Annotated in this window: 46 protein-coding genes and 1 pseudogene (1 of these 47 running past the window's edge); 21 read left to right on the top strand and 26 right to left on the bottom strand. The window is 64.7% G+C overall.

Features of this window, described 5'->3' with window-relative positions; genetic code table 11:
- From Q8M13_RS09925 to Q8M13_RS09915, 3 genes are all read left to right on the top strand, one after another.
- On the top strand, window positions 1-12 hold the 3' portion of the coding sequence (locus Q8M13_RS09925; protein ID WP_305299774.1) for a TonB-dependent receptor. The gene continues 2,391 nt to the left of window position 1, outside the view; the window shows 12 of its 2,403 coding nt (coding positions 2,392-2,403); the start codon falls outside the window, past its left edge; the stop codon is at window positions 10-12.
- 70 nt (window positions 13-82) lie between these two features.
- The gene (locus Q8M13_RS09920; protein WP_305299772.1) at window positions 83-2,023 is read left to right on the top strand and encodes a PQQ-binding-like beta-propeller repeat protein; all 1,941 of its coding nucleotides are present in this window, start codon (window positions 83-85) and stop codon (window positions 2,021-2,023) included.
- 4 nt (window positions 2,024-2,027) lie between these two features.
- Complete coding sequence (locus Q8M13_RS09915; RefSeq protein WP_305299770.1) at window positions 2,028-3,125, top strand: prolyl oligopeptidase family serine peptidase; 1,098 nt, start codon at window positions 2,028-2,030, stop codon at window positions 3,123-3,125.
- A gap of 14 nt (window positions 3,126-3,139) precedes the next feature.
- Here Q8M13_RS09915 and Q8M13_RS09910 read toward each other — a convergent pair whose 3' ends face one another.
- From Q8M13_RS09910 to Q8M13_RS09865, 10 genes are all read right to left on the bottom strand, one after another.
- Window positions 3,140-4,288: a CaiB/BaiF CoA-transferase family protein gene (locus Q8M13_RS09910; protein WP_305299768.1), complete on the bottom strand. Its 1,149-nt coding sequence runs from the start codon at window positions 4,286-4,288 to the stop codon at window positions 3,140-3,142.
- Window positions 4,289-4,324: 36 nt separating this feature from the next.
- Window positions 4,325-5,767: an MFS transporter gene (locus Q8M13_RS09905; protein WP_305299767.1), complete on the bottom strand. Its 1,443-nt coding sequence runs from the start codon at window positions 5,765-5,767 to the stop codon at window positions 4,325-4,327.
- Window positions 5,768-6,409: 642 nt separating this feature from the next.
- Complete coding sequence (locus tag Q8M13_RS09900; protein WP_305299765.1) at window positions 6,410-7,537, bottom strand: PHB depolymerase family esterase; 1,128 nt, start codon at window positions 7,535-7,537, stop codon at window positions 6,410-6,412.
- A gap of 160 nt (window positions 7,538-7,697) precedes the next feature.
- Window positions 7,698-11,045 (bottom strand): DEAD/DEAH box helicase, encoded by a 3,348-nt coding sequence (locus Q8M13_RS09895; RefSeq protein WP_305299763.1) that lies wholly within the window; start codon window positions 11,043-11,045, stop codon window positions 7,698-7,700.
- A gap of 187 nt (window positions 11,046-11,232) precedes the next feature.
- Window positions 11,233-11,694, bottom strand: coding sequence for a hypothetical protein (locus Q8M13_RS09890; protein ID WP_305299762.1), 462 nt, complete (start codon window positions 11,692-11,694; stop codon window positions 11,233-11,235).
- Window positions 11,691-12,560 carry a cyanophycinase gene (locus tag Q8M13_RS09885; protein WP_305299761.1) on the bottom strand — a complete coding sequence of 290 codons (870 nt, stop codon included), beginning with the start codon at window positions 12,558-12,560 and terminating at the stop codon, window positions 11,691-11,693. Before Q8M13_RS09885 ends, Q8M13_RS09890 begins: the two co-directional genes overlap by 4 nt.
- Window positions 12,553-13,422, bottom strand: a complete 870-nt coding sequence (locus Q8M13_RS09880) for an isoaspartyl peptidase/L-asparaginase family protein (protein WP_305299760.1) — start codon at window positions 13,420-13,422, stop codon at window positions 12,553-12,555. Before Q8M13_RS09880 ends, Q8M13_RS09885 begins: the two co-directional genes overlap by 8 nt.
- Window positions 13,415-16,219, bottom strand: coding sequence for a cyanophycin synthetase (cphA, locus tag Q8M13_RS09875; RefSeq protein ID WP_305299759.1), 2,805 nt, complete (start codon window positions 16,217-16,219; stop codon window positions 13,415-13,417). Before cphA ends, Q8M13_RS09880 begins: the two co-directional genes overlap by 8 nt.
- Before the next feature lie 551 nt (window positions 16,220-16,770).
- Window positions 16,771-17,478, bottom strand: coding sequence for a Crp/Fnr family transcriptional regulator (locus Q8M13_RS09870; RefSeq protein ID WP_305299757.1), 708 nt, complete (start codon window positions 17,476-17,478; stop codon window positions 16,771-16,773).
- 140 nt (window positions 17,479-17,618) lie between these two features.
- Window positions 17,619-17,801 carry a hypothetical protein gene (locus Q8M13_RS09865; RefSeq protein WP_305299755.1) on the bottom strand — a complete coding sequence of 61 codons (183 nt, stop codon included), beginning with the start codon at window positions 17,799-17,801 and terminating at the stop codon, window positions 17,619-17,621.
- On the opposite strand from Q8M13_RS09865, the gene Q8M13_RS21015 reads away from it, so the two are divergent.
- From Q8M13_RS21015 to Q8M13_RS09830, 8 genes are all read left to right on the top strand, one after another.
- Window positions 17,733-18,227 (top strand): UvrB/UvrC motif-containing protein, encoded by a 495-nt coding sequence (locus Q8M13_RS21015; protein WP_370870014.1) that lies wholly within the window; start codon window positions 17,733-17,735, stop codon window positions 18,225-18,227. The genes Q8M13_RS09865 and Q8M13_RS21015 overlap by 69 nt on opposite strands.
- 266 nt (window positions 18,228-18,493) lie before the next feature.
- Window positions 18,494-18,967 carry a transcription elongation factor GreA gene (greA, locus tag Q8M13_RS09855; protein WP_305299783.1) on the top strand — a complete coding sequence of 158 codons (474 nt, stop codon included), beginning with the start codon at window positions 18,494-18,496 and terminating at the stop codon, window positions 18,965-18,967.
- 208 nt (window positions 18,968-19,175) lie between these two features.
- The gene (locus Q8M13_RS21010) at window positions 19,176-19,811 is read left to right on the top strand and encodes a DNA-3-methyladenine glycosylase (protein ID WP_370870012.1); all 636 of its coding nucleotides are present in this window, start codon (window positions 19,176-19,178) and stop codon (window positions 19,809-19,811) included.
- A gap of 404 nt (window positions 19,812-20,215) precedes the next feature.
- On the top strand, window positions 20,216-20,701 hold the full coding sequence (locus tag Q8M13_RS09850; RefSeq protein WP_305299753.1) for an Hsp20 family protein: 486 nt from the start codon (window positions 20,216-20,218) through the stop codon (window positions 20,699-20,701).
- Window positions 20,702-20,857: 156 nt separating this feature from the next.
- Window positions 20,858-21,181, top strand: coding sequence for a hypothetical protein (locus tag Q8M13_RS09845; protein WP_305299752.1), 324 nt, complete (start codon window positions 20,858-20,860; stop codon window positions 21,179-21,181).
- A 94-nt stretch (window positions 21,182-21,275) separates the two neighbouring features.
- A complete protein-coding gene (locus Q8M13_RS09840; protein ID WP_305299750.1) occupies window positions 21,276-21,533 on the top strand; it encodes a DUF2188 domain-containing protein in 258 nt (85 codons plus the stop codon).
- 242 nt (window positions 21,534-21,775) lie between these two features.
- Window positions 21,776-23,833, top strand: coding sequence for an ATP-binding protein (locus tag Q8M13_RS09835; RefSeq protein ID WP_370870011.1), 2,058 nt, complete (start codon window positions 21,776-21,778; stop codon window positions 23,831-23,833).
- 792 nt (window positions 23,834-24,625) lie between these two features.
- Window positions 24,626-24,892, top strand: coding sequence for a DUF2171 domain-containing protein (locus tag Q8M13_RS09830; protein WP_305299748.1), 267 nt, complete (start codon window positions 24,626-24,628; stop codon window positions 24,890-24,892).
- Between the two features lie 282 nt (window positions 24,893-25,174).
- Here Q8M13_RS09830 and Q8M13_RS09825 read toward each other — a convergent pair whose 3' ends face one another.
- The 3 genes from Q8M13_RS09825 to Q8M13_RS09815 form a co-directional block, all read right to left on the bottom strand.
- Window positions 25,175-26,437 (bottom strand): acetate/propionate family kinase, encoded by a 1,263-nt coding sequence (locus tag Q8M13_RS09825; protein WP_305299746.1) that lies wholly within the window; start codon window positions 26,435-26,437, stop codon window positions 25,175-25,177.
- The gene (locus Q8M13_RS09820; protein WP_305299745.1) at window positions 26,434-27,390 is read right to left on the bottom strand and encodes a bifunctional enoyl-CoA hydratase/phosphate acetyltransferase; all 957 of its coding nucleotides are present in this window, start codon (window positions 27,388-27,390) and stop codon (window positions 26,434-26,436) included. The genes Q8M13_RS09825 and Q8M13_RS09820 overlap by 4 nt, the downstream gene beginning before the upstream one ends.
- Before the next feature lie 398 nt (window positions 27,391-27,788).
- Window positions 27,789-29,855 carry a glycoside hydrolase family 65 protein gene (locus Q8M13_RS09815; RefSeq protein ID WP_305299743.1) on the bottom strand — a complete coding sequence of 689 codons (2,067 nt, stop codon included), beginning with the start codon at window positions 29,853-29,855 and terminating at the stop codon, window positions 27,789-27,791.
- Window positions 29,856-30,022: 167 nt separating this feature from the next.
- On the opposite strand from Q8M13_RS09815, the gene Q8M13_RS09810 reads away from it, so the two are divergent.
- Window positions 30,023-31,666, top strand: coding sequence for an alpha-amylase family glycosyl hydrolase (locus Q8M13_RS09810; RefSeq protein ID WP_305299742.1), 1,644 nt, complete (start codon window positions 30,023-30,025; stop codon window positions 31,664-31,666).
- Between the two features lie 283 nt (window positions 31,667-31,949).
- Entirely contained in the window at window positions 31,950-35,120 is a 3,171-nt protein-coding gene (locus tag Q8M13_RS09805) for a response regulator (protein WP_305299740.1), read from the top strand.
- A 123-nt stretch (window positions 35,121-35,243) separates the two neighbouring features.
- Here Q8M13_RS09805 and Q8M13_RS09800 read toward each other — a convergent pair whose 3' ends face one another.
- The 3 genes from Q8M13_RS09800 to Q8M13_RS09790 all read right to left on the bottom strand — a co-directional run bounded on the left by Q8M13_RS09800 (window position 35,244) and on the right by Q8M13_RS09790 (window position 38,674).
- Entirely contained in the window at window positions 35,244-36,161 is a 918-nt protein-coding gene (locus tag Q8M13_RS09800; RefSeq protein WP_305299739.1) for a YihY/virulence factor BrkB family protein, read from the bottom strand.
- A 350-nt stretch (window positions 36,162-36,511) separates the two neighbouring features.
- Complete coding sequence (locus Q8M13_RS09795) at window positions 36,512-37,606, bottom strand: serine hydrolase (protein ID WP_305299738.1); 1,095 nt, start codon at window positions 37,604-37,606, stop codon at window positions 36,512-36,514.
- Window positions 37,607-37,717: 111 nt separating this feature from the next.
- On the bottom strand, window positions 37,718-38,674 hold the full coding sequence (locus tag Q8M13_RS09790; RefSeq protein WP_305299736.1) for a D-alanyl-D-alanine carboxypeptidase family protein: 957 nt from the start codon (window positions 38,672-38,674) through the stop codon (window positions 37,718-37,720).
- A gap of 233 nt (window positions 38,675-38,907) precedes the next feature.
- Here Q8M13_RS09790 and Q8M13_RS09785 point away from each other — a divergent pair, with 233 nt between their 5' ends.
- The 4 genes from Q8M13_RS09785 (at window position 38,908) to Q8M13_RS09770 (ending at window position 44,917) form a co-directional block, all read left to right on the top strand.
- Window positions 38,908-40,287, top strand: a complete 1,380-nt coding sequence (locus Q8M13_RS09785) for a murein L,D-transpeptidase (RefSeq protein ID WP_305299734.1) — start codon at window positions 38,908-38,910, stop codon at window positions 40,285-40,287.
- A gap of 721 nt (window positions 40,288-41,008) precedes the next feature.
- Window positions 41,009-41,665, top strand: a complete 657-nt coding sequence (locus tag Q8M13_RS09780; protein WP_305299732.1) for a hypothetical protein — start codon at window positions 41,009-41,011, stop codon at window positions 41,663-41,665.
- Between the two features lie 318 nt (window positions 41,666-41,983).
- Window positions 41,984-43,207: an MFS transporter gene (locus Q8M13_RS09775; protein ID WP_305299730.1), complete on the top strand. Its 1,224-nt coding sequence runs from the start codon at window positions 41,984-41,986 to the stop codon at window positions 43,205-43,207.
- Window positions 43,208-44,362: 1,155 nt separating this feature from the next.
- Window positions 44,363-44,917: a hypothetical protein gene (locus Q8M13_RS09770; RefSeq protein WP_305299729.1), complete on the top strand. Its 555-nt coding sequence runs from the start codon at window positions 44,363-44,365 to the stop codon at window positions 44,915-44,917.
- A 184-nt stretch (window positions 44,918-45,101) separates the two neighbouring features.
- Here Q8M13_RS09770 and Q8M13_RS09765 read toward each other — a convergent pair whose 3' ends face one another.
- Complete coding sequence (locus tag Q8M13_RS09765; RefSeq protein WP_305299728.1) at window positions 45,102-45,665, bottom strand: hypothetical protein; 564 nt, start codon at window positions 45,663-45,665, stop codon at window positions 45,102-45,104.
- Between the two features lie 555 nt (window positions 45,666-46,220).
- Here Q8M13_RS09765 and Q8M13_RS09760 point away from each other — a divergent pair.
- Window positions 46,221-46,448, top strand: coding sequence for a hypothetical protein (locus tag Q8M13_RS09760; RefSeq protein ID WP_305299726.1), 228 nt, complete (start codon window positions 46,221-46,223; stop codon window positions 46,446-46,448).
- Between the two features lie 616 nt (window positions 46,449-47,064).
- On the opposite strand, the gene Q8M13_RS09755 is transcribed toward Q8M13_RS09760, so the two are convergent.
- From Q8M13_RS09755 to Q8M13_RS09715, 9 genes and pseudogenes are all read right to left on the bottom strand, one after another.
- Window positions 47,065-48,093, bottom strand: coding sequence for a sensor histidine kinase (locus tag Q8M13_RS09755; protein WP_305299725.1), 1,029 nt, complete (start codon window positions 48,091-48,093; stop codon window positions 47,065-47,067).
- Between the two features lie 507 nt (window positions 48,094-48,600).
- Window positions 48,601-49,701, bottom strand: coding sequence for a Fic family protein (locus tag Q8M13_RS09750; protein WP_305299723.1), 1,101 nt, complete (start codon window positions 49,699-49,701; stop codon window positions 48,601-48,603).
- Between the two features lie 246 nt (window positions 49,702-49,947).
- A complete protein-coding gene (locus tag Q8M13_RS09745) occupies window positions 49,948-50,319 on the bottom strand; it encodes an opioid growth factor receptor-related protein (protein ID WP_305299721.1) in 372 nt (123 codons plus the stop codon).
- 425 nt (window positions 50,320-50,744) lie between these two features.
- Window positions 50,745-51,041 (bottom strand): type II toxin-antitoxin system RelE/ParE family toxin, encoded by a 297-nt coding sequence (locus Q8M13_RS09740; RefSeq protein ID WP_305299720.1) that lies wholly within the window; start codon window positions 51,039-51,041, stop codon window positions 50,745-50,747.
- Window positions 51,031-51,282: a type II toxin-antitoxin system ParD family antitoxin gene (locus Q8M13_RS09735; protein ID WP_305299718.1), complete on the bottom strand. Its 252-nt coding sequence runs from the start codon at window positions 51,280-51,282 to the stop codon at window positions 51,031-51,033. The genes Q8M13_RS09740 and Q8M13_RS09735 overlap by 11 nt, the downstream gene beginning before the upstream one ends.
- A gap of 296 nt (window positions 51,283-51,578) precedes the next feature.
- A pseudogene (locus Q8M13_RS09730) lies at window positions 51,579-51,917 on the bottom strand (hypothetical protein); the annotation flags it as partial.
- Window positions 51,859-53,541: a DEAD/DEAH box helicase family protein gene (locus Q8M13_RS09725; protein WP_305299716.1), complete on the bottom strand. Its 1,683-nt coding sequence runs from the start codon at window positions 53,539-53,541 to the stop codon at window positions 51,859-51,861. The pseudogene Q8M13_RS09730 and the gene Q8M13_RS09725, both read right to left, overlap by 59 nt.
- A gap of 190 nt (window positions 53,542-53,731) precedes the next feature.
- A complete protein-coding gene (locus tag Q8M13_RS09720; protein ID WP_370870010.1) occupies window positions 53,732-54,742 on the bottom strand; it encodes a HEPN domain-containing protein in 1,011 nt (336 codons plus the stop codon).
- Window positions 54,743-55,000: 258 nt separating this feature from the next.
- Window positions 55,001-55,135, bottom strand: a complete 135-nt coding sequence (locus Q8M13_RS09715; RefSeq protein ID WP_305299715.1) for a hypothetical protein — start codon at window positions 55,133-55,135, stop codon at window positions 55,001-55,003.
- A gap of 175 nt (window positions 55,136-55,310) precedes the next feature.
- Between Q8M13_RS09715 and Q8M13_RS09710 the strand changes: the two genes are divergently transcribed.
- Genes Q8M13_RS09710 through Q8M13_RS09700 form a run of 3 tightly spaced genes read left to right on the top strand, consistent with a single transcriptional unit; the run spans window position 55,311 to window position 57,380 of the window.
- Window positions 55,311-55,523 (top strand): hypothetical protein, encoded by a 213-nt coding sequence (locus Q8M13_RS09710; protein WP_305299713.1) that lies wholly within the window; start codon window positions 55,311-55,313, stop codon window positions 55,521-55,523.
- Window positions 55,516-56,658 (top strand): DNA cytosine methyltransferase, encoded by a 1,143-nt coding sequence (locus Q8M13_RS09705; protein WP_305299712.1) that lies wholly within the window; start codon window positions 55,516-55,518, stop codon window positions 56,656-56,658. Before Q8M13_RS09710 ends, Q8M13_RS09705 begins: the two co-directional genes overlap by 8 nt.
- Entirely contained in the window at window positions 56,655-57,380 is a 726-nt protein-coding gene (locus Q8M13_RS09700) for a GIY-YIG nuclease family protein (protein WP_305299710.1), read from the top strand. Before Q8M13_RS09705 ends, Q8M13_RS09700 begins: the two co-directional genes overlap by 4 nt.
- The last annotated feature ends 291 nt before the right edge of the window (window positions 57,381-57,671 follow it).

The following is a 57,671-nucleotide window of genomic DNA, read 5'->3' as shown; positions in this document are numbered from 1 at the left end:
TACCGCTTCTAGCCGCCACAGGCGCCTTGCCGGCTTGGCCGGGCGCCTCCGCTGCTTCACCTAACAGCTCTTAGTGAGGCCCATGCCCAAGCCCTTTTCGCCCATCCTGCTGGCCGCCAGTCTGCTCGCCATGCTGTCTGTGAGCGCCACGACCGCCCGCGCTTCCGACGAAGTCGCGCTGGCCCCCAACGGGGCCAAGCTCTACGCCACCCGTTGCGCCGCCTGCCACGACAACGCCACCGACCGCACGCCAGCCAAATCAGTGCTGGCCAAGAACACGCCGGCCTTCATCATCGGATCGCTCACCAACGGGGCCATGGCGCCGATGGCTGAAGGCCTGAGCGCTGCCGACAAGGCCGCGATCGCGGCCTACAACACCGGCACAAAGGCGCCCACCAAGGCGATGGCCGACATCGACCCCAAGACGATCTGGGGCCCCGGGGCAGCCGGCACCCCGCTGGATGCGCCAGCCTGCACGAGCAAAGCCCCGCCCCTGAACGTGAAGGCCGCCGGCTGGAATGGCTGGAGCCCGACGCCCACCAACGCGCGCTACCAGGCCAAGCCAGGCTTGCGAGCCGCGGAGGTTCCCCGCCTCAAACCGAAATGGGCCTTCAACTATCCCGGCGCGAAGAATGGCCAAGCCACCCTGGTCGGCGACTGGCTCTTCACGACCAGCATGTCGGGCGCGGTGTACGCGCTGGACGCCAAGACCGGTTGCGTCCGTTGGCGTCACACGGCGCAGGCCGGGACCCGCTCCAGCGTCACCGTGATCGAGCTCCCGGCGGGCGGCCCGGCGCGCCAGGCTCTCTTCTTCTCCGACTGGACTAAGAGCGCCGTCGCGCTCAACGCCGAGACCGGAGAGCAACTGTGGAAGACCCAGATCGACGACTCGGCCGGCCTGCAGATGACCGGCTCCCCGACGGTCTATGGCGGCCGACTGTTCGTTCCGATTTCATCAGGCGTCGAAGCCTTCGCCGAGTTCGACGGCTGGGAATGCTGCAAGTTCCGCGGCTCGCTGGTCGCGCTCGACGTCGCCAGAGGCGAGATCCTCTGGAAGACCTATACGACCGCTGTCGAGCCAAAGCCGTTCGGGCTCAATCGACTGGGCCGCGAAATGTGGGGCCCATCGGGCGGCGCGATCTGGTCGGCCCCGACGATCGACGCCAAACGTGGCCTCGTCTATGTGGGGACCTCGAATTCCTACACCGACGTTGTCTATGACGGCGCAGATGCGGTGATGGCCATGGACATGGCCACAGGCGCGATTGTCTGGAAAAATCAGCTTCTCGAGCACGACAATTACATCAATGGCTGCTGGATCGGCGGCGGCCGCACGGTTCCGGCCGCCAATTGCCCCAATAAGCTCGGTCCGGACTTTTCGATCGGAAACTCCCCGATCCTCCACGACCTCCCCGGCGGGCGTCAGCTGCTCCTGGTCGGTCAAAAGTCGAGCCACGTCTACGCCCTTGATCCGGCCCAGGACGGGAAGATTGTCTGGGAACGCCGGCTAAGCCCCGGCAGCGCCTTGGGCGGCGTCGAGTTCGGCATGGCCGCCGACGCTGAGCGTCTCTATGTCGGCATCTCGGACGTCATAGCCGGCGACGAAGGCAAGCCTGGCCTCTACGCCCTTCGCATCAGCGATGGAGCGCTGCTTTGGAGCGCGCCCTCCCCCGCCAAACCGACCTGCCGATGGGTCTCGCGCTGGTGTCACGGCGCGATCTCCCAGGCGGTCACCGCCATTCCAGGAGCCGTTTTCGCCGGCGCCTATGACGGGCGCTTCCGCGCCTATGACGCCAAGACCGGCAAGGTCATCTGGAGCCACGACACAGGGACCGATCCCATTCAGGTGCTCGGCGAGCGAACCGCATTCGGCGGCGTCATGGATGGCGGCGGTCCGACGGTGGCGAACGGCATGGTCTACGTCCACTCAGGCTACGCCGGGCGATCGGGCGCGAGCGGCGGCCGGGACCTGACCGGCGCCGACGGCAACGTCCTGATGGCCTTCTCAATCGACGGGCGATGAACAGATGAAAACGATCCTAAAGACCGCGGCCGCGAGCGCGCTGCTCGCCCTGCTCAACGGCTGCGCGGCGACGCCCGAGGCTGCCGCTCCGGCAAATCCGGCCAAGTCGCCCGCTATCGCGTGGGGCTGTCCTGACGGCTACCAGGTCAAGGAAGGCCTCAATATCGACTTCCCCCATGCCGGGGAAAAGCGCGCCTTCTTCGTGCATCCGGCCAAGGGTGTGACGGGACCTGCGCCGGTCTGGGTGCCGCTCACCGGGACGGTGGAATCCACCAACGCCAACCTCAATGTTCCGCGCAGCGGCGCCAACGCCTTGATGGCGGACAAGGGCTTCACGGTCATCGGCCCCGTGCGGCAGTGCGCGAACCAAGATCCGAACCTCGGCGGCGGCGCCTGCAACGGCGTCGGCAAGGACGGTTGGAACTGGGCGCCCTGGCGCGAGGGGCGCGCGCCGGGGGAAGCCGGCGCGTCGTGGAAGAACGACCAGGGTCCGGATTCGACGTTCTTCGAAGCCATGATCAAGTGCGTGGGTACGAAGTACCCGCTCGACGCCAAGCGCCTCTATATCGGCGGGATATCGTCGGGCGGCACGATGACCAACCGCGCTCTCACCTTCCGCTCGGATTTCTGGGCCGGCGGAATGCCGATCTCCGGCGAGTGGTACGTCAGCAATGATGACGGCTCGGCGCTCAGCTTCGACGCCGCCCGCCAGGCGGTGATCGATGCGCCCGCCAAGATCCACCAGGGCCGGGTCGCTCCCTTCCCGCTCAGGGATGAGCTTGGCTCAATGATCGTGATTACGGTCTGGGGCGGCGAGATGGACATCTGGCGCTGCGGGCCGACCCTTTGCGCCGACTATCGGCCGAGCACCCAGGCGGGATCGAACTACTTCAGCTCCAAAAAGAACGTCGTCCACGTCGCCTGCAAGGCGACCCACGGCCATATGTGGCCGCAAGTGAACACCCAGGACTTCAACCTTTGGGCTTTGACCCTGATGGCCTCCCATCCCAAGGGGTCCGATCCCGGCAAGTTCAAGCTGACGACGCCGCCCGAAGGCTACAGCTGCAAGGTCGGCCGCTTCGACGATCTCTATCCGTCCTAGATGACTGCGCGCGGTCAGCTAAGGCCGACCTCGCGCAGGACCTCCTGAGTATGCTCTCCGAGCCTAGGCGCCGCACGTCCGACGTGCGGCGCGCCTTCGGGGAAGCGCGCCGGCGCCGCCGGCGATGCAAACGCGCCTTGCCAGCCGTCCCCGACCTTCACAAAGCACCCGGCCGCATGCGACTGCGGAGCGGCAGCCACGTCCTCCAGCGTCGCCATCGGCGCCCAGATAAGGTCGGCGCGCGTGAGCAAAGCTCCAGCCTCCTGCAGGGTGAGGCAGGCGAACGCCGCGTCGACCATCGCACGAACTTCCCTCACCAGATCCAGGTCGCCGGCTAGGGCAGCGAACCTTGGGTCTGTCAGGACGTCCGGCCGCCCGATCAACCCCATAATCGCCGGGAAGCAACCAGGCCCGCGCGGCACGACGCAGATCCATCGATCGTCTCGGGTGCGAAAATAGCCGGAAATCGGACTGGGTCGCGCATCGCGCGGCTGAGCGGCCTGAACCTGCCCGTAGCGAAGCTGAATCGAGAGGTCCCAACCGATGGCGTAGGTCGCGGTGCGCAGGAGGCTGGTCTCCACCAGCCGGCCGCGTCCGGTCTCCGCGCGCTCATGCACCGCCGCCAGAACGGCCGAGAGCGTGGCCAGCGCCGTGGTGTGATCGCCGAAACCCGGCCTGCATGGAAACGGCTCCTGATCGGGCGGAATGGTCGCCCAGGCCACGCCGCTCTTTGACCAGAAGGCGGTGATGTCGAAAGCCGGTAGATCGGCCTCCTCTCCCTCCAGCCCGCAGCCGGTGATGCTGGCGTAGATCAGGCGGGGCGCTCGGGGCTGCACCGCCGCATAGTCGAGGCCGGCTCGAACCAATGCGCCAGGCCGCAGATTGGTGATGAAGACATCAGCGCTCTCCAGCAGCGCCAGGAGCTGCTGACGTCCGTCAGCCGAGGCGGTGTTGAGAACCACGCTGCGCTTGCCACGGTTCTCCATCGTGAAGACCGGATTGCCGGGACTTTCCGGGGTGTCGGGAAAGAAGCCGCGGGTCGGATCGCCCGTGGCGCTTTCGATCTTGATCACGTCCGCGCCCCAATCGGCCATGATCGCCGCGCATCCGGGCCCCGCCACCCAAGTCGACATTTCGACCACCTTCAAGCCTTCGAGCAGCATGGAAGTCTCCCTTCAATGTTGATGGCTTGGCTCGCTCTACTCGGCGGGCCCTGGTTTGGCGGCGAGCCTCTCCAGGTTCGCCGCGTGGCGCTCGCGGGTGATCGGATAGAGCATGATGCACAACAGCGCGCAGGAGTAGATGCCGACCAGGATCGGCACTTCGTAAATCGCCAGTCGGTTCAGCGTTTCCTGAGGGACCTCGCCGGGCCTTGCTCCGACCGGGAAGCCGGCGAGGTCGATGATGGTGGTCGCCAAGATGATGCCAGCGCCCGACACGCATTGCAGGGCGAAGCTGTTGGCGGCGAAATAGAGGCCGGGGGTCTGGCGGCCGGTCTTCACCTGGGCGTCCTCGACGACGTCCGCCATCATCGAGCCCGTCAGGATCGTTCCAACCACGGTGAAGACGGTGTTGAAGAAGCTCGCCCCGATGAGGATCACCAGCAAGGCGTTCGATCCGTTGGGTGGCAGCACGTCGATCACCCGCAGCATGTAGAGCGCGGGATTGACAGTCATGGCCAGGAACAGCATCAGGCCGGCCCCAGCCTTCTTGCCGATCGATCGCGACAACCGGTTGGCTAGATAGACCGCGACCGCGACCGACCCGAAATTGCCGGCCACGATGATCGAGATCTGATCGTTGGTCAGGCCCCAGAAGAATAGTCGGAAATAGACCAGCATCGAACTGGCCAGGCCGCCGGCCATCGCGCCCAGCACCGTGACCGCGACCATGATCAGATAGGGATTGTGCGACAGCGCCGCGAAGATTTCGCGCATCGCTTCACCGGCGCGCAGCCCGCGCGACGGCGGGGTCGGTTTGAAGGTCTTGATGTGTTTATGCGTGGCCAGCGATGAGATTAGCATCGCCGCGGCCATAATGATCGCCGAGACCAGGCCGTAGGTCGCATAGCCCTCGGGATTGAGTGTGCCGACCTTGTAGGTTTCGGTTGGGCGCAGGAACACGCTGAATGCGGCGATCGACATTGTAAGGCCTGCAACCCATCCGAAGAACGAGCGGTAGCTCAACAGACTGGTACGCTCGTCGTAGTCCTCGGCCAGTTCGACCACCAGGGAAGCGCTGGGGATCTCGAACATCGAGATCGAGAACCGCACGGTGATCGAGAGCAGGACCAGATAGGTGAACAGCTGGGCGTTGGAAAAGCTCTCCGGCGGGTTCCAGAGCAGGAAGAAACCGATGCTGGTCGGGATGATCGAGGCGTACATGAACGGGTGACGCCGACCCCATTTGGAACGCCAGTTGTCGGAGATATGCCCGATCATCGGGTCCATCACCGCGTCGACCACCAGCGAGATCATCACGGCCAGTCCGACCGTACTGGCTGGGAGCCCGAGCGCCTGATTGTAGAAGAGGATCAGGAGCGTTCCGAAGCCATTGTCTTTGACCCCGAAGGCGACGGCTCCGACGCCGTACCCCACCTTGTCCATCACACTCTTGCTGCGGACTTGCGGATTCCTGGCCATATTTCCCCCCTGGATATTCTTCAGGCTACCAACCTTTGAAAAATACCAATAGGTCAAATTTTGATTCTAAGTCCCCAAATGATCCTTATCACATAGCCTTTTTGTAACATTCAAAAACCGACCCGTTGCCCAATTATGCCTTATTGGCTTGGAACCCCTGCCCACGGGCACGGTTGACCGCCGCCGTTGCCACAAAACGTCGTGCCTCAAACGACCGGCAAACCGTAGAGACCGCGTAAGTCAGGCCGGAGACGCCAGGCGGAGCATTTCCAGCACCGACTTCTGAGCTGCGAGCCCCGGCGCTTCGAGCACGTCTGGACCCTGCAAAAGCGGCGAGCCGCGAAGAAGCCTGCTGGGGCCGCCGCCACTGGGTTGGGCGGCTGCATCCGCCATCCAGCCGCGAGCTCGCGACGTTTCGAGTTCGTAGGACACGCCAGCGTCTAGCAGAACTCCGCCTGGGCTTTGATCGCCTGAGCTGTAGGGTCACTGGCTCAAACAGAGTTCGATCACTGCCAATTCCATGAGCCCGAGCAGCCCGTTCCGGCTTGCCCGGTCAAGTCGAGCAGGCCAAGACTTGGCCCCGCCCCATGCGCCGCTCGTGATGACCTCTGGCTTATTCCCAATCGAGAGCAAATGCAGCTGTCAGCGCATCAGACCAGCAGACGTTAAAGCCGTGCTGATCACCCGCTGGATGTTGGCTGGAACGTGCGGGGCGACCGAGGCCATGATGCTCTGGCCCAGGCCGCCGGCCGCACGGGCTTGCTCAGGCCCATCGCCAACCTCGCGCCAAAGCTCCGATTGTGACGCGGGCTCGCTCGGAGCAAGACCCCAAAAGCGTGCAATCTCCAACGATGACGAGACGCCCGCCTCAAGCATGAATGGCGCAACCTCGCCGATAGGGTCATCTCCGCCTGCCGCAAGCGGCGTGCCGTGGCCCAGACCTGAGAGCAGGTTCATCTCGACGACCGCCTGGCCGTCCTCGGCCCGCCAGACCGAACGGGACCACCCCCCGCGCGTGTGAACTTCGCCGGGCTGCTGAGGAAGCTGGTGATATTGGGTCCACTGCAGGGCCAAAGCCTGGGCGTTGCTGGAGGCGACGGTTCCATCGGCTTGGCCATGCCATATCGCCAGACGAGGCTTGCGCCGCGGCGTCGGAGCGGCTTGATCGACCAAGCTTCCCAGAGCGGTTCCGGCCCGCCGCCCCTGCATGGCCGCAAAAGCTTCCTGCACATTGTTGGCCATGCCGAACGGAAGCCCGGCCACGACAGCCCCCGCGGCGAAGGTCTCAGGATAAACCGAGAGCATGACTGCGGTCATTGCGCCGCCGGCCGAGAGGCCGGTGACGAAGACCCGATCGCAATCGAGGTCGTGGGCCCGCACCATATGCTTGACCATAGACTGGATAGAGGCGGCCTCGCCCAAATCACGGGAGATGTCGCCGGGCTCAAACCAGTTGAAGCAGCGGTTGGGATTGTTGGCGCTGTTCTGCTCTGGAGCAAGGAGCGCAAAACCAAAGCGTTCCGCCAGGGTGATCCATCCCGCGTCGCTGGCGTATGCAGTCGCCTGCTGAGTGCAGCCGTGCAGTACGACGACCAGGGCGGCGCCTGGAGCAAGGCGTTGCGGGACATAGCTGAGCATCTTGAGCGCTCCGGGATTGAAACCAAATCCCTTCACCTCGATCAGTTCGGCGCCCTCTCCGCCCCGCGATACCCGCGTCCTCGTTTTGCCGCGCTGACCCAATTCAGCGATTGTCTCAGCTAGTCCACGCATGGGGCGCCCTTTCAAGCCGAACATCGGCAAAGAGCGTAATGCTGCAGTGCAGCATGCGTTGCCTTGGCGGCCGCGATAGACGCGCGCCGGCTCCGGCAGGACGCCGCCTAACTGGCGAAGTCGTGACCGGCCCATTCGTGAAGCTGCCGCCTATTGTGGCTTAGGACGCGAGCTCGGTCAGCAGTCGCTCGACCAGGGCGACCCGGACGCGACCCGGTTCGGTGGAAGTGCTGACGATCAACCGATCGGATTTCAGGGCTAGGTTGGCGGCGCCTCGCAATCTGGAATGCGCCGCTTTCGCTGCGTGCGGCGCCAGGGAGAAGGCGATGCCCTTGGGCCCGGCGCGAACGTCCCGGACGCCAGCGGCGGCCGCCAGCCGCTGAAGCCGAGCGAGCGCAAGAAGCGCGCTAGTTTCAAGGGGCGGCGGACCAAAGCGGTCCTCAAGCTCTTCTTCGAACCGATCGATCTCCACCGCGCCGGCCAAGCGTGAAAGCCTGGCGTACAGATTGATCCGAGTGACGGCGTCCGGGACATAGTCGACGGGGATGGCGCCGACCTCCCCGAGCTCCAGCGTCGGGGCGGTCTCGTCGGGCACGTGCTCGCCGCGCGCCAGCCTGACGGTGCGATCGAGCAAACGTTGATAGAGCGCCGCTCCGATCATCTTGACGTGGCCAGCCTGCTCTTCGCCCACGAGATCGCCGCCGCCCCGGAGGTCGAGGTCACGCGCACTGATCGCCAGGCCCGAGCCCAGGCGGTCAAACGCCTCCAAGGTCGATAGTCGCGCCCGCGTTGCGTCGGTCAGTTCCTCGGCGGGATCGGTGAGGAGATAGGCGACCCCTTGAGTACGGCCACGTCCGACCCGACCCCGCAACTGATGGAGCTGCGCAAGCCCGAACCGATCGGGGCGCCAGACGAACATGGTGTTGGCCCTGGGCACGTCCAGGCCGCTTTCGATGATGTTGGTGGCCAGGAGGACATCGCCCTCCCCGTCGGCAAAACCGACCATCGCGTCATCGACCACCTCGGCCGCCAACTCGCCGTGAGCCACGCGCACGCTGAGTTCCGGGACGAGCTCGGTGAGCCGCGCTTCAAGGGGCCCGATGTCTTCGATCCGCGGCGTCACAAAGAAGCTTTGTCCATTGCGCCGCTTCTCCCGCAGCAGCGCGGTGCGCAGGGTCGCCGGATCGAACGGCGCCAAGAAGGTGCGGATCGGACGGCGCCGCGCAGGCGGGCTGGCGATCACGCTGACATCCTGGACACCCACTATCGCGCCCTGCAGGGTCCGCGGGATCGGGGTGGCGGTGAGGGCGAGCCGATGGCCTTCCCTGGCCCTGGCGCGCAGCTCGTCCTTCAAGGCCGCCCCGAACTTTTGCTCTTCGTCGATGATCATCAGCCCGAGATCGGCGAAGCTCACCTCGGCGCTGGCGAGGGCATGCGTCCCGATCACGATCTGGACATGACCGCTGGCGAGCGCCGCGCGCACCTCGGCGGCCTCGGCTGTCGTCACTAGCCGCGACAGGTGCGCGACCTCCAGGCCGGTCCCTGCGAACCGTCGCCGGAAGGTTTCCACATGCTGCCGCGCCAAGATCGTCGTCGGCGCGGCCAAGGCTACCTGCCGCCCGCTCAACGCCACCGCGGCGGCCGCCCTCAGCGCCACCTCGGTCTTGCCAAAGCCCACGTCGCCACAAATCAACCGATCCATCGGGCGGCCAGACGCGAGGTCCTCCAGCACGGCGGCGATCGCCGCGGACTGGTCGGGGGTCTCCGGATAAGGGAAGCGCGCCGTGAACTTCGCGTAGGCCGCCTTGGGCGGGATCAGCCGCGCGCATCGCGCGGCGTCGCGCGCTCGCGCCAAGGCCACCAGTCCTTGTGCGGTGTCCTCCACCTGCCGACTGACCTCGGCGCGGCGCTTAGCCCAGCCCGGGCCATCGAGACGGTCGAGGGTGACGGCGCTCGCCTCGGCGCCGTAGCGCCAGATGCGCCCGATCTCCGTGATCGGCGCGAGCAAGCTGACGCCGCCTCGATACTCAAGCTGCAGCGCGTCTCTGGCTACGCCGTCGATGTCGACTTCGACGAGATCGCGCAGCACACCCACGCCATGATCCTCATGGAGGATGACATCGCCGATCCGCAAGTCGGGGTCGGCGATGAGATCGGCGGCGCTCGTCGACTTTCGCGCCGCAAGTCGCCCTCCCAGGACGTCGCTCGCGGCGATCACCGTCAGGGCGTGAGGATCGTCGAAGAAGCCCGCCTCGAGGTCGATCTCTACAGACGCAACGTCGCCGGGCGCTCGCGCAAGGCCGGCGGACCAGTCAGCGACGGGGTCTGGTTTGAGATCGAGGCCGCGAGCCAACGCCTTGGCGAGCGCGCGTTGCTCATGGGCCAGACCTGTGAGGATCACGCGATGCCCCGCTGCTTGCTGGCGTTCCACGAGGTCGCAAAAGGCCCGGCCCGGATTGCGGGCGGCGGCGAGCCGCGGGGTGGCCACAATGGCGTCGAGATCGAGGTCATTGGCCACCCAGGTCGCAAGCCCGCCTCTCAACTCCTGGCCCAGCGCGTAGAGGCCGGCAGGCGGCGATGGCGCACCGTCATAGCCAGCGAACGCGCGTTGGGACTCATGGGCTTCGAGGATCTGCGCCTCGACCTGCGCTAGGCGCTCTGCGGCCTTTGGGTCCCGTGACAACCGCGAGGTCTTGGGAAGCAGGTCCCAAAGCGTCACCAACGCCTCGTAGTGCTGAGAGAGCTGATGTTCGATCCCCGGCGCGTGCATGGCGGCGACGTCGTCGTTCACCTGCGCGGGCCAGATCAGTTCGCTCGCCGGGCCGATGGACAGGGACGTCAAGACCGCTTCAGAGCGCTGGCTCAAGGGGTCGTAGAGACGGATCTCGGTGATCACGTCGTCTTCGCCGAGCACAACTCGAACCGGCTGGTCCGCCTCGGCGGGAAAGATATCCACGACCTCACCGAGGATCGCGATTTCCCCAGGTTCGTCGATGCGGTCGTCGAAGACATAGCCCGTACGCGCTGCGTAGCGGCTCAACCCGTCACGGTCCAGGCGCTCGCCCGCGGCGAGATCAAGGAACCCCTGCGCCAGTGCTGCGGCCGGGGGAAGTCGCTGCAGGATGGCTTCGGGCGACGTGATGAGAAAGCGAGGCAGGTCGGGCCGCCGCGCAAGCTGCTCCAGCACCCGCATCCTGCGCCCCATGACGTCCCGCGACGGCGAGGCCCGATCGTAGGGCAGGCAATCCCAGGCGGGCAACGTCAGAACCTGGGCTGACGGCGCCATGCCAGAGAGTGCGCGGGCGATCTCCTCGGCCCGCCGTTCACTGGAGGCTAGATGGATGTAGGTCGGCTCACCCGCCCCAAGCTGGCTGGCGAGAGACGCGGCCACCGCGGCGGCCGGCGACTGGCCGGCGGACGAGGCTTGCGCCATCGACGCCGGACCCGCCGTCAGCGCCCTGCCGCCGATCACGGCGGGGGGCGGCGCAGGAGCTGGGATCTTCGCCATCAGTGCACCTCAAAACTGGAACGGTCGTGGCGACAGCGGTCGCGGTTTTTCTTCGCCCAGGCGCCGCTGACAGGGGCGGCGATGAGCGCCCCACCGCTCAAGGCGCGGCGACCAGGGCGGTTGCATCCCAATTGAAAGGATCAACACCATCTTGGTCGCGGGCCTCGAACACATGGTCGCAAATCGATCATGCCGCTAAGGCCCGGTGCGGATAGGGGCCGACCTGGCGCACGATACGGCGGAGGTTCTCGGCCAGTTCCACCCCCGGGGTCACGCCGGTCCATGGCGCTTCGAGGCCGAGCGCTTGGGCGGCCGCGGTGAAGCGGCGGCCGTGGATTTCGTCTGCAGGCAACAGGGCGTGGATCAGCTCGTGGACCAGGGTCGCCGACACCAGCACGGGATCATCGATGAACGGCGATATGGTGATGTGACGGAAGCCATCGCGGTCCGGATAGGCATGGCAAACACCAAGGGTCCGCCGAGCGTTTGACAGCGCCCCGACCCCGAGACGAATGCGGAGCGGGATTTCGTAGCCGCGTTGAGAAAACCACGCGCGGAGCAGGACGGCGACGTGGGTCAGCCACTGCTCCCGATAGGGGGTGCGGGGGGTATGAAACCCATCAGTCAACACGACAGTTTGGGGGATCAAGACTGGACTTCCGCGACCTGGCCGGCGTTCACGCCGTTCGCCTCTCGGCGCAGCGCATCGCTGGTCCCTGCGGTCAAGCAGCCGCTGGCGCGGCGTCCGGCGAGCTCGAAACAGTCGCCGTGAGCCAGGACGTGCATGCGCACGTCGTAGATCGAGAGCGCGCGATCTGGCTTGGCTTCGGCGATGTTGGACTGGGTGACCCCCGCCCCATCCACCACATAGACGCCAGCGCGGCCGACGACGCGGAACCGGCCGCCCTCGACCACGATCGCGGTGTCCTCATCGATGCCGATGCCAAGCACCCGCGGATTTTGCGCCACGGCGCCCAGCAGGCGTCCGATCCGCCCGCGTTCGGCGAAGTGTTGGTCGATGATCACGCCGCGGATCAGGCTCATCCCGGCGGCGATATGGAGATCACCGATCCGATGGCTTTCCCCGCTGGCGCCGCCCACCAGCATGGTGTCGCTCATCACCGAAGCTCCGGCCGACGTACCGGCGATGAGCCCGCCGGCGGCATGGATTTCGCGGATCCGTCGCTCGACGGGGGTGTCGCCGATCTGGCTTGAAATGCGCAGTTGGTCGCCCCCGGTGAAGAAGACTCCAGCCGCGCCGTCCAGCACCGCGAGGGCGTCGTCGCCCAGGGTCTCAGCGCGATTGCGCACATAGAGCTCGACGAGTTCGCCGACGCCCAGCCCTTTGAAGGCGCGCCGATAGGCGTCGAAGTAGCCGTCCGGCTCCTGGGAGGCGACTGTCGCGATCACCAACTTGCCGTGACGCACGCGGTTGGCGACCTCCTTCAGGATCAGTCGCTTACCCTCCTTGTCCTCATGTCCGCCGATGATGATCAGAGGCCCGGGCTCAGGCATGGAGCAGGTCTTTCAATTCCGATTGATGGAGGGCTACGCGGGGGGATAGCTGGTGGGAAGCAAGACCCATGGCGAAGTGGGGGCTGGTGTGGGCCCAGCCCATCCATCCCCGCGGGTCGAGGGCGATCACGCCAGCCTCGCCGCCGACCCGGTCAAGATGGGCCATGGCGCGGGCTGCGGCGTTTTGAGGCGTGCCGCACTCGAGCGCGGCCATGACGCGCGCGGCGAGCAAGGTGCGGGTGATGGCTTCGCCGTCGCCTGAAAGGGCCACCCCGCCGACCTGGTCATCGACATAGAAGCCGCAGCCCGGCAAAGGCGTATCGCCAACTCGCCCAGGCGACTTGCCGGACAAGCCGCCGGTTGAGAGCCCGACAGCCATGTGGCCGGATCGGTCGAGCACCACGCATCCGACGGTGTCTCCGCTCGCGCGGGAGAGCGCGCGCGGTTCGCCCCCCGTTTCGTTGTCCAATAAGCCATGCCGGGCGGCGAAGGCCCGGGCGCCGCCCGCAACGAGCAGGCCATCGGTCTCGGCGAGCATCCGGCGCGCCACGCTCACCGGATGGCGCACGCCCTCCAGTGCAGCTACCGCCCCCACCGCCAAGTCCGCTCCAGTCATGATCGCCGCGTCGAGCTGCGCAACGCCCTCGGCGTTGAGCACCGCGCCGTAGCCGGCGTTGAAGGTGACGTCCGCCTCTAGTTGGCGCACGACGGCTTCGACAGCGTCGATCGCCTCGCCTCCGGCCGACAGGAGGCCGTGACCGATTTCAAGCGCGGCCATGCAGCCACGCCGATTGTCCTGCGCGTCCTCGGGTTCGATCTTGCGAGCGCCGCCATGAAGGATGATGGCCCATCGCTCAGACATCGGAGGACCCGCAGATCGCGCCCTCGGGCGTGAATCCGACCACCTGGTTCCAGACGCCGCCGATATCGGTGGGTAGAAGCACCACCAGGTCGCCCGGGCGAGCCATTTTCAGGCAGGTGTCCGCGGCGACCTTCTCGTCGATGATCCGCTGAACATGCTCGGCGCTGGCGCCGGCGGCGATGGCCCCGTCGGTCAGCAGACTGATGACTTCGCCTGTCGCGCGGCCTCGGCCGTCGGGCGCTTCACGAAACACCAGTTCGTCGAAGGTGCCCGCGGCTATGCGCCCCATTTCAAGGATGTCTTCATTGCGCCGATCACCCGGGATGCTGACCATGCCGATCAGCCTGCCGTGGGCTGGCGCCATCGCCTTGATCATCTCCGACAGCGCCGCGAGACTGGCTGGGTTATGAGCGTAGTCGAGGATCACCCGGAAGGGATGGCCGTCGTACAGATTGAGGCGGCCAGGGTTCTGCTCAAAGCTTGAGGTGAAAGTCGACAGCCCCTCGACGACGATCGAAGGCGCCACGCCATGGGCCAGGGTCATGGCCGCGGCGGCCAGCGCGTTCTGTATGTTGAAGCCCGCCGTGCCGCCGACCGTCGCTGGAACCTCGTCGGCCGCCATCAGGTCCGACCTTTGACCATGGCGGTGGACGACCAGCCGCCCTCCCCGCCGCCCAGGCTCACGAACGACCGCCATGCCGCCGGCGTCGATATGGGTTCGGACGGCCTCGGACATGTCGCCGCCTCCATGCATGGAGAACAAGACCAGCGCGCCGCCCGAGCGACGCCGCATGCGCAAGGTCAAGGGATCATCGGCGTTGAGCACGCTGTGGCCGCGGCGCCGGACGTTTTCGACTACGACCGACTTCACGGCGGCCAGATCCTCGAGCGTCACCACGCCCTTCAGACCCAGATGATCGGCGGTGATGTTGAGCACCGCGCCGACGTCACAGATATCGAAGCCGAGCCCTTCGCGCAGGATCCCGCCGCGGGCGACCTCGAGCACGGCGGCGTCGACCTTGGGGTTTCTCAAGAGCATGCGCGCGCTCTTCGGGCCGCTGGCGTCGGCCGCGTAGACCAGCTGGTCATTGAGGTAGACCCCCGTGGTGCTGGCGCAGCCGACGTTCAGGCCTTGGGCGCGTAGGATGCTCGCCACCATGCGGGTGGTGGTGGATTTGCCGTTCGTGCCCGTGACCGCGAAGATCGGGATGCGCGCGGCCGAGCCGCGCGGGTAGAGACTTGCGATAACCGGCTCGGCGACATCGCGCCCTTGCCCCTCTGAGGGCTCCAGATGCATGCGAAATCCCGGTGCGGCGTTGACCTCGACGATGCCCCCGCCGGTCTCCCGGACAGACCGGGCGACGTCGGGGATCATGAAGTCGACACCCGCGACGTCGAGGCCGATAACAAGAGCCGCCTGCTCGGCGATGGCGACATTGTCAGGATGGGCCTCGGCCGTCCGATCGGCTGCGACGCCGCCTGTCGACAGGTTTGCGGTCGCCCGCAGTTCAACCACCTGCCCCGGGTTGGGAACCGAGGTAAGGGTCAGGCCGGAGCGCTGAAGGCGGTCGCGAACGTGATCGTCGATGACGATCCGGGTCATGACCGCCTCGTGGCCTTTCCCCCGCCGCGGATCAAGATTGGTCAGGGCGACCAACTCCTGGATGGATCCTCGCCCGTCTCCCACGACGCTGGCGGGCGTCCGTTCGGCGATCGCGACGACCTTGCCGTCCACCACGAGAAAGCGGTGGTCGCGGCCGGGCAGCATCTGCTCGACCACAACTCTGCGACCATGCTCAGCGGCTTGGGCGAACCCCCACCGAACTTCGGCGTCCGAGCCCAGGGCGGTGCTCACCCCGCGGCCATGGTTGCCGTCCAGGGGCTTGGTCACCACGGGCCAGCCCAGCTTGGCCGCCGCAGCGACCGCCTCGTCGGCTGCGCCAACCACGACGCCGCGCGGAGTCGGCAGGCCCGCCGCAGCCAGGAGGGTCTTGGTCAAGGCCTTGTCACCGGCCGTCTGGACGGCGATGTGCGAGGTCTGACTGGTGATGCTGGCGCGCAACCGACGTTGGCGGCTGCCCTGGCCGAGTTGGATGAAGCTCTGCTCGTCGAGCCTGGCCACCGGGATTCCACGCCGCTTGGCGGCGTCCACCAGGGCCTGGGTCGTTGGCCCAAGAGCGTGCTTGCGCGCGAGGCTGCGCAGCTCAGCCACCGCAGTCTCAAGGGAGATCGGGCCGGGCGCGGCGTTGCGGTCGAGGATCCTCAGGCCGTGCAAACCAGACAGATCTGGCGGCAGAAGGCTATCCAGCCATCGGAGGGCGTACTGACCTGCCATCAGCCCGACCTCCTCCTGCTCATAGGCATAGAGGATGTTGTAGACGCCGGGCTTTCCTCTCACGGACCTGGTCTTTCCTCGCGTGGTCGCATGACCAGCCAAGACCTGAAGTTCGAGCGCCACGTGCTCGGCGACATGGCCCAGCCAAGTGCCATCGTGAAGGCGTCGTGCAAAGCCGCCCGCGTGGCGATTGCTGCAGCCATGCAAGGCCAAGCCCGGAAGGTCGTTCAACAGCCGCTCTACAAACCCAGGCAGGGTGTCGCTCGGATAGGCTTCAAGCGCCCCAAGGTCGACCTGGATGCGGATCATCGGGAGGCGACTGAAGAAATTGGGACCCCGATAGACGCTGGTCTCACGGATCGCCATCGGCGACCCGCGGCCGGCCTGAACGGAGGTCTCCGCCACATCGGAGTCGAGCGCCGCCTCAGCTTCGCCAGCGGCCGATGGAACGTCGTATGGCATGTCGCGCCCTCCAGTGTGAGGCCGGAACGAGAGTGCAGAACCGAGGTTCCGAAATTTGAAGCCCAGCCGCAAAAAATGTTTACAGACAATCTCTTACGTCGGAGTTCCGACTTAACGGCGCGCGTACCCTGATCACTTTCGTCGGCCCCGAACGCTATGAGCGCGACACACTCAAGGGCGGCGCAGGCGGGCGCTGAGAACTCTGTGGCGCAGTACTCGGCCAGAAGGGACGGGCCGCGGATCGACGGCCAGCCGTGGGGCAGAACGCCAGGCCGCCGCGTCCAGGCCTCGACTGCTTCAGCCCGGACTCAAGCGGTCGGCGCGGTGCTCCAAGGTCTGGCGATCGCCGCAGCTTCGATCTGGCGCTCCTGGTGCTCGCCGGTATTGCCGCTGACCATCGCCATGCCGGCGGCCAGAGGCGTGTGACGTCCGCGAAGCCGATCAGGCCGTTCGAAACCTAGACGGGCGACGTCCGGTGATAGGTTCGCTTATAGCGACCCTCCAGGTGGCCTCAAGCGCGCGGCGTCGGTCAGGGGCAAGCGCCCATGGCGTCAGGCCATTTCACCTTCGCGCGCGCCGACCATCACCTCAACGCCCTTCTCGATCGCTGCGTAGCATTCGCAGGCGATGGCCGAGGCGGCGCTGATATCGGTGAGACGGATCTTCCCTCGAGAGTAGGCGATCACACCGCGCGCTTGCAGCTGGCTGGCGATGGCGGTCACCGTGGTGCGCTGCACGCCGAGCATGATGGAGAGGTGCTCCTGGGTGAGCGGGAGCACCTCGCTGCCAAGGCGATCGCGCGTCATCAGCAGCCAGCGACACAAGCGTTGCTCGGTGTCGTGAAGCGCGTTGCATGCGGTGGTCTGAGCCGATTGGATCAAGCTCGCTTGAGCAAAACTAACAATGTGCTGAACCAGGGCGGGACTCGTGCGCGCCGCGGCCGAAAGGGCGATCAGGGGGATGTCGTAGACGTCGCCGGGCACCTGGGTGATGACGCGCTCATACGAGAGCGGAGATCCCAGGGCGTGAAGCAGGCCGTAGCCGCTTTCGAAGCCAATGGTGCGTGTCTCGACCTGCCGTCCGTCCTGCATCACGGCGATCACCGACAAAATGGCGTTCACCGGTAGATAGATGCGCTCAAGGGCTTGGCCTTCTTGCGCAAGGACCGCGTCGCGCTCGAGGGTCCGGCGACGCAGGTTGGGCATCAGCAAGGCGGCGTCCGCGGGCGTGAGAGATTCAAGAAAGCGATTAGCGGGCACGTTCAGACCCTCCCATCATTGCACCGATGGCGGCGGCAACGCATCTGCGCGGGTCTGGTTTCACGATGACGTCGCTCGACTGACAGCGCGTCCCGCATTGTGGGTTTCAGAGGGACACCCCTCCCGGCGCCGTCACCATCTTACTGGTGCAGACGCCGATCACCTTTCAGGGCTGTGCGCTCGAGCAAGTCAGCGAGATCGAGGGCATCCTGAATCTCCAAGCCCACTTGCGCGACCTCCATGATCACGACGGGATGGCCAGTGAAGATGTCGAACACCGTCCAGCCGGCGTAATCCTCTCTGATGTCGTAGCGCTTACTCATAGGTCACGAGAATGGCTCCGTGCGGAGACGGAAGCTACCCCCCACGCTGCCATGGCGGCTCACGCCCTGCGAGCAGCGCCCACTGAAATTCCGTCCTCCGTATCCGATCCTGAGGGGCTCTTGACGCGTTGGTTGCGGATGAACCGCGAGCTTGAAAACTTGCGACGCCGGATGGAAGCGGCGGTCGCCGCCTTCGACTTCGAAGAAGGAGCTCGGCTGCGCGATCAGATCAGCCTGCTACGAGGCAATCCAGACGGAGCAACACACCAGGACTTGGACACCTCGCGCCTACGCCGCCAGGCTCCTGGCCGAATGGGCCTCGGGACGAGCGAGCAGGCCGTATCTCCTCCTCCGGGGTGGAAGCCGCCCAAGCGCCCCGATCCGATGACAAAGGCCCATAAACCGGCAAGAAGCCGGAAGCGCTGAACGCCTGAATGCGCCACCCTCCCCGTCCGCTCGCCAAGTCCGCTTCAGGGCAACATGTCCGAAGCGCCGAAGAATTTCGGCGGGGCGCCAGAGCGGAAGTTTACATCTGTGCGTAGAACAGACGTTCGGGCTGATCGTATGCTAGCTAAGGCCATCGACTAAATACTCAAGCCGCTGACCACGACCCCTACCCCGCAGGGACGTCTGCGCCTCCCGTCCGAGTTTCTCCAAACTTCCTCCAGAGCGAACGCGAGTCACCAATGGCCATGGATAAGGTGCCCATGACGTTTCAGGGCTATCGCGCCCTGGATGAAGACTTGAAGCGGCTTAAGACGATCGAGCGCCCTGCCGTAACCGTCGCTATCGGGGAGGCGCGCCTCCACGGCGACCTGAAGGAGAACGCCGAGTACCATGCCGCAAAGGATCGGCAGGGGTGGATCGAAGGACAAATTGTTCAGATCGGCGACATGATCGCGCGCGCGCAGGTCATTGACGTTACGAAGCTTTCCGGAACCCGGATCAAGTTCGGCGCGACCGTCTCCGTGATCGACCAAGATACAGAGGAACAGGCCCGCTACCAGATCGTGGGTGAGCATGAGGCAGATGTGAAGGCGGGACGCGTTTCGATCACCTCCCCCATCGCCCGCGCGATGATCGGCAAGGAGAGCGGTGACCTCGTCGAGGTGACAAGTCCCGGCGGCTTGAAAGCCTACGAGGTCACGAAGGTGGAGTGGATTTGATTCGCTAAGGAGGCGCTCCGAACCTAGATGAACTACAAACGGTCGACCCTCTGACGTCTCCGATGCCCCAAGAGCCGAAATGGCTTTCTAGATTAAAACAGACATCCACTCCGGGGTCGCCGGTCGACCAGATCGCGACCGTAGCCTTGGGACTGAAGGCCGCGAAAATGCAGGAAGCGGCGACGGCTGAGCCGCGGTAGGCTCGCGTGTGAGCAGCAACCAGACGATCACGCGGGAGGCGGAAGCGCCATTTTTCGCTCAGGAGATCACTGGGCTCGCGCGAGCGCTGGTGGGTTGCTCGATCTTTGTGGATGGTGTCGGCGGGCGGATCGTCGAGACTGAGGCCTATGAGCCCGCTGATCCGGCGTCGCACAGCTTCAGAGGACTTACGGCGCGAAACCAGCCGATGTACGGACCACCAGGTAGAGCCTATGTCTACCGCATCTACGGGATGCACTGGTGCCTTAATCTTGTTGGAGGCGTCCAGCCTGGAGCGGCGGTCCTGATCAGGGCGCTGGAGCCGACCGCAGGCTTAGATGTGATGAGCGCGCGCCGAGGGTCTGACAATCCGCTTCGCCTTTGCGCTGGGCCGGGGCGGCTGTGTCAGGCTCTTGGCGTCACCGCGGCTCACAATGGGATGTCCCTCACTATGGAGCCTTTCAGCTTCCTTCCCGCGCCGCCGGTTGGCGAAGTCGTCGCCGGTCCGAGGATCGGTATAAGGAAGGCGATCGATAAACCCTGGCGTTTCGGGCTCCTAGGTTCGAAGTTCTTGAGCCGCCCTTTTCCGCCCGTTTCACGCACAGATGGATCGGGCGCGCTCCGATCTCAGGATCACCCCGCATAGCCCATCGCGCCTCAAGGACCTCTCCGGTCGCCGCGACACCCGGGTTCCGCCGAGCGGCGATCCGCAGAAACATGGCGTCAAGCAAATCATCTGTGGTTGGACGCCTCGCAGTGCACCGGTGTTGAGTGCCGCGCGTCGCCGTTCAATGCCCCCCAGCGGGCGGCGACGACGCCAGAGCTAAGCTCAGCGCGGGCCTCGCCCATCCTTGAGTGGGCGGGGTCTAGCGGCGTCCCGAGCTACGCTTCGGGCGCGGCGAAGAAATCTGCAAACGAGCTTCTTGAAGCTGTTGTCGGCCTTCCTAATCTCTTCGTCGTCGAGCGCCGCGAGGGCTCGACGACATCCAGGGGGCGCCCGCGCTTCCGGGCGCCTCTCGGGTCCACCTTGCTCGTTCTGAGGAGATGGAAATGAGCACGGCATATGACTTCTCGCCCCTCTACCGGTCGATGATCAGCGTCGACCGGGTCGCGGAGCTCATCGACAGCGTGATGAGAAGCGAAGGCGACCGCAGCTACCCGCCCTACGACGTCGAGAAGACTGGTGACGACGGCTATCGCATCACCTTGGCCGCCGCAGGCTTTGGCGCCGATGAGTTCGAAATGGCGGCGCAGGCGAACCGTCTGGTCGTCGTCGGCCGCAAGGCCAAAGCCGATCACAGCGCGAGCACCTACCTGCATCGCGCCATCGCCTCGCGTGACTTCGAGCGAAGGTTCGAACTGGCCGACTATGTCGTCGTGAGGTCCGCAAGCTGTGACAACGGCGTCCTGGCCATTGATCTCCCTCGCCAAGCGCCTGAGGCGCTGAAGCCTCGGCGCATCGAGATCCTGGCGCCCCCGGCTTGGCCGAACATGCGCCAGATCAACAAGGACCAGACAGAGCGTCCAGCCGCCTAACAGCGGCGGCGTAAGCGATTGGCCCTCTTAGGCGACGAGACTCGCCTCTCAGCGTGAACGCGTGGGCGACAACTGATCCCAACCCCGAGAATAGCGCGCCTGGCTCGCCGTCTGAGAGTCACGGAGCGATTGTGAAAGGAGATTACAGGAGAGAAGATGATGCGACTGGCGACGACAGAACAGATCTTTGGTCCGCAGGGCGTCCGCCCACCCTGGGATCTCAGGACCGCGCTCGAACGTGGCGTTCGTCCTGCCGTGTGCTTTCAAAACCCCGATGATGTGGTGAAGGACCCTCACCTCACGTTCCGCGACAAACGAGAAATCCTCTCATCTTGGGCGTCCGATGCATCGGCGGTGCAGGACGAGCCACGCCTCAGATGGCTGTTGGGCACCATCGAACCGGTCCCGTTGCACGAGGTGTTGGCGGCGCTGAAACGGCTGGACTCGATGGAAGCCGGTCATGACAAGCGTACTCACTAGCAACTCTCAGGCGGCGTCTCTCATCGCGTGTGATCAGCCGCGGCATTGGCGCCCGGGGCGGCGGTGGAAAGCGGGCTACTTGGAGCACGACAACATGCGCATCATCGATGTGCGGCCCCTTGGACAAGGGTGGACGGTCCGGGGCGAGCAGATCGACAACGATCTGGTTTTCCGCAGCGGGCGTGCGGCCGAACAAGCAGCTCGTCACCTGGCCCATCGTCTGGCGAAGGTTGGCATTCCCTCTGAGGTCCGCATTCATTTGCGGGATGGGACGCTCGGGGGACGCTTCTTCACCCCGGCGGCGCCTCCGGCCGAGCACCGCGGCACGTCGGTGGTGCTGGAACCGGCCTAGCCGCGGCAGAAACTCCCGGTATTCGTCAGCGTTCGGGCGCGCTGGGAGGAGAGCAGTCCGTTGTTCGAGTGCCGAGGAGGGTCGGAATCGCCCTTGCTTGGGCGGAGGGGAAATCCAACCCGCACTCCGGGCTGTCGGAAGTTGGCCGAGCTACGCATCGCAGAAAGTGGAACGCCAGGTAGTCGTGCATTAACGCCGCACATGGCTAGGTTGAGGAAGCAGTATCGGGGAGCCCAGGGGTGATGCAGGATCGCGATGTAACGCTGGAAGCCATCCGCCCCACTGCAAAGCGGGTCATCAGGCTTGCCCAAGCGCTGTTCGACGGGGTTTACGCCGACATCATTTGGCAGGAAGGTGAACGCCAGGCTCGGATGGTGCCCTTCGCGGGGGACGACAACGCCCAGTTCCCAAGCCGCCGCATCATGCTCACCGGCGAGCCCCTGTGGATCGAGGACTTCGAGACCTGTTCCGTCGCGCGTCAGCATAAGCTGGTTCCCGGTAGTCCAGATATCCGTTGCTTCGTCGGAACGCCAATTGTCAGCGACGGCGCGGTTCTCGGCGTCTTGGCGGCGATCGACCGGCGTGTGCGACCGCGCGACGACCGGTTGCTGCGTCGTCTCGGCGAACTAGCAGACTTGCTCGCCGACGCCTTCAAGCAAGTCGTCGTGGGGGCCGAGCGCGAACGCACGGCGGCCCTGTTATCGGATGCCCTCGCGGAAACCGCGCGTTCCGAGCAGAGGCTGAAGCTCGCGACCGAACTCGCTCAGGTCTACGTTTGGGAGCTTGATCACAGCCGCCAGGAGGCGCGCGAGGACGGCGCGCCGGGCCACACGCCGTTCAAGGACTATCGAGATGCGCTATCCATGTGGAACCGGGTCCATCCTGGGGACAGGCCGACGGCTCAAGCCCTGTGGGCCGCGCACCTAGACGGCGGGCCGCCTCTGAACGCCACCTACCGGATAGCCCGCGCCGATGGCTCGTATGTATGGGTCAAAAGCGCCGCGGAAGCTGTGCGGGGTGATGATGGTCGGGTGGCGCGCGTCGTTGGAGCGATCCGCAACATAAACCGGGACAAGAAGAACGAAGCGGCGCTCCTTGAGGCGCTCAACGCCGCCGAAGCCGCGAACAGCGCCAAGAGCACGTTCTTGGCGACCGTCAGCCATGAAATTCGCACACCCTTGAACGGCATTCTGGGCATGGCCCAGGTCATGGCGCACGAGGACCTGCCCGCCTCGCAGGCAGAGCGGCTGCAGATCATTCGGCAGTCGGGCGAAACCTTGCTGGCGATTGTCAACGACGTTCTGGACCTCTCCAAGATCGCCGCTGGGAGACTTGAGCTGGAGACCGTTGAGTTCGATCTAATCGACTTGACCGCGGCGGCGCAGGCGACGTTTGGCGCGGTGGCGAATGCCAAGGGCCTGTCGTTCGACCTTCGCTCAGAAGGCGCTGCCGGCGTCTATCGCGGGGACCCGGTGCGGGTGCGCCAGATACTTTACAACCTGATCTCCAACGCCCTGAAGTTCACCGAACGCGGCGGCGTTGCGCTAAGCCTCCGCCGCCGGAGCGATGGTCTTCACATAGAGATCGCCGACACCGGGATAGGCATCCCGCTCGAGCGTCAGGAGAGTTTATTTCAGCCCTTCACCCAGGCTGACGCATCAACGACGCGGCGCTTCGGCGGGACAGGTCTTGGCCTTTCCATAAGCCGTGAGTTGGCGACCAAGATGGGCGGCGATATCAGTGTCGAAAGCGCGCCAGGCCGGGGCGCGAAATTCATCGTGCGCTTGCCCTTGCCGTTCGTCGGCCCAAGCTCTGAAAAGTTGGAAAGTCCCTACCAGAGCTCCGTCCCAGACCGCCAAGGCTACGGAAATTTGCGGGTCCTGGCCGCCGAGGACAATCGCACAAACCAATTGGTGCTGGCCGCCCTCCTCGGCCAGATCGGCATCGAACCGGTGATTGTCGAAAATGGCCGCCTGGCGCTTCAGGCGTGGGAGGCCCAAGTATGGGACCTCATCCTCATGGACGCACAGATGCCAGAAATGGATGGCGTTCAGGCCACCCTTGCCATTCGCGCGGCGGAAGCTGCTGGAGGCCGCGCGCGCACTCCGGTCATCGCGCTCACAGCAAACGCATTAGCCCATCAGGCTGAGGCCTATATTGCAGCCGGTATGGACAGCGTGGTTTGCAAACCCATTCAGGTTCCAGAGCTATTCGCGGCTATGGAAAGCATCATGCTTGGCCGCAGGCTGGACGCGGGCTCAGCAGAAGTAGAACGCCTGGACGTCGCATCGCCGCATTGAGGGGCTGATTGAAGACGGCCCGTCGCGGCAAACCTGGTCGTAGAGTGTCGTCATCGCGCCGTGCCAGAGCCGGCTATGATCATCCCCGCTTTGTGATCACAAGGCCCGCTTCGCCCCTGGCGGGGACGCTTCTTAACCCCGTCGGCGGCTTCCGGCCGGGCGCCGCAGCACGGCAATGGCTCTGGAACCGGCCTAGCAGCGTTCGGCGCCGGCCCTTTTTCGGGAACGGTCAGAGCAGTTCTTCGCTTGGTCCGGGGACGCTGCCTCGACCACCCGGCCGTGTATTGCAGCAGGGCACGCTTCGTGGTCTCAACCTGTGAAACAAGAGAGCGACCGTGAAGCGTATCCAGATGGCGAGATCGGCTTGGGCCCGCGCAGCTGATGTGCGCGTGAGCTCTCGACCGATGGACGAGGTCCGTATCGCGCTTCGTGCTCGTTGCCGACAGCCATGCGTTCAGCCCGAGTGAGCGCCAGACTCTTGCCGATTTCATTCGTTCCGCTGGGCCGCGCAACAGCTCGTTCTATGCGGCTGAGCTTGCCGCGGAGCTTCGCGAACTCATCTTGGTCATTCAACCGGACGCCGCGCCGACGGTCCGGACCGCGCCGGTCCGCTTAGCTGATCTGGTCAGCTGGTAGACGCCGATCGCACGCTCTTGCCGCGGCTGACACGTCTGTCAGAAGCCTTACCAGCAAGAACGTGAAGACTGCGCCGAGGGCGTTCCAGCCGCTCTCGGAACACCGCGCCTTCCACTCCGTTCATCCTCAGCCAGATAACCTGAAGGAGCGCGAGCCATGGCCGACCTCTCGGCGATCAAGCAACATATGGAAGTCATCGGCGCCGATGGCGTCCACCTCGGCACGGTCGACAAGGTCGAGGGTGACCGGATCAAGCTGACGCGTGCGGACAGCGGCTCCCACGGCGACCACCATCACTTTCTCTCCGCTGGCCTTGTCGCCGCCGTCGAAGGAAATCAGGTCCGGCTCTCGGCCAATGCCGACAACGCCGCGCTGCTGGAAGAGGAAGAAGGTGGCGGGGCGATCGCCGATCGAAACGAATAGCGGCTGGGTGACAGGCGTGGTGGCGGCGCTGTCATCTGCGCAGCGCCTGCCACTCGAGCAAGGCGAACCCTAGCCCGATAAGCGGCCCGAGATCGGGAGGGTGTGGCGTGTGCCGTTGCGGCCGGAATGCGTCGTAGACGCTAGTCTTTGCGGCGCCGTCCGCACAGCGATCGCCGTCAGGAACCGCGAGCGCCACGAGGCTGGCGGCGAGCGCTGCGCTCTCGGATCGTAGCCCGTGCTGTCGGCTGCCGCCCTATCCGAACATCTTGGCCTACCTGAAGGTCATCGCGGCGCGGCCGGCCTAACAGCGCGCCATGGAGAAGGGCGACCGGCAGCCGGCTCGCCTGTTGAGCTGAAGGCTTCCTCGGGCTCGCTGCGGGAGCCAAGTCGCTCGTAGACGCCTCGAGCGATCACCAGCTGTTCGTCGGTCGGAACGACCAGGATCTCGACACCGCCACCTGAGTCGATCCGGCCGGCTCCCGCCAAGTTCGCCTCGTGATCGAGCGTAGCGCCGAGCCAGCCGCTGAAGGCCACGATACGCTCCCGGATCGCCGGCGCATTCTCGCCGACACCGGCGGTGAACACCAAGGTGTCCAGCCCTCCCAACGCCGCCGCCAGCGAGCCTATTTCGCGTGCGATACGGTAGACGTAGACCTCAAGCGCTTGCCTCGCATGCGCAGCCTGGCTGGCCAACAGCGCCACCATGTCCCCGCTTAGCCCGGAGAGACCGAGAAGGCCCGAGCGTTGATAGAGCAGGTCGCTCACCGCAGCCGGGCTCATGCCTTTCGCCTGGAGCAGGTACAGGATGACGCCGGGATCTATGGAGCCGCTGCGGGTGCTCATCGGGGGACCGTCAAGCGCCGAAAAGCCCATGGTCGTGGCGACGCTGCGCCCCTGGTTCATGGCGCAGAGCGAGACGCCGCTGCCAAGGTGCAGAACAATAGCCCGCCCCCCCGCCCGCTTCCCGTCCCGTTGGCGCAGGACGCTGGCGATGTAGTCATAGGACAGGCCGTGAAAGCCGTAGGCCAGCACGCCTTCATCGATCAGATCCCGCGGCAGGCCATAGAGCCGCGCCGCCTCCGGCTGGTCCGCATGAAAGGCGGTGTCGAAGACTCCGACCTGCAACGTGTTCGGAACACGCCGCATCGCCATCCGCACGCCGCTCAGATTGAAGGGCTGGTGAAGCGGAGCTAGCGATGACAAATCCTCGAGCTTGGCGAGAACGTCCTCGTCCAGGGTTCGCGGTTCGCGAAATTCCAGGCCGCCGTGAACGATGCGGTGCCCGACGGCGATTACGCCGTCCGCCTGGCGCTGGACCGCCAGCCAGTCGAAGAGCCGCTCAAGCACGGCGTCGAGGTCGGCTGGCCCCGCCCACGGTTCGTCGGCGAGGACGACGCTCTCGGTGCTGGCCCGCATCCGAGGGAGCCCGTTCAATCCCGAAATCTGTCCAGACAGCTTGAGGGGCAGATCTGGGGTCGCGTCATAAACCGCGAACTTCAAGCTGGAAGACCCAGCATTCAGGGTCAGGATGCCGCCCGCTGTCATCTCAGGTACTTGGTCGGCTTGTGCTGGGTGACCAGAATGGCGAGCGCACAGGACGCCAGACGTGAAGCCTCGGGGTCGGAGCGGCTGGTCAGCATGATCGGAACGCGGGCGCCTAGGACGATTCCCGCCGACTGCGCGTTCGACAGATAGAAGAGTTGCTTGGCCAACATGTTGCCGGACTCGATGTCGGGAACGATCAGGATGTCTGCCTCGCCCGCCACCTGCGAGACGATGCCCTTAGCCCTGGCCGCCTCCGGCGACACCGCGTTGTCGAAAGCCAGGGGGCCGTCCAGCAGCCCGCCAACGATCTGTCCGCGATCGGCCATCTTGCACAAGGCGGCCGCGTCCAGGGTCGAGATCATCTTGGGATTGACGGTTTCCACCGCCGAGAGAATGGCCACCTTGGGCAGCGGCGTTCCCATCGCATGGGCCAGATCAATGGCGTTCTGCACGATGTCTCGCTTGGCGGCGAGGTCCGGCGAGATGTTCAGCGCCGCGTCGCTGACCAGCAGCGGTCGTGGATAGGTCGGCACGTCCAGCACGAAGATGTGGCTCATCCTGCGGTCGGTTCGCAGGCCCGAGCCTGGCGCTACGACCGCTTCCAGCAATTCGTCGGTATGCAGCGCGCCCTTCATAATGGCGGCGGCCTGCCCCCTGGCGGCCATCGCGCAAGCCGTTTCGGCGGCCTGATGGCTATGTTCGACATCGACGAGTTGGTACGCGGAGATATCCCTGCCCGCGTCTCGAGCAGCCGCCTCGACCCTCGCTTTCGGCCCGATCAGGATGGGCGTGATCAGCCCGCGCTTGGCCGCCTCGACTGCGCCGGTCAACGAGAGCACGTCGACCGGATGCACGACAGCTGTCGCCAGCGGCGGCTGCGCCTCGGCCATGCGCATCAATCGCTGAAGCTGGCTTCCGGGAATGGAAACGTCGAGACCGGCAGGACTTTCCACGATCGCTACGTGCTCCCCGACTGAGTGTTCCGGGCGCAACAGATCGCCGCGTGGCCGCGATCAGATCATCGCCCGCGCTGACGAAGGTGGCTAGGGCCTTAAGCGAAAAGCACGCCATGTCCGCCGTCCGCCCAGCTCCGTCACGTCGCTTGAGCACGCTCAACGCCGGCGGGTCTTTGGTCGGGAGGGTTGCGTACAAAAATACGGAAACCCGCATAAGACCATTTTATACGCATAAGCGTATTGCGCCCGAGGTCCCGAGCGGCCGCTCTCAAAGCTCCTCCACTTCACCAGGCTCACCTGGGGGGCAGCCATGGCGTCTCCAGAGATGCCGGCCCGGCGGCTGGGGAGATGTTAGACCTCGGGAACGACGTAGCGACTGCTCGGGCGGCCGAGGGTTAGACCGGCGCCAGGATCGCCTGCTGATCGCCGTGTCGCGCGCTGAGCCGCCAGGCTCGGCCTCGGATCCATAATCGGTCGACCTCGATGGCCCGCCAGCCGGCCGGGAGTATGACCGGCCGGCGCGGCCAGAACTCCACATCCTCCGGGCCAGGCTCAACCCCGGTGAACCCAAAGAGCAGTCCGGTCAGGAAGCCGCCGATATTGGCGAAGAACGGGCCGGCGCGCGGCTGCTCGGGGAAGCGGTCCGGGCGATACTCAAGGGTTTGAAGAAAGCGCTCCGTGCAAAATTGGCCATAGCCCTCGTCCAGCAATTTGAGCGCAAGGTCGCGGTCGCCCGTTCGGGCCGCCCAGGCCCCATAGAGCGCCGAGAGCATCGGGCTGCCGATATAGTCCTGAGCAATCCCAAGATAGAGGGCCAGGGTTGCGGCCTCTTCCGCCGCCGCCAGGTCAAACCCAAACGGGAAAAGGCCCATCAGCGGGTCGGGCGTGGCGCCCTTCTCCTCGTTGATCCGGTAGCCGTCGTGAGAGATGACGGCGCCGCCGCGTCTGGGGATCGTCATCTGCTCGGCGATCTGCGTCCATAGCGGGTCGGCGCGATAGCCTAGGCGCTCGGCGGCGCCGACCGCCTCGCGCAGGACAACGACCGCGCCCATATTGGTGAAGGCTGCATTGTTCACGGCCGCCTCGCGTTCGGCGATGCCCATGGACTGGCGGATGTCATAGCCGCCTCGGGTCGCGGTCACGCGCGTGGTGATCCATTCAGCGACGCCCGACAACACCGGCCAGGCGCGATCTCTGAGGAATTCCAGATCACCTGAGACGTCCGCGTAGAAGGCGAAAGCCCGGGCGACGTCGAGGGAAACATGGTCCTCGTGCCATGCGGCCCTTCCCGGCAAGGGGGCGGCCTCCTCCCCTGTCCCCGGCGCGCTCTCCCAGGGGAACTGCAGGCCGCGACGGCCGAACGCCTGGGCGTTGCGCTTGGCGCCCTCGAGGTTGCGCGATCGGTAGTCGAGCAGGCTTTGAGCCGCTTGCGGCTGGAGGACGCAGAGCGGCGGGACCGCAAACGCCTCGATGTCCCACATCACGTGCCCGAAATAGTAGTGATAGTCGTGCCAGGTCGCCAAACCGAAGATCGAGGTGGAGGCCGGCGAGGAGGCGTGCACCGAGGCGTTCAGATAAAAGACCGCGGCGTCGGCGAGCTGCTGCCAACGCTCCCCGGCCCCTTCTAGGTGGATGCGCCCCTTCCAGAGCTCGTCCCAGACGGCTTTGTTCTCGGCGCGAATGGTCTCAAAGCCGTCGGCTTGGGCCTTGGCCGCCAGACGCACGGCATGCTGGTCAGGCATCTGATGCATGGCCTGGGGGATCACACTAACGATCTGGCGCAGGCGTACCGGCCGCCCGGCTCGGCCGCGGACGCGATATTCACTTACCAGCTGGTGGTCCCGCAGCGGGGGGCGGGAAGGCTCCTGCTCTCCGGCGCCGAGCAGCTGGGTGACGTAGGCCGCGCCGCAGGTCGAAAGCGCTCCGGCCGACTCCCAGAGCAGCGATCCATCGACGGCCGGCTGCTCTTCGCCAGGTGTGACCCGGGCGTGGCGCAAGGCGCGGCCATCGGCGCCGCCGGCGTCGACCACGGCCCGCAAGCCCAGTTCGCATGCGGCGTCGACCTCGACGCGGATCTCCTGGCACGCCAGCGTCGGCGCTTGCCGGCTGCAGAAGGTCAGAACCTCCACCCGCGCCGTCCGGCCCCCGGCGCTATAGGTGAACCGGCTGGTCAGCTCGCCCGCGGAAAAGTCGTAGGCCTGGACGAGGTCGCCGACCTGATGCGGCGCGTCCGACAGCCAGACCCCGTTCAAGGCCAGGTCGCCCGCGAGCGGATAGGGCGCCACGGCCGCCGCTTCGATCTGGCGCTCGTGATGCTCTCCGGTGTAGCCGCTGAGGAGCGCCATGCCGGCCGCCAGCGGCATGTCGCGCACCCGCAGGCCGATCAGGCCGTTGGCGACATAGGCTGGAAGTTCGGGACGTCCGGAGCCCTCAACCGGGGCCGGATTGATCGGCGTGCTCATGATGATCCTCCCGCACGCCACAAACCGGTGGCGGAGCTTCGGTTCCCCGGTTCGCAGAGCATGGCGTCGGGCCGGCCGGCGCGGGGTGGGCTTCGCCTGGCCGACCGGTTCGGAACCGAGAGCCCCCGATGGAGCTTCTAGGCGCTTGCGACCAGCGAGCGCGGACGATGATGCAACCTCTCCTGAGCCGTTCGGCCGACTTCCAGTGGTGGAAGCATGGCGTCATCTACCAAGTCTATCTGCGCTCATTTCAAGACAGCAATGGCGACGGCGTCGGCGATCTCGCCGGGCTGATCGCTCGCCTCGACTACCTGACGGGTCTTGGCGTGGACGCGATCTGGTTGTCTCCAATTTTCTCTTCGCCGATGGCGGACTTCGGCTACGACGTGGCCGATCACACCGCCGTCGATCCCTTGTTCGGCGACTTGGCCGTTTTTCGCGAGTTGGTGAGCCAGGTCCATTCGCGCGGCCTCAAGATCATCTTGGACTACATCCCCAACCACACCTCCGAGCAGCACGCCTGGTTCCTGGAAAGCCGCGCGTCTCGCACCGCGGCTAAGCGTGATTGGTACGTCTGGCGCGACCCAGGTCCGGGCGGCGGCGCTCCGAACAATTGGCGCGGCGAATTCGGCGGATCGGCCTGGAGCTGGGATGAGCCGACCGGGCAATACTATTACCATGCCTTTCTCCCGTCCCAGCCGGACCTGAACTGGCGCAATCCCGCGGCGGCGCGCGCCATGCTCAATGTCCTGCGCTTCTGGTTGGACGAGGGCGTGGACGGCTTTCGGGTCGACGCCATCCATCACCTGCTTGAGGACGAGAGCCTCGCCGACAATCCGCCAAACCCGCAGTGGCGCGAGGCGATGGGGCCGGCCGAGCAATTCCTCAAGGTCCACACGGTCGACCAGCCCGAGGTCCACCCATTCATCGCCGCCATGCGGCGGCTGGTCGAAGGTTATGGCGCAGACCGCGTCTTGATCGGCGAGGCCTACCTGCCGATCCCGCGCCTGATGGCCTATTATGGCGGCGCGTTGGACGGCTTCCATCTGCCGTTCAACTTTCACCTGATGACCACGCCCTGGACGCCGCTGGCGCTCGCCAGTCTGATCGGCGCATATGAAGCGGCCCTGCCCGCTGGCGGCTGGCCCAATTGGGTGTTGTCCAACCATGACCGCTCGCGGCTGGCGAGCCGGCTCGGTGAGGACCAGGCTCGGGTGGCGGCGATGTTGCTCCTTACGCTTCGCGGCACGCCCACCCTCTACCAAGGCGACGAGCTGGGACTGACAGATGTTCCGATCCCGCCTGATCGGGTGCGCGACCCCTGGGAACTCAATGTTCCAGGACTTGGTCTTGGCCGCGACCCCGCCCGCACCCCGATGCTGTGGTCGGGAGCCCCCAACGCCGGGTTCAGCGCCCAAGCGCCGTGGCTTCCCTTGAGCGAGGGTTGGCGCGACCTCAACGCTGCGCGCCAACTGGAACGGCCAGGGTCGATCCTGCGGCTCTATCAAGCCCTGCTTGCGCTGCGCAGGCGCGAGGAAGTCTTGCAGGTCGGCGACTACGCCCTGCTCGGCGCGGCCGGCGGGCTTCTCGCCTTCCAGCGATCTTGCCCGGAGAGCTGCCTCGCGGTCGTTTTGGATCTCGAGGGATCGGGAGGGGTGTTTCCCCTCGATGGCGGACAAATCCTGCTGTCGACCTTGCCTGGGCGGGTTGGCGAGCGCTTGGAGTCCGATCTTCATCTGAGCCCGCATGAGGGGGCCATCGTCCGTCGCTGTCCGGAGCGCCAGAATGTCGGAGAAAGGCAGAATGCGTAGATGGCGAGCGTGCCGGAGTCGGATCCCCGACAGACTGAGACCTCAGCTTGGAGCAGTCTCAATTGAGGCGTTGCGATGGCGCCAGCTGGCGGTCAAATCCTGGCGTTCGGGCAACCATCGCGGGGTCTGTCTGGCGGGGCGCGGCGCGTTCGAAGTCTTTGAGACGAGGGCATTTTGGGCGGGGGACCGCAGGCTGCGGCGTGACCCCATCGGCCTCGATATTCATCTAGTGACCGCCCTTCAATCTCGATAAACCCGCAAGACCGCGATCGGAGAGTAAGCCTTGGCGTCGAGTATCCACACATCCTTGGACGACATCTTCGTGGGTGATGGGGAAATGGCGCAGCTGATGCGTGCGCACGATTGGGCCTCGACCCCGCTTGGTCCGGCGCGATCTTGGCCAACCAGCCTAAAGGTCGCCCTTCGACTGCTGCTGACGTCACGGTTCGAGATGTGGCTGGGCTGGGGCCCGGACATCCACTTTTTCTACAATGACGCCTATCGTCCGACGCTCGGCATCAAGCATCCGCAGGCCCTCGGCATGCCGACGCAGGCGCTATGGCCGGAGATCTGGAACGACATCAAAGGCCGCCTTGAGACGGTCTATCACAAAGGCGAGGCGACGTGGGATCGCGGGTTGTTGCTCCTGCTGGAGCGCAACGGCTATCCCGAGGAGACCTACCATACCTTCTCCTACAGCCCCCTGATGGGGGACACCGGAGAGGTCGAAGGGGTGTTCTGCGCGGTCACCGAGGAGACGACCCGGGTCATCGCTGAGCGCCGTTTGGGCTCGCTCCGCAGCCTGGGCGCGGCGCTGACCACGGCGGATTCGCGCGCCAAGGTTCTTCAGGCGGTCGAAGAGCATTTGGCCGAGAACCCCTTCGACCTGCCCTTCACGCTGATCTACCTGTTCCGCGACGATGGCTCGGCGGTGCTGGCCGCGGCTTCCGGCATCGCCCAGGGGCACGCCCTAGCGCCCGTTGAGCTGACGCTTCAGAACGATGTTTGGGATCTGACCCGCATATGGCGGGGTGAAGAGTCATTCCCGCTCGACGTCTCCGAACGCTCCGATCTCCCCACCGGCGCTTGGGACAGGCCGCCCCAATCGGTGCGCATCAAGCCGCTGGCGCACCAGGGCGCGGAGCGACCGCGCGGCGCCCTGATCGTCGGGACCAATCCCTATCGGCCGGTTGACGACGACTATTCGGGCTTTCTCAAGCTGCTGTCCGGTCAGATCGCCGCGGGGTTGTCCGGGGCCGAGGCCTATGAAGTCGAACGTCAGCGGGCCGAAGCACTCGCCGAGGCCGTTCGGCTGCGCCAGGAGGCGGCCGAGACCCTCCGGGTCGCCAATCTGCAGCTGACCTCGGAAGTCGAGCTGCGGACGCAGGAGCGCGATTATCTTCGCACCCTGTTCCAGCAGGCCCCGAGCTTCATGGCCATCCTCATGGGCCCCGAGCACGTCTTTGATCTGATCAACGACGCCTATCTGCAGCTTGTCGGCCATCGGGATCTGATCGGACGCTCAGCACGCGAGGCCTTGCCGGAGATCGTGGGCCAAGGGTTCTTCGAACTGCTGGATGGGGTGCTCAGCGCCGGCGAGCCGTTTATCGGCCGCAATATGCCGGTCATGTTGCAGCGGACGGCCGCGGGCCCGCTCGAGCAGCGTTTCGTGGACCTTATCTACCAGCCGATCCTAGGGCCTGACGGGACGCCCGTCGGCATCTTTGTCGATGGATACGACGTCACCCATCGCAAGCAGGCCGAAGACGAACTTCAGCAGCTGAACGAGACCCTGGAGCAGCGCGTCGGTGAGCGGACCGAGGAGCTCGGCGATGCGCTGGCGCGGCTTGAGCAGGAATCGCGCGAGCGGCAGGCCGCCGAGGCCGCCTTGCGTCAGTCGCAGAAAATTGAGGCCCTCGGCAAGCTGACCGGGGGCGTCGCCCACGATTTCAACAACCTCCTGCAAGTGATCAGCGGGAACCTGCAGCTTCTCGGCCGCGACGTGGCCGGCAATGACCGGGCTGAGCGGCGGGTGCAGAACGCGCTGGCCGGGGTGTCGCGCGGCGCAAAGCTGGCGTCACAATTGCTGGCCTTCGGACGGCGCTCCCCACTTGAGCCCAAGGTGGTGAACCTCGGGCGGCTCTTGAAGGATATGGACGATCTACTTCGCCGCTCGATCGGGGAAGATATCGAGGTGGAGACCATCGTCGGCGGGGGCTTGTGGAACACGCTGGTGGACCCAGGTCAGATCGAGAACGCCATCCTCAACCTGGCCATCAACGCCCGGGACGCCATGCAGGAGGGGGGGCGTCTGACGATCGAAGTCAGCAACGCCGCGCTCGATGACAGTTACGCCGTCCAGCACGATGACGTGAAGCCCGGGCAGTACGTCATGGTCGCGGTGACCGACACCGGTTGCGGTATTCCGAAGGACATCATCGAGAGCGTCTTCGAGCCCTTCTTCAGCACCAAGCCAGAGGGCAAGGGCACGGGCCTTGGCCTCTCCATGGTCTATGGCCTGACCAAGCAGTCGGGCGGACACATCAAAATCTACAGCGAGATGGGGGAAGGGACGACGATCAAGCTCTACCTTCCGCGGGCGGTGGGGGCCGAGGACGTCCTGGCCGACATCAGCGCCGGTCCGGTGGTTGGCGGCACGGAAACCATCCTTGTCGTGGAAGATGACGACGCTGTCCGCGAGACCGCGGTCGGGCTGCTGACCGAGCTTGGCTACAGGGTGCTGAAGGCGCGCGACGCACAGAGCGCGCTGAACGTCATCGACAGCGGGATCGCGATCGACCTTTTGTTCACCGACGTGGTCATGCCTGGCCCGCTTCGCAGCCCAGAGCTCGCGAGGCGGACCAAGGAGCGCCTCCCGCACATCGGTGTCTTGTTCACTTCGGGCTATACGGAAAACGCGATCGTGCACCATGGCCGCCTCGATCCGGGGGTCGAGCTCTTGTCCAAGCCCTACTCCCGTGAGGCGTTGGCTCGCCGGATCCGGCATATCCTGGCCAATCAGGCCCAACGCAGTGTTCATGAACGCCCTCGCGCGACACCTGTGCAGGGCGAGAGGCGGCGGGAGGGTCCCAGGCTGATCGTCGTACTTGTCGAGGACGACGACCTGATCCGCAGCGGCACGGCCGACATGATTGCAGAGCTTGGTCACACCGTGAACTGCGCCAGCGATGGCCAAACCGCCCTGCGGCTCCTCGCGGAAACGACGGCCGATGTCCTGATCACCGATGTCGGACTTCCGGATTTCTCCGGGACGGACCTGGCGCGAGAAGCCATCCAGCAGTGGCCAGGCTTGAAGATCATTTTCGCAAGCGGCGACCAAGGCGCAGCGCAGGAGGCCGGCCTGCCCGATGCGATCAACCTGGCCAAGCCTTATACTTCGGACCAGGTTGCAGCGGCTCTGTCGCGCGCCGCCAGCGACAAGGCCCTCAGCTAAACCCGCGAGCTATGCGGCGGCCCTCGCCCTCACACGGGTCCTTGATCCAACGGGTCTGCAAGGCCTGGTTTCGAAATTGGAACCAGAACGTCGGCGTCTGCCGCGGGACGTTTCGTCAGCCGACTAGGGCCCAGGCCGTTTTTGCAGGAGGGATTTCCATAGAGATCCAGGTTGCGCGGCTCCGACGGTGTCGGCCATCTGGGCGCCGCGAGCCCCTAGCGGCAGGGGTGGGCCGATCGTGGAATCGACCGCCGTCTGGTGTTCCATCTCGGCGTTGAGCTCCGCGCCGAAGAGAACGATGACGGCGGACAGCCACAGCCACATCATGAAGCCGAACACCGCCCCGAGTGATCCGTAGGTCGCGCTGTAGTCGGCGAACCGTGACAGATACAAGGAGAAGAGACTGGAGCCCGCGATCCAGAGCGCGCCGGCCGCGAAGCTTCCCGGCGTCACCCATCGCCACCTTGCTTGCTCGCGGCTCGGGCCAAAGCGGTAGAGCAGCGAGATCGCGCCCATAACGACCAGAAGCAGGATCGGCCACCGCAGCCAGGCGAGCGGAACTCGAGCCGGGTCGATGTGCAGCGCCTGGACGAGGATGGGGAGCCCGATCACGCAGGCCGCGGCCACCACGAAGAGCGCGATCAATCCAGTGGTGAAGCCCATCGTCACCAGGTTGAGACGCAGGAAAGATCGAGTTTCCTGCTCCTCGTAGGCGACGTTGAGGCCCTTGAAGAGCGCCTTCATTCCAGAATTCGCGCTCCAGAACGACAGCACCAAACTCAACAGGAAGGTGAGGCTCAGGCTGGCGTTGTTGGCTTCAGCGATGCGCACCATTTGCTCGCCGATCAAGGTCATGACCTCCGCCGGGACGATGCCGGCCAGGGCCGCGAGATGTTCCCTGGCCTGGTTGACGTCGGCGAACAGGCCGTAGATCGAGACAAAGGCCGCAAGGGCCGGAAAGAGCGCCAGCATGCCGGTGAAGGCGATGCTGCGCGCAACCGAGAAAACGTCGTCGTCGCCGATCTCGCGATAGCTGCGCACCAGAATGTCTTTCCAGCCTTTGGCCGGGATTTTCCGGGGCGCGGTCGAGCGCCTGCCGCGATCGCCTTCTGATTTTTCACGCGGCGAGGGCTGTCCCCAACCCCATGCCGCAAGCCCGGCCGACGCCACGAAGGTCAGCAGGATCGCGGCATCGATCTTGTCTAGGCCACGCCTGGAGCGTGGCTCACTGCTTGAGCGCGGCTCTTTCCTTGAGCGCGGAGGTCTTGCGAATAGCCCAGCCATCCCAGCCCAACGCACCACATGGGTTTGGGTTTACCCACTCGAGGTCTTACCGAGCTTTTGAGCTGTCGCATCCCAGGCCGCGCGCCAGAAGCCGCGCGGGCGACCAACTAGTCGCCGATCTCCGTGGCCCATTGCTGCGAAACCGCCCGGCTTACCGATTGCATGATCGCGAGGCGATCGCGCACCGGCTTGCGGGTGAAGCCCATCAGGACGGCCACCGCGTAGGTCCTGCCGTCGGGCGCGGTCAGGAGCGCGATGTCGTTGATGCCGACCGAGCCTCCCTCGAAGTCCTGGCCGGTCCCGGTCTTGTGAGCGATTTTCCAGCCGGTCGGCAATCCGCCCTTCAGCCGAGCCGGCCCGGTCCGCGTGGCGGCAAGCGTCTCCATCAGGAAGGCCTGAGAGGTGGCTGACATCAGCTCCCCGCTGTGCAGGGCCGCGAGGGCCGCGACGATGCCCATCGGCGTCGCGCCATCAATCGGATCAGACAGATAGGCGCTCAGGGCCTGGCGGCGATGAAGCCGGTCCAGCTTCGCGCGCGCCTGTTCGAAATTGCGGCCTTCGCCATACGAAGGGCGCCAGGCCAGGCCGGCGATCAACGCCTGCAAATGGCGCTCATCGGACCCCATGCGAATGCCGTCCAAGCCCTTGCGAGCCAGAACATCTCGGACCGCATCAAGTCCCACGATGCGGATCAAGGTATCGTTGGCCGAATTGTCGCTGAACGCCAGCGCATGATGAAGAAGGTCGGCGATGGTGATCTCCAGCCCGTCGGCCGAGAGGCTTCGTCCGAGCGGCTGGTTGAACACGCTCCGGTCGGCGAAGGTCATGGTCACCGCGCTTTTCAGATCCAGGTCGCCGCGATCGACGGCGTCGAGCACCGCCAGAGCCACCCAGGTCTTGGAGACGCTTTGTTGCGGGAAGAAGTGGTCACCGGCCACCGCCACAGCCCAACCTGCGCCCACGTCCGCCACGGCGATCCCGATCGGCTCACCATGGCGAGCGGCGATCGTATCGAGCCTCTCCTGCAGGGAGGCCGGGCCCTCGCGAAGGGAGGAACGTGGCAAGGCCGGCCCAGCCGCCTGGCCCGCGGACGCTTCTTCCAGCGCCGCAGCCGGTGGCGTTTGCGGGGTGCGAGGTGAAATTCGCTCCCGCAGTAGCCAGGCCGAGCCGGCGGCGATCGCGCCAAGCAAGGCCAGCGCCAAGACGATTCTGCCCCAAGGCGAGCGCGAACTGCTGAACCGCCTGGCGCGCCAGAAGCTTCCGCGGCCCGAGGAAAAACGAGGCTGTCTGAACCGGGAAACGCGACGCTGCATCTAACGCGTTGCGACTCGCTGCCACTGCGGGGAGTCGGGGCCAGGGCCGTCGCCAATCCATTCCCAATGCCAGGGCTCGAAGCTGTAGTTCACGAACCCGAACCTTTCGGCGTTGGCCAGCAGCCACCGATAGGCCCTTCCCTGCGATTGATGCAGGCGGTTGGCGTCAGCGCTGGAGTCGACGCTGAAACCGGCTGCGGCCCCGACCACGAGGTCCAAGGCTTGGCCGGTACGGTGAACCGAGCACTTGGCCCGAACAATTCCTGCGCAGTTGCCGTCCCGCGCGCAGCGCGCATCGTCATAGGCCGGACTGCGATAACCTGAAAAAACCCGGAGCAACTGCGGGTCTTCAGCCAGGTCCGGCATCTCCGCTCGAGCCGCCGCCACCATCCTGCGATAGGCGCGCGCGGCGTCGGACCGCAATTCGACCGACTTGCCCAGATAGCCTTCTTCTTCCTCCAAACGCGTCAGTCCGCTCGACGCCGGCGGCGCCGGGCAGACGCCGGAGGCGCGTAGGGCGACATAGGGCCGGGCCGTCTGCCATTCGCCCTTCATCGACATCAGGGTGGCGACATCTGATCGCCCTTCGCCTGAAAGCCCGCGGCTGGCTTGCCAACGCGCCAGGGCCGCGGCGAAGCCCGGACTGTCCGGGGCGCAGATCGTGCCGATGGCGCGTGCGACATGCGCCGAATAGATCGCCCAGCCCTTTTCGGCGCGTCCAAACGGCGACCAGCTCATCGTCCGTATACTGTCGGCGTTCCCGCGAGCGGCCTGTTCGTAGCCGCTCGCCGCCTCGCAACTGGGAACCGGAGCCTCCAGCAGATCGCCGATCAGGTCGTTCCGATCATCTGCAATGGACGCAGCGGCCGCCGCCCTGGTCGCGCCTGGCGGCGACCCGCCGCCGATCGACAGCGCCAGGAGGATAACCGCCGCGCCGATTGACCAGGTCCTGAACATCGGGCGATTGTGCCCGCGCTCGCCGGCGAAAAGAAGACGCGGGCGATAATGTCGCACCAAATCAGATCTGCGGCGTTACCCCCTCAATGACAGTGCAGCTTCCCGCCGCCCGCCTTGCGCCCGCGGCCTTGATAATTTCCCTGATCGCAGCTTGTGGTCCCCTTACCTCTCTAGGCGGTGACAGCCTTGTCCGTCCCAAGGAGGTGTCGGCCCAATCCCTTCAACGCTCCCAGATGGACGAGCGTGTCAGGGCCTTCTACGCCGCGAGGGATTGGCGTCCCGCCTGGTCGCCGTCGAGCGCAGCGCAGCTTCAGGACGCCTTCAAGACGCTGGATAGCCACGCAATCGACTCCAAGCCGTTTGTCGCTCGCTTGGCGGCCAAGGACCCGCTAGGGCGCGAGATCGCCCTGACGAAGGCCGCGATGGCCTATGGCGACGCCCTCGCCCATGGATTGATCGATCCCAGCAAGATCTTCGAGGTCTATGGGCTGGAGCGCAACGACCTGAACGTGGACCGCAAGCTCGCAGCGGCGCTGAGCGCGGGCGATCTGGAGCCTTGGCTGAAGAGCTTGCCTCCCAATGATCCTGAATATGACCGTCTTTCAAAGGCCTATCTCGGATACTTGAAAGACGCCGCCTCGCGCCAACCGGCCGCGATACCGTCTGGCGAGGCGATCAAGCCGGGCGATCAGGACGGGCGCATTCCGCAGATCGTCGCGGCGCTTGTGGCGGGTCGTTATTTGAAAGAGGCGCCCGCCTCCTCAGAGCGATATGAGCCCGCCGTCGTCGAAGCCATCAAGCGCTTTCAGACCCAGCAGGGCGTCAATGACGACGGCGTCATCGGCGGCGACACCATCGCGATCCTGAACGCCGGCCCGGCTGACCGGGCGCGTCAGCTCGCCTTGAACCTGGAGGTGCGGCGTTGGCTGAAGCGCAACCCTGCGGCCACCCGCATCGACGTCAACACGGCCGCGGCGGTGATGACGACTTACGAAAATGGCAAAATCATCGATGTTCGGCGCGTTGTGGTCGGTAAGCCGGACGCCGCCACTCCCAATCTGGCCGGAACCTTCAGCGACCTGGTTCTGAACCCGCCCTGGAATGTGCCCCAGGGCATCGCCGAGAGAGAAATCCTCCCGAAGGGCGCGGCCTATCTGCGCGAGCACGACATGTATTTGGACGAGGGCCGGGTGGTCCAACGTCCCGGCCCGAAGGCCTCGCTAGGGCGGGTCAAATTCGACATGCAGAATCCGCACGCGATCTACCTGCATGACACGCCTTCGAAGAGGGCGTTTGCAGCCAATGAGCGCCATGGCAGCCACGGGTGCGTCCGTGTCGACGACGCCGTCGGCTATGCGCGCGGACTTTCGTCGGCGGCCGGTCTTCAGTCGGAGTTCGACGCCAAGCTCGCGAAGGGCGCGACCGCGGTGCTGGGGCTGCAAACCCCCATGCCCGTTCGCCTGATGTACCAGACAGCCTTTGTGGATCGCTCGGGAGAGATCGCCTTCCGACCCGACATCTATGGGTGGGATGAGCGGCTGGCGACGGCGCTCGGCATGCCGGCGCCGATGAAGCGCGAGACGCGGGCTTCAGATGTCGATGTGGGGCCGTGAGGGCCGAAGGCGCCTCGTGGCGGGCCTTGAGGCTTGGGGCCCGATGCAGCTGTTCTGTCGCCTCACAGCCTGACGGCGTTGACGTTCACCCTTGAGCCAGCCATCTAGGGATGGCTCGACGCGACCAGTCGGTTCTGGCCTCGCCTGATCAACGACGCTTCCCGCTAATCCACGAGCAAACCAGGGCGCGCGCAGCGGCCTCGGAACCGCCCTGTCCCCTCCCCCGGGGATGCGCACGTCCTGGCGTTCCCAACAGCGCGGCGGGCGGCCGGCCGCCGTCGGTTCAGTTCGCCCTTTTCAACCTCGTGCCCAGCCTGAGGCCGCGTGTGTCCTATGCCGCCAGGGCTCGCGGTAGCGCTCGCCGCATCACCATCGCCCAGACGGCCACCCCCGAGACATCGGAGGTCTCCGTCTGGCGTTCGGCCGGCTCCTCGCCGCAGCCAATCCTACGGAGTACGCCTGCCGCTCGCGGCCGCTCAGCACCAGGCAACAAGATGTTGAGACCGCTCAAGGTTGTCGGCATGTCGGGCCAACTTAACAGCGACCGCGTAAGTCGTTGATCAAGCCGAAGACGCCGCAGCCGACAACTTGCACCCCCAACTTAGACCTGGCTGAAACGCGGGGCCGGCAATTTAAGACTGACCGATGGGCGAGAAGCGGACCTCGTCATCGTCTGAGATGGGTGGAAAGGGGAAATTAGGGTCGCCAGTATGCGACGGCGATGGCAACGGCTGACACCCAACTTTGGCTCATCGAAGGGCTGCCTGGATCGGGGAAGACCTCGGCGGCCGAGCGCTTGAACACCCTGTGCGCAGCCAAGGGCATGCCTTCACGCTGGTGGCTGGAGGAAGCGAAGGATCATCCGGTCTTGCCGGCGAGTCTGCGCAAGAGGTCCAGTGAGCCCGATTTCGCGCAGCTCGCTATCGACGCATTTCGAGATTTCATCCGAACCGAAGTCGGCGTTCTGATCCTAGAGGGCTCGGCGTTCCAGAACAGCATTCGCTTCATGTTCGCCAACGCTCGCTCCGCGGCTGAAATATCGAACTACGCTGCTGCTTGGGCCGAAGCCGTTACTCCGGCGAGGCCTCGACTGCTGATGTTCGAGGTGAAGGCGCCACAAGCTCACTACGCGAACTTTGTCGCGGCAAGGCGAGGTGCAGTATGGATGGAAAAGCTGATCACCTATGTAGAGGGGACGCCCATCGCGGAGCAGCGTGGATGGCGTGGCTTCGACGGCTTCGTACAATTTTGGGCCGCCTATCAAAACCTCTGCCTTGATTGCGCGAAAGCGCTTCCTTGGCCCGTGAAGCTCCTTCCGGCTTGGTCCGAAACCTTGGCGCCCGAGGATGACGCTGCGTTTCAGTTCTTTCGTCTTTAGATCCGCAACGGGTGGCTTCAGACATCCGCGCTGAAGTCAGAATGATCTGATGATCTCCATCCGACCCGCGAGCTTGGAAACCGCAGCTGAAAGCCGGCCGAACGCAGCGTCCAGAGGCCGAGGCATGTCGCAGAGGTGAAGCCGGTCATCGCCACGAGGGCGCCTAACGGTCGAGCACATGCATGCGCTCCCAAGGAGGCCGCCTCGAAGGCCCGCGCCATCCTCGGAAGAGGAGGCTCGGCAGGTCTTTGGTCGCAGCAGTCGATCAACGTCCGGAATGCGCCAGCCCGCGCAGGCCTGGGCCGCTACATCGGCGCAATGACTCAATCCTATGACGATCAGAACACGCATAACCTGGACACAGGCAGGATCCTGTACCTGGCTTTGGCTGCGGCCGTCGCGACATCGACGAGCTATACGGTTCAGCCCGAGCTTGCGTTGATCGCGGCGGACCTGAACGCGTCCCTCGCCGTGACCAGCGCCGCTGCCGGCATGCCCATCATCGGCTACATGCTGGGGTTGGCGCTGTTGGTGCCGCTTGTCGATCGCACGCCTGCCCATGTCCTGATCCCATCGCAACTTGTAGCGCTCGCCGGTGCTCTGGCCCTGTCGGCTCTTGCGCCCTCAGTCGAAGTCTTTGGGGCGGGCCTCCTGCTGTCGGGAATCTGCGCGAGCACCGGCGCGCAAATGAGCACGCTGGCGGCCAAGCACTCTGCACCCGAGCGCCAGGGCTGGGCTCTCGGAAGCGTGACTGCGGGTATATCCGCGGGCATCCTTCTGGGCCGAATGCTCGGCGGGGGACTGACCGACGCAGTCGGGTGGCGAGCCATGTTGGTTCTCGTCGCCGCAGCCTGCCTGGCTTGCGCCGCCCTCGGGCGCGCCCTGCTGCCGCGCTACGTTCCACGCGCCCCAAGCTCCTGGTTGTCGGGACTAATATCTGCGCCCCGGCTTCTACGCGCATATCCGGAGCTGCTGATCGCGGCCGGCGCCGGCGCACTTTGGTTCTTCGCCTTCAGCTTGGTCTGGGTGGGCGTTTCGCTCGCCCTCTCACTGCCGCCCCACAGCCTCCCGCCTACGATGGTCGGTCTCTACTCCCTTGCCGGCCTAGCCGGCATGGCCGCAACGCCCTGGGCCGGGCGTCTGGCGGACCGTTTCGGAAGCAAGGTGGTCGTCATGATCGGCCTCTTCCTTGCCGTCGCCTGCACACTCGCTGCGGCGGCTGGACTGGGTGTCGCGCCTCTGACGTTGACTGCCCTGGCGCTTTTCGACGTCGGGCTCTTCAGCGCGCAGGTCGCAAACCAGCGCCGCGTGCTGCGCCTGGACCCGCTCCGACCGGCGCAGCTTAACAGCATCTATATGGTCATTTACTTCGTCGGCGGAAGCCTGGGGTCGGCCGCTGGCGGCCCGATCGTGTCGGCCTTTGGCTGGCCAATCGCCGCCGGAACGGCCGCCTTGGCGATGATCCTGGCGCTCGTCCTCTACGGCTGCGGTGCGCCTGCCGCGGATGGCGTCGGCACCCCGTCATCGGCACCGGGGGAGTGAGATATACCTAGGCCTGGGCGCGCGACCTGTCGTCGGCACAGGGCCTGGAACACGGGGCGCGAGGCAAGGGGGCCAGAGGGCGCGCCTAAGAGATCTGGCGGGATCGAGGTCAAGTGCGATGCTTGGACGGGAGGGAATGTCTGCAGCTGGCGGCGCTAGCCGGTCTTTCCAGCGTCGGCCCGGCTCCGGAGCCAAGAGCGGACGCTCTAGTCGTCGCTTCGGGGGTGGCGAGCGGTCGTTGCAGCAAGTTCACTTGTTCACCGAATTGAGGTGAGCTTATCTCGGCAAAGGAGGAACGTTCTATGCTGGTTTCAGTCCTAGCCGCTGCGCTTGTATCAGGTTCGCCCGCCGCTTCGGATGACCTGTTGGGCACGTGGAAAGCCATGCCCACGCCAGGCATAGCCACGATCGATCAGCTTACGTTCACGAGTGACGGGCGCGTCCTTGGTGGGGAGGACAGCTTCATCGGGAATTATACCGTCAGCGGCCCGCGCGTGACGGTGCCCTCGCGCATGGGGACACTGATCTATATGCGCACCAGCGAGGGGCGCTTGTGTGCCCCTGCTGGCCGAGGCGTCGAGCCCCTAGCGGGGTCATTGCCGAAGGGACATGGGTACATCGTCTGCTACCACAGGCTGAAGCAGCCAAGCTAGCCAGCGCTAAGAGCAGCTTTAAATCCATTGGGCCAGCAACCGCCGCTCAAGAGCGGACGCTCGCGATGTCAACAACGGGTCTTGATCAGGCATGCGCCGCCGCCCGGAAGCGGACCTCAGCCACCTTGCCGACAAGCGGACTCCACCGAGGCCGCAGAAGGGTGGTTTGCGGACAAAGCTCCTGTAAGCTTCGCTCACGTGATGGGGTCGTCAGATGAAATCGCTCGTCCCCGGACATGACTCCCGCCCTCGGCAGCAGGCCCTACGATTGGCCGGCACTGGATACACGGCGGGGTCCATCACACATTGGCTGAACTGGCCCCCGACGCGGTGTCTCGCGCCTTGGCGTGACGTTCTGCTGGCAGGCCTTGCCGGATTGATGGTGGCGAGCTGTGGTCCGGGAGAAGAGCGGCTAGCAGTCCCTAGATCGACGGAACTTGCGGGCCGGCACCCAGGCTTAGGGAGTCCTGCGAGGCTAGATGGCACGCTGGTGCCAGTTCGGATGGGAAATACCTTCTACAGAATCCCAGCCAACTACTTTGATGCACCGCTGCAGTCCAAGGGGAAGGATGGCGAGTTTAGGATCATCGGCTCGATGTTGCTCCTCGGGACCGCGCCCGACTTCGAGGGCCGGACTGAGGCTAATAGACGTAAGTTTCAAGGGCGTGGCCACGAACCAGTGATCTACGTCCTCGCATCGGACGCACCTGTCGGATCTGCGATTGCCCTGCGGCGATTGCTGGCGCGCGCATTACAGGATGGGAGGATTCTCCACGAACAGACGGAGGGCGATGTCCGACATCTTGTTGTCGAGAGGAGCGGGGAAATTCCGAACCTTCCGGGAAAGATCAACGACGTCTATCTGTATAGTTCGGGAGAATACGCTGCGTGCGCGCGAATTGAAGCGCACGAATATTCGCAAAGCTGCCGATATTATTATGATGATGGCGACAATTTGTACAAAATACGAATTGGTTCCGGCTGGATAGGAAGCAAGGAGAAGCTCTTTGCTGCTGCAAGGTCGACAATCGATTCATGGAAGGTCGAGCGGAACTGATTGGGGAGCTTGAAGCACAGCCCGCCAGTAAGACCCACTTGAGCCTGATGAAGTGTGGCTTGGAGACGAATCCCCGCGACCGGCAAGCCTTCGTCCGCTTGGGGTCGAAAGCCGAAATGGTCCCCAGGCTGCGAAGCGGACTTTCGGAGCGTCAGCTAGAGGCCGGGGAGGTGATTTTGGGCGCTCAAAAGAAGTAGGCACCGTGGACAATCTGGACGCGGGGAAGCGCGTCGGCAACTTTGGCTACATGGGCCGCACCGCAGACAATGACGATTTTGCCAGTAGGGGCCGCGACGCACCGAACGCCATCGATGATGCCTTTGGTACGATCAGCCGCCAGAGCGGGATCTATAAGCTCATCGATGACCGCCCTCAGCTGCTCCTCCTTCTTCGTCACCGGCTCACGACGCGAAGCGAATAGGTCGATCGCTGCCCGAACACTTAGCTCGGCGATCAAGCGCTCCATTGCTGCCAGTAACTCACCGGTGCGTTCCGGAGGAACATCCCGGCGAAGGATTGACGGTCCGCCTGGCTCATGGCCGCGCACCGCCGTGCTGCGACGTTCGGCCCAACGGTATGCGCAAACCATCTCCGGCTTTTGTTGCGCGAGGTCCCCGCGGCGAACCGCATCGTCCGGAATCTCAAGGATGAGCTGATCTGGCCGCACGTCATCAAGCGCGCTCTCAAGCGCTTGAAAGAGGTCAGGGTTGTCCAAGTGGGCAGTGCCGATGATGAAAAAACGCTGCATCGAACCCTCCGGCGCCTCCGAACACCCGCAGTCAGCAATGCACCAAGTCCATCTGAAGGCGACGCTATAAGCTGAGCAATTTTGTCTGCGCCGCTAGCGGAAGCGTCATCCTGAACGGCGTTTCTGCCAGTGCCGTCACCCAAGACTGGTTCGTCTGAGGACGCAGCACTTGCGATCGGGCCGAGGCGGGCCGCTTCCTATAGGGTGCCCGCACTTTAGGTCGCCAGCTCGCCGCCAGCCCAAAGGGGACGTCCACTCAACTCGGTCGCGGCGCCCGCCGCGACGCTGGGCGGGCGCCGTTGCCGGCGTCGAGCGCGGCGGGCCCACGATGAGCCTCGGGCGCCCGTCTGTCTGGCCGTCTCGTGTCCAGTGTAAGTGGCCACGGGCGCCAGATTGGTGGCTGCCTCTAAGACGCGACTTGGCCGGAGCCTTGCCTAGCCGCCGCGGGCAGCCGTCACGAATAAGCGCGAACGTCGAAGGTCTGCGGAACTGAAACTAGATCGAACAGTTGCGCCTCAAACCGACATCGTTCCACAGTGCGCCCAGGAGTTCGGCATGGCTAAAAATCAGGAACAAGGCTGGGCGAGGGCCAAATCCACACTGCCGTCAGTAGCCGCCGGATCTTCGGTCTCTGCCGATGACGACGAGATCAACACGCCAGTCCGATCCGGCGATCAATTCGACGGCGGAACAGACGAGGACGAACATGCTGGAGCTGGTTTCGGCGAAGGGGACGACGCGAAACGGGTCCGCGAGCATCGGGACGTAAACAAGCCAGATTGACCGCGTCACTGCGACTAGCCCACGCCCTGTTGGCGCCGCGCCTCATAGACGGTCGCTGATCGTAGGCTGCGCTGCGGCTAGGAGCCGCCGCGCCGATCGCCTTGCAGCATTAGCCTTGCGCGGCCGCACCCTTGATTTGCCGGTTGGGTCCCTCGCACAATTCGGTCGCGCGAGGGCCTTGCATGGCACGGTGAAAGGGCCGCTTAGCGGCTCGTTGCGGAATTGGAGCTCCCGGGCGACGACTGGATCTCTGAGGGGGCCCCGCCAGGCGCGCCGTACGCCGGTGTTTGCCCGGCCGGGCCGCCGCCCACAGCCGACGCACCGGCGCCGGCCTCGGCGGGTCTTGCGCCTCCATCCACCAGACCGTTCTGTCCCGGCCCGGCGGTGGCGGCCGCGCCCCCGTCGTGCTTTTCGGGGTTCGTCTCAACGATGGCCCCGCCTTTTGCAGGGGGCTCGCCACATGCGGCCAAGCTGGCCGTTGCGAAAAGTGCGAGCAGTCGTGGAAGATGCGACATGGCCGGTCCCTCTGAAGTGTAGGCTGCGACTTCAATCCTCTCTGACGTCGACAGTTCCGCGCTTGGCGCGCTGGCGGCCGCTCGCCCCGGCGGATCTGGCGTTAGAGCAGGGTCTGGGTCTGCGGCTCAGCGAACTCTGGCCGCCGCCACGGGACTTCGATCGTGAACCTCGCGCCTTTGTCGCTCGAGGCCTGGAATGTGCCTCCCCATTGCTGAACGAACGACTCGACGACCCGGCTGCCCAGGCCGCGACGGCGCTGGTCTGCTGGAGGCAATCCTCGTCCTGCATCGCTGACGGTCAGGCGGACAGCGTCGGGCAGTTCGGAAAGGCTGATGGTCACCACGCCCTGTTCGGGATCGGGATAGGCGTACTTCAAGGCGTTGGTCACGAGTTCATTGATCACCAGACCAAGCTGGACCGCCAGGTCGAGCTCCATCCGCAAAGGGTCGCTTTCGACCACCAGTTTCACGCGATCTCCGGCCAAGGAACGTGAGAGGCGTGAGACCAGGTCGGCCAGATAGTGATCCATCTCGACCAATTCGTGCCCCCGGCTCCGATAGAGTTCGGCGTGAAGATCGGCGATCGCGTGCACGCGCGAGACGGCGGCCTCCAGATGCTCGCGCACCTCCGCCGGCGCGTCGCGTCCCTGCAGGCTCAGAAGACTGGCCACGATGGTGAGATTGTTTTTCACGCGATGATTGAGCTCATCGAGCAAGTGCGCCTGATGTTGCTCAGCGCGCTTCACCAGGGTGACGTCGATATAGAATTGAGCAAAGCAGGTCGGCGATAGGCGCGTGCAATGCACCTCGTACCAGCGGCCTCGACCGCGATCATGATACTGGAAACGGCGCGGCTCGCCAGATTCAAGCGTCGCTTCGAAGTTCTCGAACCATGCCCGTGTTGCGTCGGGCCGGAGCTCCTTGAACCGCCGTCCAATGATATCAGCGTCCATTCGGAACCCCCGTAGGAACGCTGGATTGGCCTGCAGAAATCGGTAATCGATCAAGCGGCCCGCGGCGTCGCGGATCGGTTCGCAAAGCACGAACCCTTCGGACATCGTCTCGAAAAGCAGCCGATAATCATCCAGCGGTCGCGCTTGGGATGGGCTTTCATTCTTCGATTTGGGCACAGGCGTCCCCTCAGCTTCAGCAGAGTGACTCCAAAATTGCGCTAATCCAAGCCACTCCGTTGTGATGACGGTGCCGCTAAATACTTAAAATTCATAAGAACTTGGCCGCCGTCGGCCTCGACGCCGCCTCGCGATGATCGGCGCGACCCATCCCGGTTAGGGCGGCGCGCCGTACCGGCTGGCGTGCGACGGCAAGTCGCTTACCGCCCGCAAGATCTCCTTCCCATATGCGGACTGTCGCGAAACGGGCCCAATCGGAGCGCGACGCCGCGCCGGATCTCCAGCTCCGGCGCCTGCGGGGCGGCGTCCTCTCTCGCCGTCCCGCTCCCTTGCGTTTCATCGCGCGTCCAATCGCAGCGATGAAGGGAGAGGCGGCCATGCTGGGGGAGAGCCAGCCGCCTCTCTCACGTGGGTTCGCACCGCCGCGCTAGATCAGGCGCTAGCCCAAAAGCCCGTCGATCTGCGAGTTCAGGGATGAGGAACCCCCGTCCGAGCCTCTCGGCCTTCTCACTCGGCGAGCATGTAGCTTGTGCTGCGCCCACCGCCTGGCTCTTTGAAGAGTATTCCCTCTTTGATCAGCGCCTCAATGTCACGGAGCGCCGTGTCCTGGGAGGTCTTGGCGAGCGTCGCATATTTCGAGCTGGTGAGCTTGCCTTCGAAGCCGTCGAGCAGGCGGTTGAGAACGATGCGCTGCCGGTCGTTGATCTTGCTGTCGCCGAACTTCTCCCAGAAGGCCGCCTTAGCAAGAACATTGCCCAGGATGCCTTCCGCTCGATTGAAGGCGCGGTCGAGGCATTTCAAGAACCACATCAGCCAGTCGGTGACATCGCTGTCGCCGCTCTGTGTCGCTTCCAGGATCTCGTAGTAGGCCTTGGAGTCCGCGCGGATCTGCGAGGACATGCTGTAGAAGCGCTGTCCGCTGCCCTCCGAACGCGCAAGTCCCATGTCGGCGATGGCGCGCGCGATCCGCCCGTTGCCGTCTTGAAACGGGTGAATAGTGACGAACCAGAGATGGGCGATGCCGGCCTTGATCACAGCATCCGTGTCAGGCTTTGCGTCGAACCATTTCAGGAAGGCGCCCATCTCGTCGTCGAGACGTTCGGCGGCCGGCGCTTCGAAGTGAACGCGCTGACTGCGCGCGCCTGAGACAACCTGCATCGGACCTGTTTTATCGTCGCGCCAATTGCCGACGATGATCTTCTCCAGGCCGCTGCGGCCGGTTGGAAACAACGCTGAGCGCCAGGCGAAGAGACGTTTCTTCGTGAGCGATTTGTCGAAGTTGGCCGTCGCATCAACGAGCATCTCGACAACGCCATCGACGTTTCGATCGCTCGGCGTCAGCCCAACGATATCCATCCCGAGTTTGCGGGCGATGGAAGAGCGAACCTGCTTTTGATCGAGGTGCTCGCCTTCAATCTCACTGGATGTCGTGACCTCTTCGGTCAGCGTCCTTAAGTGGGCTTCTTCGCGTAGGCTTAGCCCTAAGGATTCCATTCGACCGATTAGCCGGCCTTGGCGGTGACGAACCGCGCCAAGCTGCTCTTCAAGGGCGTCTTTGCGCCATGTCAGGTTAGGCCAGTCGGTTCGTTCGTGGATGTAGGTTGTCATAATCACCGCATCTTGTGCGGAGATTATATCTGATATTCACCGCAAATTTCAATCTTAATCGCCGCATATTTTGCGGAGATTAATGCCGGCATTCTCCGCAAACAATTAGCTGCGGGGGCGGCGTCTCTCTGCCGTCTGCTTCCTTGCGTTTCAGCGCGCATCCAGTCGCAGCGATAAATGGAGAGGCGGCCATGCTGCTGGAGAGCCAGCCGCCTCTCCCACTTGGGTTCGCACCGCCCGGCTAAATCAGGCGCTAGCCCAAAAGCCCATCGACCTGGCGCTGATGTTCGCCCCGCTGAACCCCACCGTGTCGAGGATCATGGTCTTGAAGGCGTCGGCCTCGGCGTCGCCGGCCAGGAGCCGCAGGCTCTTGATGATCCGCGTGATGCGCAGGTGGTTGTGATCGGCCGGCGCAAGCCAATGACGGGTCCGAGCATAGAAGTCCCGCATCCGCGCCGCGGCGGCCCGCAGGTTGGTCATGGCGATGTCCGAAGACCGGATTTGCATCACATCGTCAGCGCTCAACACCGGGGCTCCCGGAACCGCTGAACTGGCCTCAGGCAGCGGGAACAGCCACTGGATGTAGTCGTGCCGACGTTCCAGCTGGACATTGTCCATGGCCAGCACTCTGTCCAGGCTTCTGCCGGCGCCGTCAGGGCCTTCCCCGAGTAGAAATCGAACGATCGCGCTAGCCATGGCCGACGGGTTTAAACCCAAACGCGGCCCCTGTATGGCGGCGGCAATCGCCCAGTCGCCACAACCCGAGCCGTGTTCTTAGAATCTAGAACTCGTCCCAGTCGGCTTCACCGTTCACAATCCGCAGCTTGCCCGCTGTCGCTGCGCTGGAGCCATGGCTGCCGCCGTCCGGGACGGCTATCGGTGCAATAGGCCGAGCTTCCTAGGGCCTCACCGAAGCTGAGAGCTTCGTGGAGTGAGCGCAACGTAGACTTGCCATCCTTGATAAGCGGCCGGATCGATGGACGACGTGGCCGATAGCCGAATTGGCCGGCGTTAGCGTATGCGCCAACAGCCGCTCTCGCACATTAGTGCCCGCCTGGAGATGCCTCCCAATCTTCGCGCCCATGCCGCACGCGGACAATATACGGGCCGTCGCTTGTGACGAGATAGACGACCACGTGGGATTTGCATGGGTAGATGCGAACACGTGGGTCGAACTCGCTTCGCTCGCGAGCGATTTCGGGAAACTCAGCGATGAGATCAAACGCCGCTTCGATTGCATCCTGATAACGCTCGGCCTGGGTCACGCCGAAGGCCTGAACACTCGCGATATATATCTCGATCAGATCATCTTCGGCACGGCGGCTGAGCCTATAGCTCATGACCCACGCCAGCTCGACGGCGGGCTTCGGCGCGGATGTCCTGCACCGTCTTCTCGCTCACGCCGCTCTCGACGCCTTCGTCAATGAGATGCTGCAAATGCGCGATCTTCTCAGCCCGCTCCTGATCCCTCCGGATCAGATCGCGGACATAATCGCTCGCATTGCTGTAGCGGCCTGTTTCAGCTCGCCCTTCCACCCAATCCTTCATGGCGTCAGGCAGGGAAACATTCATGGTCGCCATTGGGATACCTCCATCGTCAAAGTGGCAAGATTGGCAAAGATTGTCAATTTATGACATCAGCCGGACGAGGGGATCACTCGCGCGTGCGTGCCCGCCCCGCCGAACGGCAGCTCGCGAACCCGAGCTGTCGCGGCCTTCCCCCAGTAGAAATCGAACACTCGCGCTAGCCATGGCCGACGGGTTTAAACCCAAACGCGGCCCCTGTATGGCGAGGCGGCAATCGCCAACCCAGGATCGTCCGGGGGGTTAGTCTCGACGACCCAGCCTCCCCCGGCCCGCCCGGCACTCTTCACCCGCTATACCCAAACCTTGTTCAGCACCTGCGCCGCCAGCGACGCCTTATCCTGAGGCAGGAAGCGCCCGTAGTGATTGGCGACCATCTCGGGCGTATCCTGAATGGCGTAGCTCGCCTGCTCGTATGACCCCGTTTGCTTTAGAATGTGGGTCGCCAGGACATCCCGGACGTTATGCGGACCATGGGGAAGCAGGCCCTCGATGGCGCCGCGCCCCGTATAGGGATTGTAGATCCCGTACCGTTGGATCGCGCACCTCCAGGCTTCATAGAAGGTCGTGGCTTCATAGGCCGCGCTCAGGCTCTTGGCCTTGATGGATTTGACGAAGAGAGTGCCTGGATCGGGGATCGTCGAACACCCGGCGGACCATGGCCTGTACGGTCGCGACATGCACTCGATCCGTCGCCTCCGGAAATTTCCGTGCGAGGTCCGCGACGGGAAACACCTGATCAAATTTCAGAAATCCGCTGGTGTCGGTCGTGCTCATTGCGTCCAGCGTCTGGCGACCAAGCGCATTACGGTCGACGAGGAACAGGATCCGGCGGAATCGTTTGCGCCGTAGAAGCTCGTACATCAGCGCAATGGCCAACCGGGTCTTGCCGGTGCCAGTCGCCATGGCCAACAGGATATTCTGCTGGCCGGCCGACACCGCCGCTTCCACCGCGACGATTGCGTCCTGCTGGTAGGGTCGCAGGCCGGTGACGCCTAGTTCGCGTTCGGCGAGGCCTGCGTAGTCCTCTGCGACCTGCTCCAGGCGCTCGAACAGGTCGCGCGGGGAGAACCATTCGGGAAGGGCGCGGGGTTCGCTTTGTCCCGGCCGCGCGTCCCAAAACCAGATGCCGGATTTGGTCGCGAGCTGCTTCACATACGGGCGGCCATTGGTAACGAACAGGAACGGCGCGCGGAAAAGCTCCAGGCCGTGTGCCCACGGCGAGCCGGCTGGGACCTCGTCCGGAGTGAGCTGAATTCCCCGCGCATAGCGCTTGGCCTGGCCAAGCCTGCCGGGAACATCCTTCACACCGCGCTTGGCCTCGATGACGCCAACGCAGCGCCCCTCAATGAAGAGCGCATAATCGACGGGGCCACTGTCTGTGGGCCATTCGGCAATGGCGATCGCCTGACCTGGTTGAGGCCGGACCCCGGCCGCGTGCCGGAGGACCGCACTATCGACAAGCCAGCCCGCCGACCTGAGTTGATCGTCGATGAGAATGCGGGTCGTCGCTTCGTCCAGCTCGACCTTTTCGGCCTGCTGGCTCGCAAACTGCGCGAGGAGGTCTAGCTGCTGAGGTGGCGCTGCTTCGGCGGCGGCTTGAGCTGCTTTAAGGGCGGCCTCCGTCTGGCGAAGGCCAGCCTCCGTCTCCGCCGCGTATTTTTCCCAGAATGCCCGCTCCTCACGTAGCGCCTCGGTCTCGGCAATGGCGCTAAGGCGCTCTGCCTCCGCTTCTTGAAACGCAAGACGCGCCTTTGCTTCGCCGTCGCTGCTCGACGCGACACGTTCGCGCAACTGGGACAGTTCCGCCACCAAGGCAGCGTTCGCATCGGCCGGACGGGCAGGCGGGATGAATGGTCCTGACTTAAAGCCGGGATCGCCGCCGTAGCTGTGGTAAAACCAGATGGCCGCCGCGCGTGCGATCTTCAGCGCCGTCAGCGCTTCGCTTGATGTGCCGACGTCCTCATGCGCCGCCGCATTGCCCAAGCGCTTGAGATGGAAGAAGAGCTCGGCGATCTCGCGCGGAAGAATGGACCGCGCCATCAGGGTCCGAAGCACGTCGTCAAAAGAGGCGTTGCTAGAAGGCAGGACGCCGTGGCGCGCAGCGACGTCCTTGGCCAAGAACTCACCCAACTGACGCAGCTTTATGAGGGCGGCCGGCGCGTCATCAAAGAAGTAGCGCTCCGCCAACGCGCCGAGACGCGCGAAGCGATCATCCTGCCTGGCTAAGAATGCGAAATTGCTCGATACCCCCATAGAGCGAGCCTAGCGAGTTGACTGCAAAGCTCAAGCTCAAGGTAGAAGGGCGCCGGCGAGTGAGCCTGGAGGCTTGCCGGAAACGGACCTTCCGAAGGTCTGCTAAGAGCCCAATCCGGTCATGGCGCTTGCGTCGAGCTCGCTGCCTGAAGCGGACCTTGCGATGGACCGCACGAGCCCGGAGTGGCAGTTAGGCCGTTGCGCCTAGCGCTTCGAGGCGCGCCATGCAGTGCTCTCGAACAACCTCTCTCAACACTGCGATGCGCTCGCCTAGCCACTGGAGCTCTTCGGGGGAGATCCTGAAGTGCGGAGAGTACCGCGCATCGATGTAAGCCCGCCGAAGAAGCTCAAAACTGCGCTGTTCGAACTTCGTTTCCCGAGGCCAAGCGCGAGCCAGCGCAGGCGCCAATTGTTCCGCCTGGGAGCGTAGGAAATTTATCCGATGGGATTTTGGGCTGTAGAGCGTCTGTACGAGTAGGAAGCAGTGATAGAGGCGCTCCGTAGTCTGATGGAGTTGAAACGCGGCTTCGTTGAAGTTGCCTCGCTCCACGAGGAAGGCCGCCGAAGCGTTGAACGCCTCAGCGCTCACTAGCCACTTTTGAAAATAGCCCTGCGCCTCAGCCAATGCGGACTCGGGTGTAAGTTTCTCCGGGGCGTCAAAGGCATGGCCGGGCGCCTCGTAGAGCGCGATCCCGTCTTTGATGATGTCGACGAAGAAATAGCGCCCGAGCTTCAGTTGACGGTTCACGTCCTTGAAGCTGTGGACGATGAAATTGACCGGCGCCGAGATACGCTTGGTGATCGTCACCTCAGTGGTGAGCCGCTCGTCGGCGACGCGCCAAAACTCCAAGACGTCGGTGAGATCCTCGTGGTTGACGACGACCAGCAGATCATAGTCGGAGAAATAGCCGCCGACTGGGTCGGCCACCCAGTCACCACGCGCGAACGAGCCAAACAGGATGATCTTGAGAATGCGCCCGTTCTTCAGATGGTGATGGCTGCGGTTAGCGGTCGCGGCCTCGAACTCCTCAAACAGAATCTGGCGCGCGCGCTCCAGGTCGCGTCGTTTGGCGTCAGGCAGATGATCAAGGTCGGTGCGCATCTCTCGTTGTTTCGCCCGCCTGCGGATCAGTGGCAAGGCAGCGCTCTGCGCCGGCGTATGTTGAGCGTCCTCAGGCGTCGAATGGCCGGTAGCGTGCATGGTGAAGAATAGTCAGTGCTGGACAGTTTCCACGACCGAACATCTCTTGGACGGTGAGCGTAGTCGACGAAGAAGATCGTGAAGCACTCCACGGCTAAAAGCCAACGGGGTGGGTTTCTCTTGGCTTTGGAGGCGACGCCCTTGCGCGGGAGAATCCGTCGCCGCGCCGCGTAAGGAAAGAGCGCCCGAATGTATTCCTCAATGGCGCCCGGGCTGCCGGGGTGGAGCACGATTTCGAAGGCGTACACATCGTGCTTCTTACCGGCGTCCCCTCAAACAATAGTCCGAGACAACGTAGTAGGCGGCGCCGCTGTCGTAGGGCGCGAACCAGCGCTTGAGGTCGTCACCGATCGATGGCCCGCTCTGGTTCAGGAGCTTCAGTAGGTCGAGCATCGGAAGCTCACTGGGCGGCCTTTCGTGGCAGATTCCGATCATCAGCAACTCGGTCGAAGGCGATCCGGACGGCTAGCGACACATTGATCCTGACCCGAGCCGCGGCGCTCTCGAAGGCGGAACAAAACAAGAAACAACACTCGACGTGGCGCCACCCAGGCGCCAACTTGGCTCCATGGATTCCGATTCGACAACCGCTACCGTCCGCAGCCTCGATCGCATCAACCTGCGCCTGGCCGCCGACACCTTCGCTGAGATCGACGCCGCCTGCGCCGCGCGGCCCGGTAACGTCTCGCGCAACACCTGGGTCGCCGAGGCCGTGCAGGAGAAGCTGGCCCGCGAGCCCCAGACCGGCACCCAGGGCCCCGAGCGTCGCGCCCATGGCTGAGTTCTACGAGTTCTTCGCCGGCGGCGGCATGGCCCGAACGGGCCTCGGCCCTGACTGGACCTGCCTGTTCGCCAACGACTTCGATTTCAAGAAGGGCCTGACCTATCAGGCCAACTTCGGTGCGGACGAGCTGAAAGTGGCTGACATTCGCGCGGTCACGCCCGCCGATCTGCCGGGCATCGCCGACCTGATGTGGGGATCGTTTCCCTGCCAGGACCTCTCGCTGGCCGGCGTCGGCGCCGGGCTGAAAGGTGAGCGGTCCGGGACCTTCTATCCCTTCTGGGATGTCGTCCGCGCGCTCAAGGCCGAAGGTCGGGCCCCGAGACTGATCGCCCTGGAGAATGTCTGCGGGACACTCACATCCCATGGGGGCCAGGATTTCGAAGCGATCTGCCGGACCTTCGCCGAGGTCGGCTATCGCTGCGGCGCCCTGGTCATCAACGCCGACCTGTTCGTGCCTCAGTCACGCCCGCGCCTCTTCGTTATCGGCGTTCGCCGCGACGTGGCCATTGACCCCGCTCTGCTGTCGCCCGAGCCCCTCGACCCCTTCCACACCCGAGCGATCCGCCGCGCGGTCGATGCTCTGCCCAAGGCCGTGCGCGCCAATATGCTGTGGTGGAACGTCCCCACGCCCGGTCATCGGGTGCGCACCCTGGCGGACGAGATCGAGGAGCACCCCACGAGCGTCGCTTGGCATACGCCCGCCGAGACCGAGCGCCTGCTGGCCAAGATGTCCCCAGTCAATAAGGCCAAGGTCGCCGCCGCGGTGCGCGCCGGCCGTCGTATGGTGGGCGGCGTCTACAACCGCACGCGCCTCGATGAGCGCGGCGTGAAGGTCCAGCGCGCGGAAGTACGATTTGACGACGTGTCGGGCTGCCTTCGGACCCCCAGCGGCGGCTCGAGCCGCCAGGTCATCCTGGTCATCGACGGCAAGAAAATCCGCTCGCGCCTGATCTCGGCGCGGGAGACCGCCCGGCTGATGGGTCTGCCGGACGACTACAAGCTGCCCAAGAACTACAACGAGGCCTACCACCTGACCGGCGATGGCGTGGTGGTCGACGTTGTGCGCCACCTGGCCAAGCACGTGTTCGAACCCCTGCTGGCTGAAGCCGCTGAGGCGCGAGCCGTCGCGTGACCGAGCTCTTCAGGCGTGACCCTGACGCGGTCAACATCCCGCCGTTCGAGACCGAGGATCTGCGCCAGAACCTCAGCCGCTTCCTCGACAGCCCCTTTGAGGATCCTGCCGGGACCCGCCCCTTCGTGGGCAACTACAAATGGGGCGTCTACGCCTTCTTCGACTACGACGGCGAGCCAATCTATGTCGGCCAGACCAACGAGCGCCTGCGCACCCGCATCCGCCGCCACCTGACCAACCAGCGCACCGACGCCGTGGCCATGTCGGTGCTCGACCCCTTCGAGGTCTTCGAGATCGAGGTCTGGCCCCTCCCCCAGTTCCAGGAATCGAACCGATCAGATCTAGCCGCCCGGCAGCACCTGGATGCCCTCGAGCGGCTGATCACGGACCGTGCGGTCCAGGGCTCGCAGTTTAAGGCCATCCTCAACGAAAAAGACCCACCGCCCGGCGACCTGGCCGTCGAGGCGCCGCCGTCCTTTCGGGCCCGCATCGTCTCCGAGCGCGTATTCGAGCTGCGCTCCCACCCAGACTTCCGTATCGCCCGGCGCTCACTGATCCTCTCGCGGCTCGCCCAGGTGATTTCCGAGCGCAAGGTGCAGGGCGGGCTCCGACGGGTCCTATTGACCCAGGCCAAACGACTGCAGTGGCTGTCGGCTCGACGCTATGAGGCGCTCGGCGGCGCCGCCTCTGTGGCCGTCGAGGCCGAAGGGGAAGAAGTCTAGGATGAGCTCGCGTGCGGTAAGCCAAGCAGAACGAAGCCAGCCAGAACAGTCGTGGCGTAAACCCACACAGGCCGCGAGCGGCGCAGGCGGGCGCTCAGGCCACGTCGAGTGGTGGCCAAGATGCCGATTAGACGCCCTTTGGCCCAAGGCGCCGAGACGAACCCCTCCCCTAATGACCCTACCGCTGACGCACTCCATTTGCATGGATTTTTAATGACATTCCCTGCAAACTGACTGCGGAGGCCTAAGTTTGAGCCATGAGCAAGTTCGACCAGTTCAAGGCCAAGCTCC

It is taken from the genome of Phenylobacterium sp., assembly GCF_030681155.1.
GTDB lineage: Bacteria > Pseudomonadota > Alphaproteobacteria > Caulobacterales > Caulobacteraceae > Phenylobacterium.
Note: the sequence above shows the minus strand (reverse complement) of the source record. Positions and strands in the feature narration are given on the sequence as shown.

What these genes read in the sequence shown, in the direction of transcription:
- Q8M13_RS09710 (WP_305299713.1), top strand. Translation starts at nt 55,311, where the DNA reads ATGGATTCCGATTCGACAACCGCTACCGTCCGCAGCCTCGATCGCATC.
- greA (WP_305299783.1), top strand. Translation starts at nt 18,494, where the DNA reads ATGGATAAGGTGCCCATGACGTTTCAGGGCTATCGCGCCCTGGATGAA.
- Q8M13_RS09895 (WP_305299763.1), bottom strand. Translation starts at nt 11,045, where the DNA reads ATGGCGAAGATCCCAGCTCCTGCGCCGCCCCCCGCCGTGATCGGCGGC.
- Q8M13_RS09845 (WP_305299752.1), top strand. Translation starts at nt 20,858, where the DNA reads ATGATGCGACTGGCGACGACAGAACAGATCTTTGGTCCGCAGGGCGTC.
- Q8M13_RS09785 (WP_305299734.1), top strand. Translation starts at nt 38,908, where the DNA reads ATGGACGAGCGTGTCAGGGCCTTCTACGCCGCGAGGGATTGGCGTCCC.
- Q8M13_RS09815 (WP_305299743.1), bottom strand. Translation starts at nt 29,855, where the DNA reads ATGAGCACGCCGATCAATCCGGCCCCGGTTGAGGGCTCCGGACGTCCC.
- Q8M13_RS09735 (WP_305299718.1), bottom strand. Translation starts at nt 51,282, where the DNA reads ATGGCGACCATGAATGTTTCCCTGCCTGACGCCATGAAGGATTGGGTG.
- Q8M13_RS09765 (WP_305299728.1), bottom strand. Translation starts at nt 45,665, where the DNA reads ATGCAGCGTTTTTTCATCATCGGCACTGCCCACTTGGACAACCCTGAC.
- Q8M13_RS09915 (WP_305299770.1), top strand. Translation starts at nt 2,028, where the DNA reads ATGAAAACGATCCTAAAGACCGCGGCCGCGAGCGCGCTGCTCGCCCTG.
- Q8M13_RS21015 (WP_370870014.1), top strand. Translation starts at nt 17,733, where the DNA reads ATGGCCAGTGAAGATGTCGAACACCGTCCAGCCGGCGTAATCCTCTCT.
- Q8M13_RS09740 (WP_305299720.1), bottom strand. Translation starts at nt 51,041, where the DNA reads ATGAGCTATAGGCTCAGCCGCCGTGCCGAAGATGATCTGATCGAGATA.
- Q8M13_RS09920 (WP_305299772.1), top strand. Translation starts at nt 83, where the DNA reads ATGCCCAAGCCCTTTTCGCCCATCCTGCTGGCCGCCAGTCTGCTCGCC.
- Q8M13_RS09835 (WP_370870011.1), top strand. Translation starts at nt 21,776, where the DNA reads ATGCAGGATCGCGATGTAACGCTGGAAGCCATCCGCCCCACTGCAAAG.
- Q8M13_RS09745 (WP_305299721.1), bottom strand. Translation starts at nt 50,319, where the DNA reads ATGGACAATGTCCAGCTGGAACGTCGGCACGACTACATCCAGTGGCTG.
- Q8M13_RS09905 (WP_305299767.1), bottom strand. Translation starts at nt 5,767, where the DNA reads ATGGCCAGGAATCCGCAAGTCCGCAGCAAGAGTGTGATGGACAAGGTG.
- Q8M13_RS09780 (WP_305299732.1), top strand. Translation starts at nt 41,009, where the DNA reads ATGGCAACGGCTGACACCCAACTTTGGCTCATCGAAGGGCTGCCTGGA.
- Q8M13_RS09865 (WP_305299755.1), bottom strand. Translation starts at nt 17,801, where the DNA reads ATGAGTAAGCGCTACGACATCAGAGAGGATTACGCCGGCTGGACGGTG.
- Q8M13_RS09825 (WP_305299746.1), bottom strand. Translation starts at nt 26,437, where the DNA reads ATGACAGCGGGCGGCATCCTGACCCTGAATGCTGGGTCTTCCAGCTTG.
- Q8M13_RS09885 (WP_305299761.1), bottom strand. Translation starts at nt 12,560, where the DNA reads ATGCCTGAGCCCGGGCCTCTGATCATCATCGGCGGACATGAGGACAAG.
- Q8M13_RS09750 (WP_305299723.1), bottom strand. Translation starts at nt 49,701, where the DNA reads ATGACAACCTACATCCACGAACGAACCGACTGGCCTAACCTGACATGG.
- Q8M13_RS09770 (WP_305299729.1), top strand. Translation starts at nt 44,363, where the DNA reads ATGGGAAATACCTTCTACAGAATCCCAGCCAACTACTTTGATGCACCG.
- Q8M13_RS09840 (WP_305299750.1), top strand. Translation starts at nt 21,276, where the DNA reads ATGCGCATCATCGATGTGCGGCCCCTTGGACAAGGGTGGACGGTCCGG.
- Q8M13_RS09880 (WP_305299760.1), bottom strand. Translation starts at nt 13,422, where the DNA reads ATGTCTGAGCGATGGGCCATCATCCTTCATGGCGGCGCTCGCAAGATC.
- Q8M13_RS09900 (WP_305299765.1), bottom strand. Translation starts at nt 7,537, where the DNA reads ATGCGTGGACTAGCTGAGACAATCGCTGAATTGGGTCAGCGCGGCAAA.
- Q8M13_RS09720 (WP_370870010.1), bottom strand. Translation starts at nt 54,742, where the DNA reads ATGCACGCTACCGGCCATTCGACGCCTGAGGACGCTCAACATACGCCG.
- Q8M13_RS09810 (WP_305299742.1), top strand. Translation starts at nt 30,023, where the DNA reads ATGATGCAACCTCTCCTGAGCCGTTCGGCCGACTTCCAGTGGTGGAAG.
- cphA (WP_305299759.1), bottom strand. Translation starts at nt 16,219, where the DNA reads ATGCCATACGACGTTCCATCGGCCGCTGGCGAAGCTGAGGCGGCGCTC.
- Q8M13_RS09775 (WP_305299730.1), top strand. Translation starts at nt 41,984, where the DNA reads ATGACTCAATCCTATGACGATCAGAACACGCATAACCTGGACACAGGC.
- Q8M13_RS09725 (WP_305299716.1), bottom strand. Translation starts at nt 53,541, where the DNA reads ATGGGGGTATCGAGCAATTTCGCATTCTTAGCCAGGCAGGATGATCGC.
- Q8M13_RS09910 (WP_305299768.1), bottom strand. Translation starts at nt 4,288, where the DNA reads ATGCTGCTCGAAGGCTTGAAGGTGGTCGAAATGTCGACTTGGGTGGCG.
- Q8M13_RS09760 (WP_305299726.1), top strand. Translation starts at nt 46,221, where the DNA reads ATGGCTAAAAATCAGGAACAAGGCTGGGCGAGGGCCAAATCCACACTG.
- Q8M13_RS09705 (WP_305299712.1), top strand. Translation starts at nt 55,516, where the DNA reads ATGGCTGAGTTCTACGAGTTCTTCGCCGGCGGCGGCATGGCCCGAACG.
- Q8M13_RS09715 (WP_305299715.1), bottom strand. Translation starts at nt 55,135, where the DNA reads ATGCTCGACCTACTGAAGCTCCTGAACCAGAGCGGGCCATCGATCGGT.
- Q8M13_RS09850 (WP_305299753.1), top strand. Translation starts at nt 20,216, where the DNA reads ATGAGCACGGCATATGACTTCTCGCCCCTCTACCGGTCGATGATCAGC.
- Q8M13_RS09830 (WP_305299748.1), top strand. Translation starts at nt 24,626, where the DNA reads ATGGCCGACCTCTCGGCGATCAAGCAACATATGGAAGTCATCGGCGCC.
- Q8M13_RS09790 (WP_305299736.1), bottom strand. Translation starts at nt 38,674, where the DNA reads ATGTTCAGGACCTGGTCAATCGGCGCGGCGGTTATCCTCCTGGCGCTG.